The 43,661-nt window shown below is 63.7% G+C and carries 41 protein-coding genes; 13 read left to right on the plus strand and 28 right to left on the minus strand.

Translation table 11 applies throughout. The annotated features are described in order from the left end of the window. Window positions 1-336: 336 nt before the first annotated feature. Both C515_RS0112950 and C515_RS0112955 read right to left on the minus strand, forming a co-directional pair. Window positions 337-1,077, minus strand: a complete 741-nt coding sequence (locus tag C515_RS0112950) for a substrate-binding periplasmic protein (protein WP_028455890.1) — start codon at window positions 1,075-1,077, stop codon at window positions 337-339. Next, complete coding sequence (locus C515_RS0112955; RefSeq protein ID WP_028455891.1) at window positions 1,077-1,451, minus strand: PsiF family protein; 375 nt, start codon at window positions 1,449-1,451, stop codon at window positions 1,077-1,079. Before C515_RS0112955 ends, C515_RS0112950 begins: the two co-directional genes overlap by 1 nt. Window positions 1,452-1,705: 254 nt before the next feature. Between C515_RS0112955 and C515_RS0112960 the strand changes: the two genes are divergently transcribed. Continuing rightward, window positions 1,706-2,542: a dienelactone hydrolase family protein gene (locus tag C515_RS0112960; protein ID WP_051304914.1), complete on the plus strand. Its 837-nt coding sequence runs from the start codon at window positions 1,706-1,708 to the stop codon at window positions 2,540-2,542. 82 nt (window positions 2,543-2,624) lie between these two features. Here the strand turns inward: C515_RS0112960 and C515_RS20940 are convergent, their stop codons facing one another. The 5 genes from C515_RS20940 to cysK form a co-directional block, all read right to left on the minus strand. Continuing rightward, window positions 2,625-4,121 carry a mechanosensitive ion channel family protein gene (locus C515_RS20940; protein ID WP_081686939.1) on the minus strand — a complete coding sequence of 499 codons (1,497 nt, stop codon included), beginning with the start codon at window positions 4,119-4,121 and terminating at the stop codon, window positions 2,625-2,627. Between the two features lie 339 nt (window positions 4,122-4,460). Then, window positions 4,461-5,366 carry a carbohydrate ABC transporter permease gene (locus tag C515_RS0112970; RefSeq protein WP_043649465.1) on the minus strand — a complete coding sequence of 302 codons (906 nt, stop codon included), beginning with the start codon at window positions 5,364-5,366 and terminating at the stop codon, window positions 4,461-4,463. A 10-nt stretch (window positions 5,367-5,376) separates the two neighbouring features. Further along, window positions 5,377-6,339 (minus strand): carbohydrate ABC transporter permease, encoded by a 963-nt coding sequence (locus C515_RS0112975; protein WP_245575035.1) that lies wholly within the window; start codon window positions 6,337-6,339, stop codon window positions 5,377-5,379. 297 nt (window positions 6,340-6,636) lie between these two features. After that, window positions 6,637-7,668: a LysR family transcriptional regulator gene (locus C515_RS22625; protein WP_051304916.1), complete on the minus strand. Its 1,032-nt coding sequence runs from the start codon at window positions 7,666-7,668 to the stop codon at window positions 6,637-6,639. Between the two features lie 244 nt (window positions 7,669-7,912). Further along, a complete protein-coding gene (cysK, locus tag C515_RS0112985; protein WP_028455895.1) occupies window positions 7,913-8,848 on the minus strand; it encodes a cysteine synthase A in 936 nt (311 codons plus the stop codon). A gap of 94 nt (window positions 8,849-8,942) precedes the next feature. On the opposite strand from cysK, the gene C515_RS0112990 reads away from it, so the two are divergent. From C515_RS0112990 to C515_RS20950, 3 genes are all read left to right on the plus strand, one after another. After that, window positions 8,943-10,157 carry a multifunctional CCA addition/repair protein gene (locus C515_RS0112990; RefSeq protein WP_028455896.1) on the plus strand — a complete coding sequence of 405 codons (1,215 nt, stop codon included), beginning with the start codon at window positions 8,943-8,945 and terminating at the stop codon, window positions 10,155-10,157. Window positions 10,158-10,525: 368 nt separating this feature from the next. Then, window positions 10,526-11,158, plus strand: coding sequence for an aminoacyl-tRNA hydrolase (gene pth, locus C515_RS0112995; protein WP_043649468.1), 633 nt, complete (start codon window positions 10,526-10,528; stop codon window positions 11,156-11,158). Then, on the plus strand, window positions 11,155-12,240 hold the full coding sequence (locus C515_RS20950; protein WP_081686940.1) for a CobW family GTP-binding protein: 1,086 nt from the start codon (window positions 11,155-11,157) through the stop codon (window positions 12,238-12,240). Before pth ends, C515_RS20950 begins: the two co-directional genes overlap by 4 nt. 38 nt (window positions 12,241-12,278) lie before the next feature. Here C515_RS20950 and C515_RS22630 read toward each other — a convergent pair whose 3' ends face one another. From C515_RS22630 to C515_RS0113025, 5 genes are all read right to left on the minus strand, one after another. Further along, window positions 12,279-12,785 (minus strand): hypothetical protein, encoded by a 507-nt coding sequence (locus C515_RS22630; RefSeq protein ID WP_028455898.1) that lies wholly within the window; start codon window positions 12,783-12,785, stop codon window positions 12,279-12,281. 104 nt (window positions 12,786-12,889) lie between these two features. After that, window positions 12,890-13,429, minus strand: coding sequence for a hypothetical protein (locus C515_RS22635; protein ID WP_051304918.1), 540 nt, complete (start codon window positions 13,427-13,429; stop codon window positions 12,890-12,892). A 105-nt stretch (window positions 13,430-13,534) separates the two neighbouring features. Further along, window positions 13,535-14,839 (minus strand): c-type cytochrome biogenesis protein CcsB, encoded by a 1,305-nt coding sequence (gene ccsB, locus C515_RS0113015; protein WP_043649470.1) that lies wholly within the window; start codon window positions 14,837-14,839, stop codon window positions 13,535-13,537. Further along, the gene (locus tag C515_RS20965) at window positions 14,836-16,845 is read right to left on the minus strand and encodes a cytochrome c biogenesis protein ResB (protein ID WP_051304919.1); all 2,010 of its coding nucleotides are present in this window, start codon (window positions 16,843-16,845) and stop codon (window positions 14,836-14,838) included. The genes ccsB and C515_RS20965 overlap by 4 nt, the downstream gene beginning before the upstream one ends. 149 nt (window positions 16,846-16,994) lie before the next feature. Beyond that, on the minus strand, window positions 16,995-17,615 hold the full coding sequence (locus tag C515_RS0113025; protein ID WP_028455900.1) for a c-type cytochrome: 621 nt from the start codon (window positions 17,613-17,615) through the stop codon (window positions 16,995-16,997). Between the two features lie 111 nt (window positions 17,616-17,726). Here C515_RS0113025 and yihA point away from each other — a divergent pair, with 111 nt between their 5' ends. Beyond that, on the plus strand, window positions 17,727-18,377 hold the full coding sequence (gene yihA / locus C515_RS0113030; protein ID WP_028455901.1) for a ribosome biogenesis GTP-binding protein YihA/YsxC: 651 nt from the start codon (window positions 17,727-17,729) through the stop codon (window positions 18,375-18,377). Between the two features lie 264 nt (window positions 18,378-18,641). On the opposite strand, the gene C515_RS0113035 is transcribed toward yihA, so the two are convergent. The 6 genes from C515_RS0113035 to C515_RS0113055 form a co-directional block, all read right to left on the minus strand. Then, entirely contained in the window at window positions 18,642-19,067 is a 426-nt protein-coding gene (locus C515_RS0113035; protein ID WP_028455902.1) for a hypothetical protein, read from the minus strand. A gap of 191 nt (window positions 19,068-19,258) precedes the next feature. After that, the gene (locus C515_RS0113040; RefSeq protein ID WP_028455903.1) at window positions 19,259-19,573 is read right to left on the minus strand and encodes a hypothetical protein; all 315 of its coding nucleotides are present in this window, start codon (window positions 19,571-19,573) and stop codon (window positions 19,259-19,261) included. Then, a complete protein-coding gene (locus C515_RS20970) occupies window positions 19,560-21,392 on the minus strand; it encodes a DUF3987 domain-containing protein (protein WP_051304920.1) in 1,833 nt (610 codons plus the stop codon). Before C515_RS20970 ends, C515_RS0113040 begins: the two co-directional genes overlap by 14 nt. Before the next feature lie 3 nt (window positions 21,393-21,395). Continuing rightward, a complete protein-coding gene (locus C515_RS20975) occupies window positions 21,396-21,647 on the minus strand; it encodes a helix-turn-helix transcriptional regulator (RefSeq protein ID WP_043649473.1) in 252 nt (83 codons plus the stop codon). Next, window positions 21,644-22,024 carry a hypothetical protein gene (locus C515_RS23600; RefSeq protein ID WP_144290457.1) on the minus strand — a complete coding sequence of 127 codons (381 nt, stop codon included), beginning with the start codon at window positions 22,022-22,024 and terminating at the stop codon, window positions 21,644-21,646. Before C515_RS23600 ends, C515_RS20975 begins: the two co-directional genes overlap by 4 nt. 134 nt (window positions 22,025-22,158) lie before the next feature. Further along, window positions 22,159-23,460 carry a tyrosine-type recombinase/integrase gene (locus tag C515_RS0113055; RefSeq protein ID WP_028455904.1) on the minus strand — a complete coding sequence of 434 codons (1,302 nt, stop codon included), beginning with the start codon at window positions 23,458-23,460 and terminating at the stop codon, window positions 22,159-22,161. A 303-nt stretch (window positions 23,461-23,763) separates the two neighbouring features. Between C515_RS0113055 and metF the strand changes: the two genes are divergently transcribed. Both metF and C515_RS20980 read left to right on the plus strand, forming a co-directional pair. Beyond that, complete coding sequence (gene metF / locus C515_RS0113060; protein WP_028455905.1) at window positions 23,764-24,600, plus strand: methylenetetrahydrofolate reductase [NAD(P)H]; 837 nt, start codon at window positions 23,764-23,766, stop codon at window positions 24,598-24,600. Between the two features lie 251 nt (window positions 24,601-24,851). Further along, complete coding sequence (locus C515_RS20980; RefSeq protein ID WP_051304921.1) at window positions 24,852-25,997, plus strand: dienelactone hydrolase family protein; 1,146 nt, start codon at window positions 24,852-24,854, stop codon at window positions 25,995-25,997. A 90-nt stretch (window positions 25,998-26,087) separates the two neighbouring features. On the opposite strand, the gene C515_RS0113070 is transcribed toward C515_RS20980, so the two are convergent. Together C515_RS0113070 and C515_RS0113075 are read right to left on the minus strand one after the other, a co-directional pair. Beyond that, window positions 26,088-26,588 (minus strand): GNAT family N-acetyltransferase, encoded by a 501-nt coding sequence (locus C515_RS0113070; RefSeq protein ID WP_028455906.1) that lies wholly within the window; start codon window positions 26,586-26,588, stop codon window positions 26,088-26,090. A 1-nt stretch (window position 26,589) separates the two neighbouring features. Beyond that, window positions 26,590-27,195 (minus strand): TetR/AcrR family transcriptional regulator, encoded by a 606-nt coding sequence (locus C515_RS0113075; RefSeq protein WP_028455907.1) that lies wholly within the window; start codon window positions 27,193-27,195, stop codon window positions 26,590-26,592. Between the two features lie 168 nt (window positions 27,196-27,363). On the opposite strand from C515_RS0113075, the gene C515_RS0113080 reads away from it, so the two are divergent. The 3 genes from C515_RS0113080 to C515_RS20985 are packed head-to-tail and all read left to right on the plus strand — an operon-like array spanning window position 27,364 to window position 33,164. Beyond that, window positions 27,364-28,590 carry an efflux RND transporter periplasmic adaptor subunit gene (locus C515_RS0113080; RefSeq protein WP_028455908.1) on the plus strand — a complete coding sequence of 409 codons (1,227 nt, stop codon included), beginning with the start codon at window positions 27,364-27,366 and terminating at the stop codon, window positions 28,588-28,590. Between the two features lie 12 nt (window positions 28,591-28,602). Continuing rightward, window positions 28,603-31,731: an efflux RND transporter permease subunit gene (locus C515_RS0113085; protein ID WP_028455909.1), complete on the plus strand. Its 3,129-nt coding sequence runs from the start codon at window positions 28,603-28,605 to the stop codon at window positions 31,729-31,731. Between the two features lie 2 nt (window positions 31,732-31,733). Continuing rightward, the gene (locus C515_RS20985; RefSeq protein WP_081686941.1) at window positions 31,734-33,164 is read left to right on the plus strand and encodes an efflux transporter outer membrane subunit; all 1,431 of its coding nucleotides are present in this window, start codon (window positions 31,734-31,736) and stop codon (window positions 33,162-33,164) included. A 98-nt stretch (window positions 33,165-33,262) separates the two neighbouring features. On the opposite strand, the gene yidD is transcribed toward C515_RS20985, so the two are convergent. The 5 genes from yidD to C515_RS0113115 form a co-directional block, all read right to left on the minus strand. Continuing rightward, window positions 33,263-33,712, minus strand: a complete 450-nt coding sequence (gene yidD, locus C515_RS22640; RefSeq protein ID WP_051304923.1) for a membrane protein insertion efficiency factor YidD — start codon at window positions 33,710-33,712, stop codon at window positions 33,263-33,265. A gap of 3 nt (window positions 33,713-33,715) precedes the next feature. Further along, window positions 33,716-34,312 carry a 2OG-Fe(II) oxygenase gene (locus C515_RS0113100; RefSeq protein ID WP_028455910.1) on the minus strand — a complete coding sequence of 199 codons (597 nt, stop codon included), beginning with the start codon at window positions 34,310-34,312 and terminating at the stop codon, window positions 33,716-33,718. Then, a complete protein-coding gene (locus C515_RS0113105) occupies window positions 34,309-36,324 on the minus strand; it encodes a site-specific recombinase (RefSeq protein ID WP_028455911.1) in 2,016 nt (671 codons plus the stop codon). The genes C515_RS0113100 and C515_RS0113105 overlap by 4 nt, the downstream gene beginning before the upstream one ends. A gap of 26 nt (window positions 36,325-36,350) precedes the next feature. Then, window positions 36,351-37,223 (minus strand): fructosamine kinase family protein, encoded by an 873-nt coding sequence (locus C515_RS0113110; RefSeq protein ID WP_028455912.1) that lies wholly within the window; start codon window positions 37,221-37,223, stop codon window positions 36,351-36,353. A gap of 65 nt (window positions 37,224-37,288) precedes the next feature. Next, window positions 37,289-38,176, minus strand: a complete 888-nt coding sequence (locus C515_RS0113115; RefSeq protein ID WP_028455913.1) for a LysR family transcriptional regulator — start codon at window positions 38,174-38,176, stop codon at window positions 37,289-37,291. A 102-nt stretch (window positions 38,177-38,278) separates the two neighbouring features. On the opposite strand from C515_RS0113115, the gene C515_RS0113120 reads away from it, so the two are divergent. Continuing rightward, on the plus strand, window positions 38,279-39,064 hold the full coding sequence (locus tag C515_RS0113120) for an SDR family oxidoreductase (RefSeq protein ID WP_051304924.1): 786 nt from the start codon (window positions 38,279-38,281) through the stop codon (window positions 39,062-39,064). 109 nt (window positions 39,065-39,173) lie between these two features. Here the strand turns inward: C515_RS0113120 and ubiT are convergent, their stop codons facing one another. The 3 genes from ubiT to ubiU all read right to left on the minus strand — a co-directional run bounded on the left by ubiT (window position 39,174) and on the right by ubiU (window position 41,641). Next, window positions 39,174-39,605 carry a ubiquinone anaerobic biosynthesis accessory factor UbiT gene (ubiT, locus tag C515_RS20995; RefSeq protein ID WP_043649478.1) on the minus strand — a complete coding sequence of 144 codons (432 nt, stop codon included), beginning with the start codon at window positions 39,603-39,605 and terminating at the stop codon, window positions 39,174-39,176. Between the two features lie 21 nt (window positions 39,606-39,626). Further along, the gene (locus C515_RS0113130; RefSeq protein WP_211234055.1) at window positions 39,627-40,511 is read right to left on the minus strand and encodes a U32 family peptidase; all 885 of its coding nucleotides are present in this window, start codon (window positions 40,509-40,511) and stop codon (window positions 39,627-39,629) included. Between the two features lie 128 nt (window positions 40,512-40,639). Next, window positions 40,640-41,641 (minus strand): ubiquinone anaerobic biosynthesis protein UbiU, encoded by a 1,002-nt coding sequence (gene ubiU, locus C515_RS0113135; RefSeq protein WP_028455916.1) that lies wholly within the window; start codon window positions 41,639-41,641, stop codon window positions 40,640-40,642. A gap of 463 nt (window positions 41,642-42,104) precedes the next feature. Between ubiU and gnd the strand changes: the two genes are divergently transcribed. Both gnd and C515_RS0113150 read left to right on the plus strand, forming a co-directional pair. Next, window positions 42,105-43,016, plus strand: a complete 912-nt coding sequence (gene gnd, locus C515_RS0113140) for a phosphogluconate dehydrogenase (NAD(+)-dependent, decarboxylating) (protein WP_028455917.1) — start codon at window positions 42,105-42,107, stop codon at window positions 43,014-43,016. A 385-nt stretch (window positions 43,017-43,401) separates the two neighbouring features. After that, window positions 43,402-43,661, plus strand: a 260-nt coding sequence (locus C515_RS0113150) for a transposase (protein ID WP_028455918.1), incomplete at its 3' end; no start/stop codon positions are given.

The following is a 43,661-nucleotide window of genomic DNA, read 5'->3' on the forward strand; positions in this document are numbered from 1 at the left end:
TGATCCTCCCCCTTCGGGGAAACCTGCGCTTCTCAGCGGCTTTCAGGGCAGAGCGTACTAACCAACGGCTTTGTTGTTCAAGCGTCCTGAATAGATAGACATGGTCAGGAAGTAATTACAGGTATATGCCCGAAACCCATTACCAGAAAGGGCTGCAACCACATACCCAAACCCAACAGGCTGTTTTTTTCCTGAAGGAAAGGCCCAGATGGCAAGCCATGCTCAGAAGGGTTTCGGTGGACTGACTGCACAGATTTGCAGACCAGCAGCCCGCTTATCTGTTGCTGGCGCCAGCCAGGCGCCGACTGCCGGCAATGCCTGGGTGGCGGCGGCTTATCACCTGGCCAGATAGCGCTGGCGCAGCGCCTCGAAATAGCCGGAACCCTGCAGCCGCAGGATGCGCCGGTGCAGCTCGGCGGCGCGGGGATGGGCCGACGGCGTGGCGCACGACACCGAGGCATTGGCCAGCACCAGCCCTTCGCCCAGATGCAGCTCCGGCGGCTGCCGCCGGTTGTACCAGCGCAGGGAAAGCTGGTTGATCACGCCATAGGCCGTACGGCCCTTGCTGAGCTTGCGCAGCATCAGCTCCTCGCTGGGCGCGTCTTCGCGCTGGATCAGCCCGGCGGCAAACAGCTGTTCCAGCGTCGGATACTGGTAGCCGCGCACGGTCGAGAAAATCTGCCCGTACAACTCGCTCAGGTATTGGGGATTGGGTTTGCCGGGCGCGATGGCCAGTACATTCTGCATGGCAATCAGCGGCGGGCTCCAGCGCAGCGGCATGCCCGGCTTGAACCAGGCGGGATTGAGCATGCAGGCCAGCTCGAAATCGCCGCTCTCCAGCGTCCGTTCCAGACGCTTGCGCGGCAGCAGGACAAACTCGACCCTGTCGCCGCCCTCGGCGGCAATCTGCTGGCTCATGTCCCAGACCAGCCCTCCCGCTACCCGGCCGTTGCTGACCAGCAACTGCGGTGCGGGCAAGGCATCCGATACCAGCACACGCAGCGTCGCCGCCAGCACCGGCCCGCAGGCCAGGCCGGCCAGCGCCAGCAGCAGGCCGCGCGGCCAGAATTGCAGCATTACGGTTTGGCCGGGCCGCCGTCCTTGACGCACTTGTTGACGAAACTGGTCTTGGCGGCGCCGGCCAGCTTCTTGTCCTTGGCGGCAGCATCACACTTCCCGGCCACGCTGGCCGCTGCGGCATCGGCTTCGCACTTCTTCATGAAGCTGGTTTTGGCGGCGCCAGCGAGCTTTTTCTCCTTGGCAGTGGCTTCGCACTGGCTGGGCATGCTGGCCGCAGCGTCTTTCTCGCATTTGGTGACGAAGCTGTTTTTCGCCGCGCCGGACAATTTCTTCTCGGCGGCCTGCGCCGCGCACAGTTCGGCGGGTGACTGGGCAGCAAGGGCCGCACCGGAGATCAGCAGCGAGGCGGTCAGCAGGGCAAGGGCTTTCATGGTCAACTCCGTAATTGGCAGGAAAACCTTACTATAGCAGCGGCAAGATGACAGCCAAACCGCTGTGCACCAAAGCGCCATGAAAACCACGCCAGAGCGGCGCCCGCCGGTCTGGCGTGGAAATGGATAAAACCACGGCCAAGCACCGCCAGGAACCGTGCGGGTCAGCACCTTGGCGTCGGCGCAATTCGGAGCTAGGCTCTGTTGAGGTTTGATTGGTTTTGCCCCTTTTTGCCCCTGGAGAGACCCGCATCATGACCGAGTTCAATCGCCGCCAGATTCTCGCCACCCTGCTGGCCAGCGGCTTCGCCCTTGCCGTGCGCCCCGTCGCGGCCTCCACCGTTTACACCTCGGCCATCGGCCTGAAGGCTTGCCCGGACGAGGTGCCCACCGCCAGCGGCAAGCTACCCGTCTATCTGGCGGGCCCCGAAAAAGCCGACAAGCCGCTGCCGGTGGTGATCGTCGTGCAGGAAATCTTTGGCGTGCATGAACACATCCAGGATCTGTGTCGGCGCCTGGCGCACGCGGGCTATCTGGCCATTGCGCCGGAGCTGTTCTTTCGCCAGGGCGATCCGCGCCAGTATGAAGACATCCAGCAACTGATCCGCGAGCTGGTCGGCAAGGTGCCCGATGCGCAGGTCATGAGCGATCTGGACGCCGTGCTGGCCTGGTCGGCCAGCCAGGGCGGCGATCCGCAGCGCGCGGCCATTACCGGCTTTTGCTGGGGCGGGCGCATCACCTGGCTGTACGCCGCGCACAATCCGCAGCTCCGCGCGGGTGTCGCCTGGTATGGCCGGCTGGGCGGCGAGCCGACGGCGCTGACCCCCACCTTCCCGCTGGATGTGGCAGCGCGCCTGAAAGCACCCGTGCTGGGCCTCTATGCCGGCCGGGACAAGGGCATCAGCCTGGAGAGCGTCGAAAAGATGCGCAGCGCGCTCGGGCCGGACAGCCGCAGCAAAATCATCGTCTACCCCGATGCCGAGCACGGCTTCAATGCCGACTATCGGCCCAGCTTCAATGCCACGGCCTCGGCCGCTGCCTGGCAGGAAATGCTGAAGTGGTTCGCCGCCAAGGGCGTAGCGCCGCGCTGATTGCGCAGGCAGACATGGCAATGGGTATATGAGCCAAACCCATTGCCAGAAAGGGCTGGACTGATATATCACCCACCGTATATCAATCCAGCCTGAAGAAATGCCGGATGCGGCCCAGCAGTTCACCATGGCCGTTGCCCGGCGTGGCGCTGGCGTTGAGGCGCTGGCTATTGGCCTGCTGGCGCGCGTGCAGCACGCGCGAGATCGATTCCGCCAGTTCCGGGCGGGCGGCGAGGATGTGCTGGAAACTGTCGCGATCAAGGCGGTAGCACTCGCAATAGCTGCTGGCCACAATGGTCGCCATGCGCGGTGCGCCGGTCATCAGGCCCATTTCGCCGAAGATTTCGCCAGCGGGCAGCGTGCCCAGCAGCACGCCGCCATCCTGACCGTAGTCGCGCCAGACGGCGACCTCGCCGGTGATGAGGATATAGAGCCAGTGCGCCACGGCGCCCTGGCGCGTGATGACGTCACCGCTTTCAAAGGCGGCAAAGGCGAGCTCGCGCGCCAGTTGCTCGCGCTCGGCGGCGCTGAGGCTGCTGAACAATGCGACATTGGCCAGCGCGCGCAGGCGTTTTTGCAGCTCTTCGGGCGCCAGCTGCCCGCTCTGGCGCACATGCAGCGTTTGCATGCCGAATTGCCGGGGGGCCACGGTGGCAATGTCATTGCGCCCCAGCGCGGCGATCAGATGGGCGCGCACCTGCGAATCGGTCAGATCATCGGCCTGGAAATTGCTCAGCCAGTAGCGCGTCACATAATGCGCAACCCCGTCCTGCAGGCCCATCAGCACGGTGGATGGTGGCGGCTGGCGCGCCACGCCGGGGATGCTGGCATCTTGCAGCGCCTGTTCGGTAATGGCCACAATGCGCGCGGGCACCAGCCGCGCATCGAGATCCAGCGCGATATTGCGCCGCCACACCGCCAGCTCGCCCACCTGCCTGCCCAGCACGATAAAGCTGTTTTTCATCAGCCAGCCATTCGGAATCACCACCGTTTCGCCGCTGCGCGTTTCCAGCTGTGTCGAGCGCCAGCCGATCTGGCTGACCCGGCCGCTGTATTCGCCCGCTTTCACCCACTGCCCCAGCCGCAGCGACTGGTCGGCCTGGAGCGCGATGCCGGACAGGATGTTGCCCAGCGTATCCTGCATCGAAAAGGCAATGACGGCGGTAATGACGGCCGAAGTGGTGACCAGTTGCGACAGGTCGAGCCCACCTTCGCGCAAGCGCACCATCCCCCAGCCGACATAAGCCAGCAGCAGGGCCATGTCCTCGGCGATGCGCAGCGGCCGGTAGCGCAAGAGCGGCAAGAGCAGCCGAAACAGCGTCAACCCGCACAGGCGCAGATACAGCATGCCCAGCAGCACGCGCACGATCTCCGCAAACAGCGTGGCGCCGTGGCCGTAGCCCAGCGTGATCAGCATTTCTTTCAGGCTCAGCGCCACGAGGCCGGCGACAGCCAGCAGCGCAGTCAGGCGCAGTGATCCGCGTTCGGCCGTTTCCCGCCAGTACAGCAGCACCAGCATCAGCAGCCCGCTGCCCAGCAATACCGGCCAGGGTCGTTCCAGAAACGGAGTCAGTCCCATGCTGCAGCCTCGCTCACGACACCCTTGATTGTGGCAGCGGGCCGGCACAAAACAAGTTCGCGGCCTTAGGTTCTGTTGACGTTTTGTTTGCGCTGCCCGTTTGTGCTGTTTTTGGCCTGAAACAAGGCGCGAAGCCCTTGCAGGGTCATTCCATGCAAGGGCTTTGCAACGCCGTGTCAGGCCAAAAACAGCCAAACCCGGCGGGCTGGGCGCTTTTTGCGCCGACTCTGCGTTGTCGCTTCGCTGACATAACCGGTTATGCGGCGCTCGCAACGCCTTGATTCGGCGCAAAAAGCGCGCCAGCGGGAACGCAAACAAAACGTCAACAGAACCTAGGGCTTATTTCACCGCGCCATCGAGGCCGGAGATGAAGTAGCGCTGCGTGCAGGCAAAGAACACCAGCACGGGAACGATGGTCAGCACGATGGCCGCCATCAGGATGTTGTCCGAGGTGGCGAAGGGGCCGGTCAGATCGTTGAACACGCCGACCGCCAGCGGCAGCTTGTCCTTCGAAGTCAGCACGATGGAGGGCCACAGGTAGTCGTTCCATGCGCCAACCAGCGTGAAGATCGCCAGCGCGGCCAGTGACGGCGTGGTGACCGGCACCATGACCTTCCAGAGGATCTGCATTTCCGAGGCGCCATCCACGCGGGCCGCGTCGATCAGGTCCTGCGGGATGGCTTCAAAGGCCTGCTTCATCAGGAAGATGCCAAAGGCGCCGGCGAAATTGGGCGCCATGGCGCCAAAATAGCTGTCCAGGCCCACCCAGCCGCGCAAGGACCAGTCCGGCCCCAGGCCCAGCGCACCCTGCAGCGCGTCGGCTGCATCGCCAAAATGCTTGAGCGTGATGAAGTTGGGCACGATGCCGACTTCCGAGGGCAGCATCATCGTTGCGATGATGGCGACAAAGATCAGCCCGCGCCCCGGAAATTTCATGCGCGCCAGCGGGTAGCCGGCCAGCACCGAGACCGCGACGACGCCAAGAATGGTGAACAGCGACAGCAGTGCGGAATTCTTCAGGTAGGTGGTAAACGGCATTTCCTGAAAAACGCGCTCGAACCAGACGAGGCTCATGTCCTGCGGCCAGAACCCGGCCGGGAACTGGTACATGCGCGAGGCATCGGCCGACAGCCCGGAGCTCAGCGCCCACAGAAAGGGAAAGGTGGTAAACAGGGCAAAGACGATCAGGCCGGTGTAATGGCCGCCCAGGCCAAGGGCGCGGTGCAGGGTTTTACGGGTAATCATGTGCGGCCCCTTATTTGCGATCGCCGAAGAAGCGGAATTGCACAATGGCCAGCATCATGCAGAAGAAGGTCACCACCAGGCCGGCGGCGGCGGCGCGGCCGAAGTTGTAGTTGCGGAACGCCTGGTCGAACACGTAGTACAGCGCCGTGTAGGTGTCGGCCTGTCCCTTGCTCAGTACGATCACCTCCTGGAAGGCCTTCATCGCGCCGATGGTCGACAGCAGCGTGCACAGCAGGATGGTCGGCTTCACCATCGGCACGGTGATCTTCCAGAAGCGGTCCCAGGCATTGGCGCCATCGAGAATCGCCGCCTCTTCCACCTCGGCCGGAATGGCCTGCAGGCCGGCGAGATAGAGCACCATGTAGTAGCCCAGCCCCTTCCAGAAGGTGAAGGCCATGACGGAGAAGATCGCGATGTCCGGATTGCCCAGCCAGTCGATCTGCACTTCCGGGCTGGCAAGCAGGCCCAGCGCGTGCCCCACCCAGCCCAGAAAGCCGTTGAGCATGCCGTCATATTTGTAGACAAAGGCCCAGGCTACCCCGGCAACCGAAATCGCCGTAATCACCGGGATGTAATAGGTGGCGCGAAAGAAGGTCATGCCCGGCAGCTTGTTGTTGACCAGCTTGGCCATCAGCAGCGCGGCGAGCTGGATGCAGGGCACTACCAGCAGGTAGAGCAGCGAGTTTTTCAGCGCGCTGTGAAACAGCGATTCGTCGTAGATGTACTTGAAGTGGGCAAAGTCATTCCATGTCGTGACGCCATCGGCGATCGCGTAATCGTGAAAGGCGAGGTAGGTGTTGAAGCCCACCGGCCAGAACGTAAAGATGCCCAGCAGGATCAGCGCGGGTGCGAGAAACAGGTAGGCGGTAGCGGTGTAGTTGTGGCTCTTCATGGTCGCCTCCGCGGACAGGCGGCCACTGGCGGGCAGCAGCAGTGCTGCTGCGCCGAACGGGCAGGGTTGCTCATGATTCATCCTCGATGCTGTTATGGGTTTTCTTGGTCCGGGCTTTGTGACCGCCGCGTGACAGCAGCAATCTATGCCCCTGCGCGGCATGGCGAAATGGCGCGGGCGGCATAGTGGCTATGCGCGCCATGCATGACGCTGCAGAGGGTGGGGATGTGGTGAGGAAGGGCGGGAATTGCGTGGCGATCCGGCTGGTGCTTGGCCGGCAAAAAGGCGGCGGGAGCAAGCGGGCGGCAGCCTGGCTGGGCTTGAGCGGCCCAGCGGGCCGTCAGCGAGGGAGCGGGAAAACGCTGGCGGCGCTCGCCTTCAGCAGGCGCGCCCGGGGAAGTAGCGACCGACCAGCGGGTAGATGCGGTCGTCGTCCGCGCGGGACTGGCGTTCGCCGGTGACGGGGGGCGCCAGGCGCAGCGAACGCTGGGCCGGGCTGCCCGGCGCCATGTCGCGCAGCCGCTCGGCCAGTGTCTGGCGCAACCAGCTGTGGGCCGCATCATTCTGCCAGCGGGCCGACCAGTACAGCGTGTAGTCGGCATCCGGCAGCCGCAGGGCGGATGGCAGGGGGAGTATCTCTAGCTGGCCTTTGTCACTCATGGCTTCCACAGCTATACGGTCGGTTATCAGCAGGGCGTCGCTGTTGCGCAGCCAGTCGGCCAGGCTGGCCGTGTCGTCCAGCTGCAATTGCAGCTGCCGCTGCAGGCCGGCCGCATCGAGACGCTGATCAATGGCCTCCTGCAGACAGCCATCGGCGCTCAGCGCCAGATGCGGCCAGGCCGCCAGCTCGGCCAGTTCCAGCGCGCCGTTCAGCGCCGGGTGCCCCGTACGCAGCACCAGCACCGGCTGGCGCGTGAAGAGCGTGCGCTGGTGCAGATCGGGGCTGAGATGGCTGGCCACGCCCAGGGCGAGGTCGATCTCCTGGCCCAGCCGTTCGCAGCTGTCGGCCTGCCAGGGCAAGACCCGCAGTTCCAGCATGGGTGCGGCAGCGAGAATGTCGCGCAGCACGCGGTCGCGCAAGCGGGCGGGCACGCTGCCGGCAAGGGCCAGCGTGAAGCGCGCCTGCAGCCATTCCGGGGCGAATTCTGGCGGGGCGACCAGCGTGGTGATGCGCCCGAGTATGTCTTCCAGCGGCTGGCGCAGGGCTTCGGCGCGCGGGGTCGGCGCCAGGCGGTTGGCGCTGCCGCGCACGAACAGCGGGTCGTTGAACAGCGTGCGCAGCCGCGCCAGCGAACGGCTCATCGCCGGCTGGGTGACGCCCAGTTGTTCGGCGGCGCGGCTGACGCTCCCGGAGGCGAGCAGCGCATGCAGACAGCACAGCAGGTTGAGATCGGTATTCAGCAGATTCATTGCCGCGACCACGGGTAAGGTGTTTACCTGATGGTAGCGTAGTCGGCTGCTGCCGACTACATTTAACCGTTCTTGCGCTTCGGCCTGGTGGGCAAGTCTTGATCTGCTGCAATACTTGTCAATGTATTCGCCTGCAGCCCTTTCTGAGGATTGCCTGTGGCGATATACCTTGAGGAGTGAGGGACGTCCCGCCAGGAAAAAGCGGCGACCGTCGGGCCGCCGCCTGGCCGGTGCGTTTCCGGCCTCAGTCGAGCAGACCCTCGAACAGCTTGGTCGACAGGTAGCGCTCGCCAAAGGATGGAATGATCACCGCAATCAGCTTGCCGGCGTTTTCCGGACGGCGCGCCACCTGCAGTGCGGCCCAGACGGCCGCGCCGGCGGAAATCCCGGACAGGATGCCTTCGCGGGTGGCCAGTGCGCGTGCGGTGGCGAAGGCGTCATCATTGCCCACGCGGATCACTTCGTCATAGATCGCGGTATTGAGCACGGCCGGCACAAAGCCCGCACCGATGCCCTGGATGGGGTGGGGGCCCTTCTGGCCGCCGGACAGCACCGGGCTGGCTTCGGGTTCGACGGCAATGGCCTGGAAGGACGGCTTGCGCGCCTTGAGCACTTCCGCCACGCCGGTGATGGTGCCGCCGGTGCCCACGCCGGCGACCAGGATGTCGATGGCGCCATCGGTATCATTCCACAGTTCTTCGGCCGTGGTCTGGCGGTGGATGGCCGGGTTGGCCGGGTTTTCGAACTGCTGTGGCAAGAAATGGTTGGCGTTTTCCTCGACCAGCGCTTTCGCGCGGGCGATCGCGCCGCCCATGCCTTCCGCTGCCGGGGTCAGGATCAGTTCGGCGCCATAGCCGCGCAACAGCGCGCGGCGTTCCTTTGACATGCTCTCGGGCATCGTCAGTACCAGCTTGTAGCCGCGCGCCGCGCAGACCATGGCCAGACCGATCCCCGTGTTGCCGGAAGTCGGCTCGACAATCACCGTGTCCGGGCCGATCAGGCCGGCCGCTTCAGCCGCGTCGATCATGCTGACCGCGATGCGGTCCTTGACGCTGTGGCTGGGGTTGAAGTATTCCAGTTTGGCGACGACGGTGGCGTTGACGCCCTCGGTGACGCGGTTGAGCCGTACCAGCGGGGTGTTGCCGATCAGTGCGGTGATGTCGTTTGCAATCTTGGCCATGGCGTAAGTCCTGGTGAAGGAAGAAATCGGATGCCGGGGATTGTAGACCCGTGCCTGCGGGACAAGAAATAGCATTTGCTTACAAGGAATAATCATGGAGTTCTATCGTGTCGGCGGCGCGGTGCGCGACCGCTTGCTGGGCCTGCCAGTGCAGGATGTCGACTGGGTCGTCGTCGGCGGCACGCCCGAGGCCATGGCTGCACAGGGCTTCATGCCGGTGGGCAAGGATTTTCCGGTCTTCCTGCACCCGAAAACCCATGAGGAATACGCGCTGGCGCGCACCGAACGCAAGTCCGGCCATGGTTACAAGGGCTTTACCGTGTTTGCCGATCCGTCGGTGTCGCTGGAGGAAGACCTGCTGCGCCGCGATCTGACCATCAACGCCATGGCCGAGGATGCCGCCGGCCAGCTCATCGACCCCTTCAACGGTCGTGCCGATCTGGCGGCCGGCATCCTGCGCCACGTGTCCGATGCCTTTGTCGAAGATCCGGTGCGCATCCTGCGCCTTGCCCGCTTTGCCGCGCGTTTCGGTTTTGTGGTGGCCGCAGAAACCATGGCGCTGATGCGCGCCATGGTCGACAGCGGCGAGGTCGATCACCTGGTGCCCGAGCGTGTCTGGCAGGAGCTGAGTCGCGGGCTGATGGAAAGGCAGCCATCGCGGATGTTCGCCGTGCTGCGGGAATGCGGCGCGCTGGCGCGCATCGCGCCGGAAGTCGACGCACTGTGGGGCGTGCCGCAGCGCGCCGATTACCACCCCGAGGTTGATACCGGTGTGCATGTGATGCTGGTGCTGGATTACTGCGCGGCGCAGGGGGCTCCGCTGCCCGTGCGCTTTGCCGCGCTGTGCCACGATCTGGGCAAGGCGACCACGCCGGCCGACATCTTGCCGCAGCATATCGGTCATGAAGCGCGCGGTGTCGAACTGGTCGAGGCGCTGTGCGAGCGCCTGCGCGCACCGGTCGAATGCCGCGAGCTGGCCGTGCTGTGCTGCCGCGAGCACACGCTGGTGCACACGGCCATGCAGCTGCGCCCCGCCACGCTGCTCGAGCTGCTCACCCGCTGCGATGCCTTGCGCCGTCCGGAGCGCTTCGGCCTGCTGCTGGATGCTTGCCTCGCCGATGCGCGCGGCAGGACGGGTTATGAGCAATGCGCTTACCCGCAGGCGGACTTTCTGCGTCAACAGCTGGCGCGCGTGCAGGCCGTGGATGCCGGCGCCGTGGCGCGCGCCGCTGCCGACAAGGGCAAAATCCCCGAGCTGGTGCGCCTTGCCCGCCTGGCTGCCTTGCAGGTGGCATTAAGTAGCAAATAAGTAAATGCCACTTTCCTGCTGGACTGGCTGTGAGGCTCGCCACCATCTGGCGGCAGCTGGTGCTGTTGGGTGTGAAATTCCATACCACTGTTATTGACACTCTCGAGCAATGCCGGCATTCTGGCGACTCGCAACTGGCATAAACCCCGGCATGCTGCTTTGCTCGAGAGAATGCTTCAAAAACAGGAAAGCAAAGTGGTATTAAGCTGATTGCCAGTGCGCCGGCTCCAGGAGAGCCCAGATTGCGCACAACGAGGACCTCTCAGTCCTTGCTTATAACCGGCCTTCGTGGCCGGTTTTTTTTGTCTGGCGTCCGGAAATGCGGCCGTCCCGCGTTATCATCGCGTTTTGTCCCGATTTTTGCCGCCATGTCCCAAGCCAAACCCATACGCCTGATCGTGGGCCTCGGAAATCCCGGCGCCGAGTATGCCGCCACCCGCCATAACGCCGGCTTCTGGCTGGTTGACGAACTGGCGCGCGATGCCGGCGCGAGTCTCAGGCTGGACAGCAAATTCCATGGCCTGGCCGGACGCGGACGGCTGCACGGGCAGGACATGTGGTTTCTCGAACCGCAAACCTATATGAACCGCAGTGGCCTGGCCGTGGTCGCGCTGGCGCAGTTCTACAAGATCCTGCCCGACGAGATTCTGGTCATTCACGACGAGCTCGACATTGCGCCGGGCCAGCTCAAGCTCAAGCAGGGCGGCGGCAATGGCGGGCACAACGGCCTGAAGGATATCCAGGCGCACCTGAACACGCCGAATTTCTGGCGCCTGCGCGTCGGCATCGGCCACCCCGGCAACAAGGCGGAAGTGGCGAGCTTCGTGCTCAAGCCACCGCGCCGCGAGGAGCAGGAGCTGATCGACGAGGCCCTGCTGCGCGCGTGTCAGGGCATGGCGCAGGTGATTGCCGGCGACATGGGCCGGGCGATGGCACAGCTGCACACCGATGCGGCCAAGCAGCGCCCGCACAAGAAGCAGGACGCGGAGCCGCAGCCATGATGGCCGCGAATGCCGCTGCCGTGCCGCGTGTGCCGGTCAATCTGGTCACCGGTTTTCTCGGCGTCGGCAAGACCACGGCGCTGACGCATCTGCTGGCGAGCAAGCCGGCGGGCGAATACTGGGCGGTGGTAGTCAACGAGTTTGGCGAGGTCGGCATCGATGGCGCCAGCCTGTCGGTGGCCGCCGACAGCCTGCAGGTCGCCGAGGTGCCCGGTGGTTGCATCTGCTGCACGACCAGCCCGCAATTGCGCGTGACGCTGACCCGGCTGTTGCGCGCACGGCGTCCGGACCGGCTGCTGATCGAGCCATCGGGGCTGGGCCATCCGGCCGGCATCGTCGACCTGTTGCGCGACCCCATGCTGGCCAAAGTGCTGGAATTGCGCGGCGTGATCGCCTTGCTCGATCCGGCCCACGTGGCCGACAGCCGCTATACCACGCATGAAACCTGGCGCGATCAGCTGCAGCTGGCCGATGTCATTGCGCTGAACAAGTGCGACCGGGCCGATGTGGCCCAGCTGGAGGCCGCCAGAACACTGGCAGCCGGCCTTTACCCGCCGAAGCTGGCGGTGCTGGAGACCAGCCAGGGACGGCTGCCGCAAGACGTGCTCGACGTCGATTTGCTGCCGGAGCGCTGGCCTGAAACCGTCAGCCATGGCGGCCATGTGCGCAATCCGCTGGCTCCCGCGCGCAAGCGTGGGGCTGATGACACGGCGGCGACTGAGCCGAGCTGGCCGCTGCGCAAGCAGCAATCCAGCCTCGATTCGCACAGCTGCGGCTGGATTTTTCCGGCCGAGTGCCAGTTCTTCAGCGCCAGGCTGGCCGAACTGTTCGAGCAGCTGGGCAAGGACGACGCCTTCGGCCTTGCCGGCCTGAGCCGTGCCAAGGGCGTTTTCCATACCGAGCGCGACTGGTACCGCTTTGACTGGGTGGACGGCTATCCGGGCGTGCAGGTGTCGGCCTATCGCCGCGACAGCCGCTGCGAGCTGATCGTCAGCGCAACAAAGGCCCCCGATTGGGAGGCCTTTGAACGAGCCTTGCTGGCGGCGGTCATGAATCCTGAAGTCTTGGGTATTGCTCGCTAGCCTTTTGCTGGAAAGGGCTGCAGGCCCATACCTGCCAATCAGCTTACCGGTGACAGCAGGGCGTTGACCTGACGCTGGCCGGTGTCGGCTGCGCCACGGTGGCCGGAGCGGCGCAGGGCATTGAGCCATTGCTCGATGATGGGCGCCAGATCGTCGGCATCGCGCACCCCCTGCAATTGTGCAGCCAGCTTGTCTTCCCAGTTTTGCCCCAGATACTGGCTGGTGACATCCAGAATCACCTTGCTGGCGGCAGCGAGCTGCTTGCTGTTGTCGCGCGGCAGCGGCGGGGCGATGGTGGTCGGGCCGGAGAAGCTCAGCACGTCCTGTTTTACCTGCGAGGCGCAGGCATTGATGAAACCGAGCTGGCGCAGCCTGGCCAGCATGGTGCCGACATCCTCGCCCGGCAGCAGTGCGCCCAGCATCGTGCTGTCGCGCTGGCCGTCGATCATGATCAGCAGGCGGCGTTCTTTCTGGCCAAGCTGGCCGCTGCGTTCAGCGATTTCACGCAAGCCCAGCTCGGTTTTCTGGTAGAGGATGGCGCTCATATTCATTCCCCAGCGGTAATGCTCGTGGCTTTAGATATAAGTTTTTTGTGATGTAGTTGCAAGCGGGCAACTACATCAGCCTGCGAGTATACCGTTTTCGCGACTTAACGCAGCATGGCGCGGATCTGCGGCAGGTGGCTGTCGGCAATATGGCCGAAACCGGCGGCCTGCATGCGCTTGTACCAGGTATCGATGCAGAATTTCAGATCGTCCGGGCCGCTCAGATTGTCGAACAGGTCGATCAGCATCGTGTCCAGCGCGTCGTCGAGATACTGCTGGCTGCACATGGCGAGAATCAGGCGGGTTTGCGCAAGGCTGCCTGCCGAGGGCAGGCCGGCGGGGCGAACGATGCCGGCGGTGTCGGTCGCCGTGGGCGCTGTGGCCTGTGCTGGCGGTGCGGCAGCCGCTGGCGTGCTGGCCGGGATGCCGGCATGGCCGTTGAGCTCGATCAGGCCCTGCTCGTGGAGCGCGGTCAGGCGTGTCTCCAGCTCGGAAACGGGCAGGAATTGCTCCAGATCGGCGATGGTCTTGCTGCCATCGACCATGATCAGCATCTGGCGCAATTTCAGCGGCAGGCCCCGCGTGCGTTCCTGGATTTCAGCGAGGCCGGCGGTGGTTTTGCTGAAGCAGAGCGTGCGATCCATTGCTAAATCCCGGCAGCCATGGCGCTGCAAAATTGAACGAGGCAATGATTATAGGTCTCGCTAACGCAGCAATGCGAGTCAGTAATGTCCTTTATTACCCGAATGCTACAGACCGCCGTAAGAATGCAGACCGGACAGGAACATATTCACCCCGATGAAGGCAAACGTGGTGACGAAGAGTCCGGCGACTGACCACCAGGCCAGCACAGCGCCACGCCAGCCCTTGACGAGCCGCATGTGCAGCCAGACGGCGTAATTCAGCCACACGATCAGGGCCCAGGTTTCCTTCGGGTCCCAGCTCCAGTAGCCGCCCCAGGCATCCGCTGCCCACATCGCCCCGAGGATGGTGGCGATGGTGAAGAACAGGAAGCCCACGGCAATGGCCTTGTAGGAAATTTCATCCAGCACGGCGCCGGATGGCAGATAAGCCGCCAGGCGACCGCGATTGGCAGCCACGATGCACAGCAGGGCGGCGCAGTAGCCGAATTTGGCGGTGAAGACGGCGCGCGGCGCCCAGGTGTCGCCCAGCTGTGCCGCACCCAGATGCAGGCCCAGGCTGAGCAAGAGCACGCAGCCGGCCGCCAGCCACAGCGGGCGTTTGGCTGTGGCCTGTTCCTCCGGTTCGACCAGCAGCCAGGCCACACCGAGCATGGCCGCCATGGCAAAGGCGCCGTAACCGACGAAGTTGGCCGGTACATGAATCTTCATCCACCACGATTGCAGTGCCGGAATCAGCGGCTGGATTTCATGCGCCTGGCGATCAAAGGTGTACCAGATGATGAAGGCCACGGCGGCCGAGATGATCAGCAGCACAAAGGCACCCACCGCGCGCGCGGCATAGCGGGCTTCGTAATACAGATACATCAGCGCGGTGATCAGGCAGAACAGGATGAAGACTTCGTAGAGGTTGGATACCGGGATGTGGCCGACATCGGCGCCGATCAGATAGCTTTCATACCAGCGTACCAGCTTGGAAGTCAGCGCCGCGACGGCGGCCGCCCAGGTCAGGCCGCTGGCCAGGCCCAGCAGGGTCGCCGACTTGCGCAGCAGCCCACCCCAGTACAGCAGCGTGGCGAGGAAGAACAGCACGCACATCCACATCACTGCCGACTGGCTGGACAACGCGTACTTCAGCCAGAACCGGCTGCTGCCATTGGCCAGCGTGCCGTCATACAGGCCGATGCCTGCCAGCGCCAGCAGGCCGCACAAGGGCATGAACCAGCGCATCGGTTTCCAGAACCAGCCCAGCCAGACGAGGCCGGCCGCGCTGCCCAGCAGGATGCCCTGCTCGTAGTAGTCGAGGAAGCTGCCGTAGCGCTGGAAGGTAAACAGCGCCGCCGCGATGATCAGGGCCGCAAAGCCGTAGTCGGCGCGGCTGAGGCGGGAGGAGGGGCCGGAGGTGAAGCTCATGCTGATTCCTTGTCGGTCTGCGTGCCGCTGGCGGGCAGCAGGGTCGTGCTGTGCAGGGTGAATTCGCGGTCCAGTTCGGCGGTGCGGCGGTTGCTGGTCATGGCCAGCACGCTGCCAGTGGCGGCCAGCCTGATCCACAGGCGGTTTTCCCGGATGTAGAACATGCAGAAAATGCCGATGACCAGCAGCAGCGAACCCAGATACACCACATTCTTCCCCGGTGAGCGCGTCAGCTGGAAGCCGCTGGATTTGACTTCCTCGAAGCCGGCCAGTTGCAGATACACCGGGCTGCCGTATTCAAAGAAATTGCTGGCAGCCACGATGGCGTCGGTGGTGAAGCGCACATCGCTGGCGGCCTCTGCGGCCCGGGCCGGGTCCAGCATGCCGCGCGCCACGCCCACGGCGCCCTGCAGCACCTTCAGATAGGTTTGCGCCACCAGCGGGCGCTGGTCTTCGGGCACCTGTTCCTTCAGGAAGCGGTCGATTTCCGGCAGGCCACCGCGGGCAAACTGCCCCAGCACGCCCAGCGTGATCTGCTTGAACTGCTCGCGTCCGCCTGCCGAGACGCCGCCGGCGGCAAAGGCTTGCGCGGCGGTGAGCTCGGCAATCTCCGCGTGGCGGGCGCCATCCAGCAATACTGCGCGCAAGCGCATGAAGGTGTCGGGTTTCAGGTCCTTATCAAGGGGTATGCGCGTGAAAGTCATTGGCGCAGAGACCTCCCGGCGCATACCTGACAGGAGATACCAGGCGCCATCATCCTGCCAGGGCGCCATGTAATTCTGGTACTCGACGGCCTGGCCGGTGTCGTCACGCAGCTTGAAGGTGATCGACGGGCCAATGTTTTTCAGGTTGTGCTCGGCCTTGACGTTCTGCGCCACGGCCATGGCGCTTTGCAGCGTATCGGCTGGCGGCGGTTCGCCGCCCATGTTTTCGATATTGAAGGGGCGGAAGTCGCCCAGCTCGAGCTGGAAGCGCTGCTGGCCGATGACCAGCGGCTGCTGGCTTTGCGAGCGGGTCGCCAGCGGTGCGGCGGCGCCACGGGCCAGATCCCAGACCTGCAGCTCCAGGCCCGAGCCGCCGTCGCCGAAACTGGACTGGTAAATGGCCACGCCCTCGACGATCAGCGGCTTGTTCACTTCGATGGTGCCGCCGGCAAGCAGCTTGCCGCTGTGGTCGAATACCTCGATGTCGCTGGCGAAACGCTTGGGCTGGCCGGTGGAATAGTGCTCGATGTGAAATTGCTTGAGCTTGAGCAGGAAGGGCAGTTCCTGCACGAAATAGCCCTGGCCGGCGTTCAGGAAAACCACGTCGGCCGAGCTGCCCTCGGAGAGCGTGACATTGCCGCGAAAGCTCAGATTGTCGCTGGTCAGCCGGCTGGGCGGCGGCACTTGGCTTTGCGGGATGTCGCGGGTTTCCGGTTGCTTGATGTCGAATACTTCGGCGATTTTCAGCGGCAGATTGCCGTCCATCAGGCCGCCGATGCAGATCACCACGATGGCCGCATGTGCAAACAGATAACCGAGTTTCTGAAAACTGCCCTTCTTGGCGGCGATCAGCGTGAAATCGTCGCCCTGGCGGATGCGCCAGCGGTAACCATGTTGCGCCAGATGGGCCGTGACCGTGGCCTCGTCGAGACGCTGGCTGCTTTGCACATGATGGCTGATGCGCGTCAGCGAGCTCAGCGTGGCGCGCTCGCGATAGCTGCGGATTTCGCGCAGCATGCCCGGCACATGGCGCCAGATGCACAGGCTGGTCGAAAGCACCAGAAAGGCCAGAATCAGCAGGAACCAGCTCGAGTGGTAGACATCGTAGAGGCCCAGTGCCTCGAACTGGCCAAACCAGAATTCGCCAAACTCGATGCGGTAATTGTTGTAGGGCTCGTTCTGCTTGAGGACGGTGCCGATCACCGAGGCAATCGCCAGCACGGTCAGCAGGCTGATCGCAAAACGCATCGACGACAGCAGTTCAAAGAGCGCACGGGGCAGGGAAGACTGGATGCGGTTCATTGGGCCGGAAAATGGAAAAGAGGGGCGTGCAGCCCCTCTTGGATAAGGACCGTCGGGATTGGTTCCGCGCCGGCCTTGCCTGACATTGCGATCGGGAGTCGCCCGCGAATCCGCTGCAGAAGCAGCAGGCCTGGTGGCGACCGCACGGCTTAATGCAGGGACTGGATGTACTCGGCCACCGCCTTGATTTCGGTGTCGGACATGCGTGCCGCGATATCCATCATCGGCTGGTTGTTGCTGCGTTCACCGGTGCGGAAGGCCTTCAGCTGCTCGGCCACATAACCGGCGTGCTGGCTGCTCATGCGCGGATACTGCGACGGAATGCCGGCGCCATTCGGGCCGTGACAGGCCATACAGGCCGGTACGTTCTTGCTGGCGATGCCGCCACGGTAGATTTTCTTGCCGGCGGCGATCAGATCCTTGTTGGCAGCACCGCGTTCCTTGGGTTGCTGCTGGGCGAAATAGGCCGCCACATTGCGCATGTCGGCGTCAGACAGCGTGCTGGCGAAGCCCAGCATCACCGCGGCCTGGCCATTCTTGCGCTTGCCGGCCTTGAATTCCTGCAGTTGCTTGACGAGGTAGTCCGGATGCTGGCCGGCCAGGCTAGGATTGGCCGGAATGACGCTGTTGCCGTCGATACCGTGACAGGCGGCGCAGACCTGCTCGGCAATTACCTTGCCTTTGGTGACGTCGGCCTTGGTGGCGGCGCCGGCAAACGGCGTGGACAGAATCAGTGCTGCGAAAATGGCGGCAACCGGTGTGCGGCGCATGGTTTTGCTCCCTCGGTGAGGCATTCCGCCGGTCTTGCGCGGCGGTTGGAATCAATCAAATCCTGTTATTCTATAACAAGACTTTTTTCCAAACCACACTGGTCGTGCCTGATGTCGCTGTTTCGCGGATTGCAATTTCTCACCACCGTCAATGATTTGCGGGCGCTTCCCGACGAGGGAATCGAAGTCGCCTTCGCCGGGCGCTCCAACGCCGGCAAATCCAGCGCCATCAATACGCTGGCCAACCACACGCGACTGGCTTACGTTTCCAAGACCCCGGGTCGCACCCAGCATATCAACTATTTCGATTTCGGCCGTGAACGCCGTCTTGTCGACCTGCCCGGTTATGGTTATGCCGAAGTGCCGGAAAAAATCCGCGCGCACTGGGAAAGGCTGCTGGGTCTTTACCTGGTCAGCCGCCGCAACCTGATTGGTCTCGTGCTGATCATGGACTCCCGTCGCCCGCTGACTGCGCTCGACCGGCAGATGCTCGACTGGTTCCTGCCCACCGGCAAGCCGGTGCACTGCCTGCTGACCAAGTCCGACAAGCTCAGCAAGCAGGACAGCATCAAGATGCTGCGCGAGGTGGAAAAGGAATTCGCCGGCAATAGCCAGGTCACCGTCCAGCTCTTCTCCAGCCTGAAAAAGCAGGGTGTCGAGCGGGTGGAGGAGGTCGTCGGCGCGTGGTTTGCCAGCTATGCCGACGAGCAGGCCGCTGCCGCCGATGTAGTCGCTGCGCCGGATGTTACCGACGAGCGGTGAAAGATTGCGTTTGCATCTTTGCGAAAGATTCCTATTTTTCAATCAGGTGCGCCCCTGCACCTCCCGCTTTTCCTCCCTGAGCGGGTGTTCCGAGCATTCGGAACTCATTGCACCCCGGCTGTCCCCTTGAGCCGGGGTTTCTTTTTTTTGTGCAATTTCCTTTTTTATCAATGGTTTGCGATGTGGTTGCGTTGAGTAAATCGGCCAAGTCGGCCCCACGCCCCGACACACGCCCCGACAAAGTTTTTTGCTGGCGCTGCCCGGTCAGTCTGTCCGCGTGCGTGCTAAAGCCGCTTCCAGCGCAGCAAGGCGTGCGGCTAGCTCTGTAGTTTCGTGCACATCCACGCGGGTTTTCATGATGCCGACCAGCAGCGCGGCCAGATCAGCAGGCAGCTCGCCTTGCGCCGTCGCAGCAATCACGGCGTCGATCTTTTCAACCATGCTACCGTCCTGAGGAAAGGCGAACTCGACAAGTGGCGCGGTTGCCTTCGGAATCGGTGCCAGTCGTGCGAGAACTTCGATCATCGCCCTGCCGCTGCACGGATCGGCTGAATCCAACGCACGAGCCACAAGCGCATCAGCAAAGTCCTGTTCCGTCATGCCACGGGCTTGCAGCGATTCCAAAACGAGCTGGCGCCAGCCCTTTCCCCTGCGCCGCTGCGGCTGATTGTCTGCGCTGAATTTAGCCATCGCCGTAAATCTCCCGTATTTTCGATGCGCCAATGATAGCCGCAAACTATCGAATATTTAATTTGATAGATGCACGACATGATCGGGTGTTCTGATTTTTCAGGAGGCCATGCGGGTATGCTGAATTTTGAGCATACCCCCAAGAAAAAACCCGGCGCATGGCCGGGCTGTGAACGTTGGTAGAGCTGCCGCTATCCTCCCTCAAGCAAACGCAGGATGCCGGCCTCATGGTCGGATATCGCCTTTATCTGCTCGGCATTTGGGAACCGACTGCCGGGCAAAAGCGCGATGCTGGCGCGATGAATGCCCCAAAGCTCCAGTCGCACACCGTCCCCGGCAAGATGCATCAGCACGGCCTCAGCCGCCAGTGCTGCGATGATTTCCGCCTTGCTTGTGCGGATCAGTTCGGCCTGTTCAGCATTCGGGCGCGGGCTAACTTTCAGCCGGTCGCTATCCAGCAGCTCAAAGCTCAGGTCGGCCAGCATGGGCAGATCAGTAAATTTCATAGTCTGCCCCCTCCTGATCGTCCGCCGGGGGCGGTGCTGGATCGGCATCCGCAAAATTCAGGGCTTCCAGCGTGCTACTGCTATTCCCGCTACTTTTGCTACTTTCCGGCCCGTTGGATGCGGGTTTAGTAGCAGAAGTAGCAGAAGTAGCAGTAGCAGCCTCCGAAAATAGAAATAACGCCCCGTCACGCTCGGCCAGCCAGCGCCTGCGTAGCAGTTCGTCAATTGCCGCCGTGCGGCGCTGCTTGTTGCGTGATCCGCGCAGCTCCGACGTGCAGCCCTGAGCAATCACTGAACGTGTGAACGATGACAGGCACTTGTGCTGCATCCAGCGCAGCAGGCTTTGCGCGTCACGCTCGGTCTGACTCAGGCGAGCGCTTCCATTCGTGCGTGCCCATTCTGCTAGTGAGTAGTTGCACAAGGCGATAGCACGGCGCATATCGTCGGCGTCCACAACGGGCAGCGCCAGCCCTCCCTCGAACTGCCGCCAGCAGGCAAACACGGCGGCAATACGACGTGCCAGCTCTCCGGCACGACCGCCAAACGGGGCGATGTGCGCGTAATCGCCAAACTGCTCGATACTAGCTTCGATACGGTTAAACCACAGCCGCCAGACTTCCACGGCCTCGGATGTCATGGCGACGGCTGGCAGGGTTAGCCCGCCGTGTTCGTCGGTGTGGATCGCGTGGGCATCCATGGCGGCCAGCGTTTGCCAATAGGCGGCAAGGCGCTCGTCATCGGTGGCTTTGCGCTCAAGATCGCCCGGCTCGATAAAACGTGTCCCCGTCAGTGACTCAGGGGCGGCCAGCAAAAAGCGCGGAAAAAAGCCCTGCCCGGATAGCAGCGGATCGGCCATGGCTTCTCGGGCGACAATCGGCTGGCAGCTCAAAAACAAGCCGAAACGGATACCGAAACGAAACCCACTTTGCCCGTCGCCGATGCGGTCGCGCTCGCAGCCTGAGCCGTCAAACAAGCGCGTCAGGTTGCCAAGCGATGCGCGGCAGGTCTCCGACCTCAGGGAGTGCCCTCCCAGCGCGACACCGCCCTCATCCGTCGCCCAGCTCATCGCCGGCTGACTGCCACGCACAAAGTCACGAATGATCTTTTCCACCGTGCTTTCCCGGTACAGCGTGCGCGGATCGGGCGGGCATTGCGCCATGATTGCGGCGCGGTCTTTCGGTTTGGCGGCTGCGGCAGACTGCTCTAGCCGCTGGCATTCGGCGCGGTGTGCGTTGCGCTTCTCAATCTCGGACTTGGTGATGGGAGCTGTTGCCAGATTGAAGCATTCCGACTTGCGCCCACCGCTTTCGAGCAGCGTCAGCACAAACAGGCTGCATGGCATTTGCCCACCGCTTGGCCTGGGAGCGTCGACAAGGCGCTGCGCGATGTGCGCCACGGCTGCCAATACGGCCATGCCCGCCAGTGCGTGCGGCGCTTTGACGTGCTCGGCAATCGCGTCTGCTGCGTCCTGCATGATGCCCGGCAGGCAATCATCCGGCCATGGCGTTGCCGGAGCTTCCTCCTCGAACGGCTCCGGCGGCTGCGCGGCAGCATCGGTGATGAGGTGCGGCTCCTTCCCATGTATCGGCAGCGGCGCAGGCGGCCCGAAAACTTGGCGGCTGATTTGCGAAACTATTGTGTTATCGGCGTTGCGACCAGCTTTACGCAAGAAGTCTGCGCGTGCGTCTTCGTGGTCGTCAAACATCAACAGGCTGGACTCGGCAAGGGCCAGCAGCCTGCTATAATCGTCACCGTGAAACGTCTGCCCGATGTGTTCCACAGCCCCGCCGGCCAGCGGGGTTTTTTGTTGGTCGATCATGCCTTAGCCCCCCTCGAAAACGCGGTCGAGATAGGCTTGCAGATCGGCGGTTTTGCTCAGGGTGACTGCGGGGCTTGGCTTTGCAGGCGCGGGTATTTTTCCGGCGGCAATCAGGCGCCAATAGTGGGCAAGGCTGATTCCCAGAAATACGGCGGCGTCACGCGGGCGCAAGGCTGGCGGGAATTGGCCGAACTTGGCGGCAAATGCTTGTGCAGCGCTTTGGGTGCTGGCTTTGGATGCGGTGCGGGTCGTCATTGCGCGGCCTCCAAAGTGCGGATGCTGGCAATGCTTGCGAGCAATAGAACGTTGCTCAGGCGGGGCAGATCAGGCGTGCGATATGGCTCTGGGTCGGGATCGCCGCCACCTCCTGAAGCGGCTTTCTTGGCTGCATTGCGGCCTGTAGCACGTGTTTTTGGCGCAACGGAACGGCTATTGCCGGAACGGCTAAAAACGCGGCTAATGGCCGTTGCAGCGGCGGCAACACGCTGGCGTACCATGCTCATGATGCGCTCGCCAGCCTCAAACGCCATTACAGTTGCCCGGCTTAGGCCAGCATAACGGCTTGCAGGGTGCTCCTGTTCATATGCCGCCAGCTCAGCGTCGCTCATTTCAAAGTCATTGATTGATACCATGAGAAGTTCTCCTGATTTGTCTGCCGTAGTACACCTGCATGTCTTGTTCGATGAAATGCTAATTGCGGATCGGACATGGCAGAGTGCATACGCATTTTACTTCAAGGAGGCACTGTAAGACGGCAAGCGGCGCATCAGGCACGGCGCAGACTCACGACATTGCCGGCCTCTGGGTTGGCGAGTAATTCCAGCCTTGCGCCCAGCAAATCAAACGCGGCCTTGCGCTCGGGCAGGTATTGCTGGCGCTGATAGGTTGCCGTCACCCGGTTGCGCTCTTGATGGTTGAGGCACTTGTCGATCACCGACGGCAGCACGCCCAAATCGCCCATCATCGTTCCAGCAGTGCGGCGCAAATCGTGCGCAGTCCAATCGCCGGACAGCGCCAGCGTGCCGTTTTGTCTGGCAAGGTGAATACGCCTGCTCAGATAGCCGTGCCGGATTGGCTGTTGCTCGCTCTTGTCGGGAAACAGCCAATCACCGGGCGAGACTTCCCGCAAGAGTTTGAGGGTGTCGAGTGCAAACGCGCTCAAGTGAATCAGGTGCGCCTTGCTGTTCTTGGATCGCGCCTCGGGCAAAGTCCAAACACCGGCAGCCAAATCAAACTCAGCCCAGCGTGCCTCGCAAGCCTCACTAATGCGGCAAGCCGTCGCCAGTATCAGCCGCAGCGCCAGCCGCCAGCGTAGCGGCATGGTCTGATCCGCCAGTAGCATCCTTAGCTCGGCTTCACTCAGTACCCGTTCCCGCATCCTGTCCCGCGTGCCAATTTTTGCTTTTTCAACTTCGGCGGCAGGATTGCAGCCGGTAGGCACAAGGCGCAAGGCACGCGCCCAGTTGTATATCCGGCCTGCATCAGCGGCGAGGATATAGGACTGAAACCCCGCGCCACGTTCATTTACCTTCTGCATCGCGCCGATAATCATTTCCGGGGTGACTTCATCGGCCAGAACATCGCCAAAGGCGGGCAGTGCGTCCTTGCGATGCCGGCGCATCATCTCGCCCAGCCGCTTCAGCTTGCCAGTGTGCGCGGCTTCATAGCGGCTCACCAGATCGGCATAGGTCAAGCGAGCCGCCTTTCTGGCGGCCTCTGCGGCCCTTTCGCGGGCTTCTGCTTCTGCTGCTAGCCTTGCGGCCTCGGCTGCTTCCCGCTCGCGCTGGCGCTGCGCCAATGGGTCTATTCCGTCGCGTACTTGATGCCGGTACTCGTCGCGCAGCTTTCGGATGGCGCTCAGGTCATCAGCCGGCCATGCGCCACAAGAAATTTCGCGCAGCTTGCCAGTCTCCGGGCTGCGGAATTGATAGGTGAAACCGACTGACAGCGGATCGCCGGCAAACACACGCCCGGTCAGCCCGCCACCATCGGCCAGCTTGTCGCCCTTGTTCCCAGGTTTCAGCTTTTTGAGCTGCATCACGCTGATCTGATTTTCCGCCTTTGCCATATCCACGCCCCGACAAAATGAGCCACGCCCCGACACACGCCCCGACAAAATTTGGGGGTTTGATGATGCTGAATGATACGGCAAGATTCAAAGGAAAAGAAGTAACCAAGCAAAATCAAAGATTTGCGATGGTTTTTGAGGTTGAGTGATACGGCAAAATATCCAGAGGGAACCCCTTGAGCCGGGGTTTCTTTTTTTCTCGGGGCATGAGTGCGGCTAAGGCTGGGGTGAGAAGGCTTCATGATGAATGAGTCGGCTGAATGGTACGATTTAGTCTGAATTTCATTCATGAACCCCGCCAGCATGAGCACCAGCCGCCCACCAATCAGTTTCGAGTTCTTTCCTGCCAAAACGCCCGAAGGGGCTGCGCGTCTGCGCACCACCTGCCAGCAGCTGGCGCAGTTCCGGCCCGAGTTTTTCTCGGTGACCTTCGGCGCTGGCGGCTCGACGCAGGATGGCACGCTGGCTGCCGTGCTCGATATCCGCAATGCCGGCCATGCCGCCGCGCCGCATCTGTCCTGCATCGGGGCGACACGGGAGGGCATCCGCGCGCTGGTGCAGAACTACAAGGAGCACGGCATCCGCCACATCGTGGCGCTGCGCGGCGACATCCCGTCCGGCATGGTCGAGATGGGCGACTTCCGCTACGCCAATGAGCTGGTGAGTTTCCTGCGCGCGGAATTCGGCGACTGGTTCCACATCGAAGTCGCTGCCTATCCGGAATTTCACCCGCAGGCACCGAGTGCCGAGGCCGACATCCGCAATTTCGTGAACAAGGTGAACGCGGGCGCGAATGCGGCAATCACGCAGTATTTCTTCAATGCGGATGCCTACTTCCGCTTTGTCGACGCAGTGACGGCGCGCGGTGTGAGCATTCCCGTCGTTCCCGGCATCATGCCCATCCAGAATTTCAGCCAGCTCGCGCGTTTTTCGGAAATGTGCGGCGCCGAGATTCCGCGCTGGCTGCGCCTGCGCCTGCAGGCCATGGGCGATGACGTGGCGTCGATCCGTGCTTTCGGGCTGGACGTCGTCACCGAGCTCTGTGACCGGCTGCTGAGCAATGGCGCGCCGGGGCTGCATTTCTACACGCTGAATTCCGCCGGCGCGGTGTCGACCATTTGCCAGCGACTTGGTTACTGAAGGCTGTCTGCCGTTGGAAAATGATGAGTCCTGGCCGCGCTCCAGCAATGGGCAATGCCTTGCATGAAACATGCATTGCAGAATCAATGGCTTGCTTTGCTTCGTTGCGCTTTTTTCCCGGATTCGCCGCGAAAACGTCCTGCTCAGCCGCATGCTGCGATTGATCGCCGACAAGGTCAGTGAAGGTCGCAATTGGTTGGCCTGCCTGCATTATGCTAATGTCCCGCGTTATTTCCTTGTAAGGAATTGCGGTGAAAAATACGGGCTGGATTATTGGCATGGTGCTGGCGTTATCGTCGGCCTGCATGGCGGGGGAAGAGCTGCCGCTGCGCAAGGATCTGAACGAGTCCGTCGAGATGATCAGGGTCAAGCCGGGCATTTTCGGCTTTGCCCTGGAAACAACCCTGTTCAAGCCGGATGGGCCAGGGCCTTTTCCGCTGGTGGTGATCAATCATGGCAAGGAGTTTGGCTTGCCAGCGCATCAGCCGCGCAGTCGCTACTCGCTGATTGCCCAGGAATTCCTGCAGCGCGGGTATGCCGTGGCCTTGCCGATGCGTCGTGGTTTTGCCAATTCCGGCGGCATGTTTCCGGATGGCAGCTGCCAGAATCTCGCGCCGATTGCCGAGCAGCAGGCCGATGACATCGAGCGCGTGATTGCCTATTTCCGCCAGCAGCCGGATATCGATGCCGAACGCATTCTGGTCATCGGCCAGTCTGCCGGTGGCTTTACCAGCATGGCCTTGGCCAGTCGCGAGATCGCGGGAGTGAAGGCCGTGCTGAATTTTGCCGGCGGCCTGCGCTTTACCAGCCTGGAATGCAACTGGGAAAGTGCGCTGAAGAATGTCTTTGCAGGCCTGGGCAAGCGCGCCAGGGTGGATTCCATGTGGTTCTATGCCGAAAACGACAGTCTTTTCCCGCCCGAGCTGGCTCGCAGCCTGCACGCAACGTATCGCGAAGGTGGTGGCAAGGCGGAGTTGGTGCTGTATCCGCCTTTCCGCCAGGACGGGCATGGCATGTTTGGCACGCGCGAGGGCCTTGAGCAGATCTGGTGGCCGAAGGTCGAAGCATTCTTGCAGGCGCGCGGCTTGCCGACCAAGGTGCTTGGCGCCCGCTATCGCGATCTTCCCGTGCCCCCGCCCAGCGGCCACGCCGAGAGCGCCAAGGATTTCAATGCCTTCCCCTTGAGCAGCGAGCAGTGCAAGAATCTGTATCGCCAGTTTGTGGCGACCGCACCGCTGCCCAGGGCCTTTGCCGTCAGCGATGATGGGGCTTGTGGCGCCTGGGCCGATTACGAGGAACCGGCTCCGCGTGCGCTGCAGTACTGCCGGCAATATGCCAAGCGGGATTGTCATCTGTACCTGGTCAACGACACCGTGGTTTGGCCGGTACAGAATTGATTCCGGGGTATTTGCTTCAAGGTATTTGCAGTGATGGGGTTGCGGGCCATACCCCCTCCGATTTCCCTTGCCGCTTACCCGCGCTTGCCGTCACGGATGGCGGTAAATGTGCCAGGGGCTGCCGCGGAATTCGACCTCCTTCTCGAAGCGCGCGCCAACGGCGCGGGCTAGCGTGATCGATGGCAGGTTTTCGGCATTGATGAAGCTGATGGGCGGCTGCGGCAAGTGTTCGCGCGCCATGGCCTGAATGGCGCGCACCGCTTCGCTGGCATAGCCCTGGCCCCAGTGTTCGCGCGCCAGCAGCCATTTGATCTCGGTTTCCGGCCAGTCGTTCGGGTGCCAGAGACCGGCGGCGCCCAGCACCCTGCCGCTGGCGCGCTCCTCGATCGCGTAGGGGCCGTAGCCGCGCAGGGCCCAGTGGCCGGCCATGCTGGCCATCGCGCGCCAGCTTTCGCCCTCGCTGAGCGCGCGGCGGAAGGTGAAGCGCGTGCAGGCCTCATCCGCGTAATGCGCATGCAGCTCCGGCCAGTCGTCGTGGCGGAATTCGCGCAAGATAAGCCGTTCGCTGGCCAGCTGGCGGGGGATGGTCATGTCAGCTCTCGACGATTTGCTGGAGGGTGCGGCGCAGGACTGTCAGTACCTCGTCGCGGTGCAGGCGCGAGCTGACGAGGCCGCGCAGGCTCAGGCCGTAAAACAGCGCAATGATGGTTTCGCGCCGGGCGAGCATCTCGTTCTCCGGCAGGGCGGGCAACTGGCTGCGCGCCTTGTTCATCAGCTGGCTGCCCAGCACGGCCAGCGCGTCGTCGGATTCGCGCATGATGCGCGCGACATTCGGGTTGCGGGCCGCTTCCGCAAGGATTTCCAGCTGCAGGGCGGTGTTGTTGGCATCCAGGCTGTCGTCCAGGCCGGTTGCGGCGTAGTCGATGATGGCCTGGATGGCGTTGTCGGCGTCGAGCATGGCCTGCAGCAGCGCGCGTGTCTTGTCCTGCTCGGCGGCGACAAAGGCCGCGATGATCGCTTCCTTGTTGGCGAAGTAGTGATAGATGTGGCCCACGCTCATGCCGGCGGCACGCGCAATGTTGGCCATGCTGGCGCCATGAAAGCCGGATTGCCGAAAGCACTGTGCGGCGGCGCACAGCACCTGGTTGCGGCGGGTTTCGGCCCGACAGGGCTCGCTGCAGGATTTTTCGCTGGTCATTTGGCTTTGCACACGGATTTGATTGTCATGCAATCGTGATATTTCCTGCATTGTACCCGCTTGTTTCGCAAGGGTAAAAAAATATAGAATGAACGTTCATTCTAATTTTTGCGGCGGGCCGTGTACTCCTTCCTGTCTGCCGCGCAAGCTTCCATAGCGAGAGAAACCATGAGAATCAAGCATCGGGTATTACCGCTGGCCGTGCTGCTGGCGCTGCTGGGCGCAGTGCTGACGGGCTGCAGCGGCCAGGGCGGGCCGGCGCAGGGTGGGGCGCCCGGGCCGGCCGAGGTTGGCGTCGTCACGCTCGCGCCGCGCAGTGTCCGGATCGAGCGCGAGCTGCCAGGGCGCGCCAGTCCCTTCCGGGTGGCGGAAATCCGCCCGCAAGTCGGCGGCATCGTGCAAAAGCGCCTGTTTGCCGAAGGCGGCGAGGTCAAGGCGGGCGAGCTGCTCTACCAGATCAACCCCGAGGTGTATCAGGCGGCATTCGACAGCGCCAAGGCCACGCTGGCCAAAGCGGAAGCCAATCTGATGACGCTGAAGCTGAAGGCCGAGCGCTACAAGGAGCTGGTCGCGATCAACGGCGTGAGCAAGCAGGAACACGACGATGCGCAGGCCGCCTGGCTGCAGGCGCAGGCCGATGTGGCGGCCGCTAAGGCTGCGCTGGAAAGTGCGCGCATCAATCTGGCATATAGCCGCATCACATCACCGATTGCCGGTGTGATTGGAAAGTCGTCAGTTACCGAGGGTGCGCTGCTGGCGGTGGGCCAAGCCGCGCCGCTGGCTACCGTGCAGCAGCTTGATCCAATCTATGTCGACATCAGCCAGTCCAGCGCCGAGCTGCTGCGCCTGAAGCGCGAATTCGGCCAGCAGGCCGGCAAGGCCGGCATTCCGGTCCAGATCGTACTGGAAGACGGCAGCACCCACGCCCAGCCGGGCAAGCTGGAATTCACCGACGTGACGGTCGATGCCGGCACGGGCGCGGTCAGCCTGCGCGTGCTGGTGCCCAATCCCAAACATGACCTGCTGCCGGGCATGTTCGTGCGCGCACGGTTGCAGCAGGCTGAGGTGAAGGACGCGCTGCTGGTGCCGCAACAGGCAGTAAGCCGCACGCCCAAGGGCGAGGCTACCGTGATGGTGGTTGGCAGCGGCGACAAGGCCGAAGCCCGCGTGGTGGAGGCCAGCCGCACGGTGGGCAACCAGTGGCTGGTCAGCAAGGGGCTGGCTGCCGGCGACCGCGTGATTGTCGAGGGTTTGCAAAAAGTGCAGCCGGGTATGCCTGTGAAGCCCTCTGCTGCAAATACCTTGCCGGCAGTACCTGCTGATGTATCTGGGGCGTCTTCCCCGGCTTCGGCCCCGTCCGCGGCGTCTGCTGCGTCGGCATCGGCCGTCAAATAAGGAGCAGGATCAATGGCACGTTTTTTCATTGACCGGCCCATTTTCGCCTGGGTGATCGCGCTGATCATCATGCTGGGCGGTCTGCTGGCCATCCGTGGCCTGCCGGTCGAGCAGTATCCGGCCGTCGCGCCGCCGGCGGTCACCATCCAGGCCTTCTATCCGGGTGCTTCCGCGCAGACGGTGGAAGATTCGGTGACGCAGATCATCGAACAGAAAATGAAGGGCATCGACGGGCTGCGCTACATCAGCTCGAGCAGCGACCAGAACGGCAGCGTCAGCATCACGCTGAGCTTTGAGGCGGGCACCGATCCGGACATCGCGCAGGTGCAGGTGCAGAACAAGCTGCAGCTCGCCATGCCGCAGTTGCCGCAGGAAGTGCAGGCACAGGGCATCAGCGTGTCGAAATCGTCGGCCAGCTTCCTGATGGTGCTGGGTTTCGTGTCGGAAGACGGCAGCATGGACAAGACCGATCTGGCCGATTATGTCGCTGCCAATGTGCAGGACCAGATCAGCCGCGTGCAGGGCGTCGGCGACGTGCAGCTCTTTGGGGCGCAGTACGCCATGCGCATCTGGCTGGACCCGGAAAAGCTCAGCCACTACCAGCTCACCACGCTGGACGTGATCCACGCTGTGCAGGCGCAGAACGCGCAGGTGTCCGGCGGTCAGGTCGGCGGTGCCCCCTCCGTACCCGGCCAGCGCATGAATGCGGCAATCATCGCGCAGACGCGTCTGCAGTCGGTCGAGCAGTTTGAGCGCATCCTGCTGAAAACCAACGCCGCCGGTGGCCAGGTGCGCCTGTCCGACGTGGCACGGGTCGAGCTGGGCGCGGAAAGTTATGATATCGACAGCCGCTTTAACGGCAAGCCGGCCACCGGCCTGGCCGTGAAGCTCGCCACCGGTGCCAATGCGCTGGCAACGGCCGAGGCCGTGCGCGCCAAGATGGCCGAAATGCAGCCTTACTTCCCCAAGGCCATGCAGGTGGTCTACCCGTATGACACCACGCCTTTCGTGAAGATCTCGATCGAGGAAGTGGTGAAAACGCTGGTGGAAGCCATGGTGCTGGTGTTCCTGGTGATGTACCTCTTCCTGCAGAATTTCCGTGCCACGCTGATCCCGACGATTGCCGTTCCGGTCGTGCTGCTGGGAACGTTTGGCGTGATGGCGGCGCTGGGTTTCTCGATCAACACGCTGACGATGTTCGGCATGGTGCTCGCCATCGGTCTGCTGGTGGATGACGCGATTGTCGTCGTCGAAAACGTCGAACGCGTGATGAGCGAGGAAGGGCTCTCGCCCAGGGAGGCCACGCGCAAGTCGATGGACCAGATTACCGGCGCGCTGATCGGGATTGCGCTGGTGCTGGCCGCCGTTTTCGTGCCAATGGCCTTCTTTGGCGGCTCGACCGGCGTGATTTATCGCCAGTTCTCGGTGACGGTGGTGTCGGCAATGCTGCTGTCGGTGGTGGTGGCGCTGACATTGTCGCCCGCGTTGTGCGCGACGCTGCTCAAGCCCATCGAGAAGGGCCACAGTTATGGCGAGAAGGGCTTCTTCGGCTGGTTCAACAAGATGTTCGACCGTGGCAACCAGCGCTACCAGAACGTGGTCAGCCGCTGGCTGGCGAAAAGCGGCCGCTACATGGTCGTGTATCTGGTGATCGTGATCGCGATGGGCGCGCTGTTTGTGCGCATGCCGACGTCCTTCCTGCCGGAAGAAGACCAGGGCATCCTGTTCTCGATGGTGACGCTGCCGCCGGGCAGCACGCAGGAACAGACCGTGGCCGTGCTGAAGAAGGTGGAAGACCACTTCCTGAAGGATGAAGCCAAGTCCGTGAACTCGATTTTTACCGTGGCCGGCTTCAGTTTCGGTGGCAGCGGGCAGAATGCAGGTATCGGTTTTGTGCAGCTCAAGCACTGGGACGAGCGCAAGTCGCCCGACCAGCATGTCGGCGCGATTACCGGCCGTGCCTGGGGCGCCTTCAGCCAGATCAAGGAGGCGATGGTGTTTGCCTTTGCCCCGCCGGCGATTGTCGAGCTGGGCAATGCCTCCGGCTTCGAACTGCAGCTGCAGGATCGCGGTGGTGTCGGGCATGCGAAGCTGATGGAAGCGCGCAATATGTTGCTGGGGATGGCCGCGCAGGATCCGAACCTGATGGGTGTGCGCCCGAACGGCCAGGATGATTCGCCGCAGTTGCGCCTGCACATCGACCAGGAAAAGGCCACGGCGCTGGGCGTGTCGCTCGCGGACATCAACCAGACGCTGTCCACGGCCTGGGGCTCGGCCTATGTGAACGATTTTGTCGATCGCGGCCGCGTGAAGAAGGTGTATCTGCAGGGCGAGGCCGCCAGCCGCATGGCGCCGGAAGACCTGAACGACTGGCAGGTGCGCAATGCCAGCGGCCAGATGGTGCCCTTCTCGGCCTTTGCCAGCACCAGCTGGGAATACGGCTCGCCCTTGCTGAACCGCTACAACAGCGTGCCTTCGGTGAATATCCAGGGCGCGGCCGCGCCGGGCAAGAGCTCGGGTGACGCGATGGCGGCGATGGAGGCGCTGATCGCCAAGTTGCCGCCCGGCATCGGCTACGAGTGGACGGGGCTGTCGCTGGAAGAGCGCGAATCGGGTGCGCAGGCGCCGGCGCTGTATGCGCTGTCGCTGCTGATCGTTTTCCTGTGTCTGGCCGCGCTGTATGAAAGCTGGTCGATTCCGTTTGCGGTGATGCTGGTGGTGCCACTGGGCGTGATCGGCGCCCTGCTGGCGGCAACCGGGCGTGGCCTGTCGAACGATGTGTACTTCCAGGTCGGCTTGCTGACGACGATTGGTCTGGCGACGAAAAACGCCATTCTGATCGTCGAATTCGCCAAGGATCTGCACGAGCAGGGCCAGGAGCTGATCAGCGCGACACTGGACGCGATCCGCATGCGCCTGCGCCCCATCCTGATGACTTCGCTGGCCTTCGCCTTTGGCGTGCTGCCGCTGGCCTTGAGCCAGGGCGCGGGGTCGGGCAGCCAGAACGCCATCGGTACCGGCGTGCTCGGCGGCATGATCAGCGCCACGGTACTGGGGATTTTCTTTGTTCCGGTGTTCTTTGTGCGCGTGCGCCGCCGCTTTGCCGGCAAGCGCGCCGCCCCGGCCGGACAGGAGCAATAACAATGCAAACAATGATGACACGCGGCGCGGCCGCCGGTCTGCTGCTGGCGCTGCTCGGCGGCTGCGCCAGCCTGGCGCCGGATTACCGGCAGCCCGAGCTGCCGGTTCCGGCAGGCTTCACCAATCAGGTATCTGATGGGTATGCGTCTGCGGCCAAATCAGTAAATGAGCTGCAGGCCAATACCCTTGATGAAAATGCCTGGCGGCAATGGTTTGCCGACCCGGCGCTGCAGGCAACGATCGCGAAGGCGCTGGCCAACAACCGCGACTGGCGCATCGCCATGCTCAACGTCGAGAAGGCGCGCGCGCAGTACGGCATCGCGGCGGCGGACCGCTGGCCGACCTTGAGCGCCGACGGCAGCGGCACGCACCAGCGCCGCCCTGCTGATAACGGCGGCCAGCCGCAGGTCAGCCATGACTACGCCGCGGTGGTCGGCATCAGCGGTTTCGAGCTGGATCTGTTTGGCCGCGTGCGCAACCTCAGCGACGCCGCCTGGCGCAGTTATCAGGCCAGCGGCGAAGTCGAGCGCAGCGCGCGGCTCAGCCTGATCGCCAATGTTGCCAACGGCTGGTACGCGCTGGCCGCCGAGCAGGAAAGGCTCAAGGTCGCCGAGGCCACGCTGGCCAGCCGGCGCGACACGCAAAAGCTGATCGAACGGCGCTTTGCCGCCGGCATCAGCGGCGAGCTGGAGCTGCGCGAAGCGCAGACGCAGGCCGAAACGGCAGCGGTCGACGTCGAACGCTATCGCACGCAGGTCGCGCAGGCGCGCAATGCGCTGCAGCTGCTGGTCGGCGCGCCCGTCGAGGCCACCAGCCTGCCGGCGGGCTGGCAGGACAGGGCGGTGCCCGGCGTACCGCCGGTGCCGGGCAATCTGGCCTCCGACGTGCTGCTCGCCCGCCCCGATGTGCGCGAGGCCGAACAGCGCCTGCGCGCGGCGGACGCCAATATCGGCGCGGCGCGCGCGGCCTTCTTCCCGCGCATCACGCTCACCGCCAATGCCGGCGCCGCCAGCAGCGAGCTGAGCCAGCTCTTCCAGGCGGGATCGGGAAGCTGGCTGTTCATGCCGCAGATCAGCCTGCCGATCTTCGACGGTGGTCGCAACCAGTCCAATCTGGACGCGGCCAAGGCTGATCGCGAGCTGGCGGTGGCGAGCTACGAAAAGGCCGTCCAGACGGGTTTTCGGGAAGTCGCCGACGGCCTCGCGCAGATCGATGGCGACGCCGGGCAGCTGGCCGCGCAGGCGCGCGTGCTCGCCGCAAGCGGCCAGGCGCTGAAGCTGGCGCAGGCGCGCTTTGAAAAAGGCGTGGCCGGCTACCTCGACGTGCTGATCGCCCAGCGCAGCCACTACAGCGCGCAACTGGTACAGATCGCCCTGCAGCAGCAGCAGGCGGCCAACCAGATCGGCTTGTACAAGGCGCTGGCGCTGTACTGAGCGCCATGGCGCTGCAAACAAAACGGGTGAACTGTGGTTCACCCGTTTTGTTTGCAGCGGGTGACCAAACGTCACTGCCGCTGTAAGGCCGAGCCAACCTAACTGGCGCTGGTGCCACTCGCGCGTTCAGGCGCTTGCATGTGTCGGGGTGTCTGGCGCTGGTTTTTGCCGGGCAGGTGCACGGCGTGCTGTTTCTTGCGTCGCTTGCGCGAGAACCAGTCGCAATTGCAGCAATCCAGCGAATCAGCCGGCGAACAGTTCCCGAAATCGGGCAGGTCGCAGCCGCAATCGCAGTCACCGCGCTGGGCCGGCAGCATGCTGGCCAGTTGCAACTGCTCCAGGTGACGGCGATAGGCAATGCTGCAACGCTGCAGGCGCAGCCGCAAGATCAGATAGCCTTGCCAGCAGCCGAAGCGGCGTATCGCGCGATAACCCAGGTGCGAGCAGCTGCAGCGGCCCGTATGAACCCGATATGCACAACGAAAGCCCTTTCGTGGCGAGATCAGGCGCTGGTAGCCGCGTATGAGCAGGAGGGCGAGATCTCGCATGGCTCAACGGCGCCGGTACCACCCGGTCAGCGACAGCCGCTCGCGCCGTGCTGGAATGACCTCATGCTCGAAGCGGTTCGACAGGAAGGTGACCAGCGTGCCGCCGGCCGGCTGCACCTCGTGGTGGCTGCCGTCGTCCAGATAGATGCGCAGCTGGCCGCCGTCGCTGTCCTGCCAGTCGGGCGGATTCAGGTAGAGCACGACGGTGATGACGCGGGTGTCCTGATTGCGGTGCTGGTCGAGATGGCGCTGGTAGAAGCCGCCGGGCGGGTAGGCGGCGAAGTGCAGTTCCAGCTCGTTGAGGCCCAGATACAGCTCGCGGTTGAGCTGCTGCTGGTAGTCGGCGAAACGCTGCATGACAAAACCCAGCTCCGGGTCGTCGTTGCTGACCCACAGCACGGTGTCGCGGCGGATGTCGTCGCGCACCGTCTGGCCTGCCGCCCGACCGATGCCGGCGCGGTGGAAATCGCCGCGCCGCGCCTGGCAGAGTGCGGCCAGCCGTGTGACTTCCTCCGTGCTCAGAAAGCCGCGCGCTTCGGCCCAGCCCGTGCTGGCCAGTGCGTCGATGAGCGCAGGCAGGTCTGCTCCGGTGACGATCATGCCTTGCCCTCGTCGGCGGGTGCGTGCTCCACAGCGGCCTTGGGCTGGCGCGGCGCGATGAAGAAATCCTGCGGCCGGGTGAAGAAGCGCTTGATCACCAGGCCCAGCAGCGGGCGCAGCTCGGAGAGCAGACGCTGGCGCGAACGCATCGCCGTCCACAGCGCCAGCGTGAAGCTGACGATCAGGTTGGTGGCGCCGATGACGGCCACGCCGCCCAGGCCCAGCAGCAGGATGAACCCGTCGATGTTGAAATCGACCGCGACGGCGACAAAGGCGATATTGGCCGACGAGAAGGTGATGTGGCGGATGTCCAGCGGCAGGCCGAGCAGGAAGCCGACAAAGCCGGTGAGGCCCAGCATCATGCCGAAGTAGAAATTGCCCGCCAGTGCGCCAAGGTTGTGCTCGACATAGCGGCCCAGCCGCCAGGCACGGTGTTCGCCCAGCACGCGCACGAGCAGTGGGTGGGCGGCGATGCGTTCCGGCAGGCGGTGATAGAGTGCCTTGTTGTCGTAGTAGCCGGAAATCAGCCCGGCCAGGAACAGCCACACGCCGGCGATGGCCGCGTGCGCCAGGCCAAAGCCCTCGATGGGGCGCAGGTCGTGCAGCAGATGACCGGCCTTTTCCAGGCTGACCACCGGCTCGCCGAACTGTTGTGCCCACAGCCAGCCCAGTGCCAGCGCCACCGGCATGGCCAGCAGCACATTGCCCATGATGGCGATGAACTGCGTGCGCGCCACTTTCACGATCAGGTCGACCAGCGCCCGGTAACCCTCGGCGCTCTTGCTGCCGGGCGGCGGCAGCGTGGCGGCAATCGTCGCTGCCGTCATGGCCGGCTGCTTGGTGGCGATCGTGCAGTGCAGGAGGTGGACGATGATGAAGCCGATGCCGTAGTTCAGGCCGAAGGCCACGGCCTCGATCAGCGGTGGCAGATGGGCCTTGGTAATGAGGATCTTCAGCAGCGCCATGAAGCCGACGATGATGCCGGCGCCGGCGGCGGCGCGGAACATGGCCAGCCATTCGCGCCGCGATTCGGTGATGTAGTGCTCGCCGGTGTGGCTGGCGTGCTCGGTGACCTGCAGCGCCAGCAGCTCGGTGTTCTGGCGCAGCACGTCGCGCAGGCTGTGCTTGCGGTTTTCCGCCTTCACCAGCTGCAGGAAGAGGCGCAGCTGCGATGGGCCCCAGTTGGGTGAGGGGATGGGGTCGACCAGCTCGAGCAGCGTCTGCATGCGCTCGATGTGCTGCTCCAGCCGCAGCAGGTGGTAGGTGAGGCTGACCGACACGCCATGCTTGAGCGCGTGCTTGCGGATGCGCGCGATCTGCGCCGTGCACTGGTCGAGCAGCACCATGATGTGCTTCTGGTCGTCGTCGAGTTCCTTTTCCTCGACCAGCGCCTTGCGGTAGTTCTCGACGAAGCTCAGTGTCTCGACATTCTGGCGCACGAAGGGCGATTCGAAGCGCTCCATATCCGGTGCATTCTGCACCAGCTCGGGCTCCAGCCCGATGGTGGCAATGCGGCAGGACAAGACCTGGATGGCCTCCAGTCTTTGCAGTTGGCTGTAGCGATCTGGCAGGTATGTGGCGCCAAGCAAAAGACTGCGGCACAAATCGGCCCACACCCCATAGGGTATTTCAGCAAGCCAGACATGGTCGTCCTTGCGGTGAAAGACCAGGCCGAACACGTCCTTCAGCAGCTCGGGGCGCGGCTTGATGGGCAGCAGGCGCTCGCCGATGCGGCGGCGCAAGCCGGTGAGCAGCGGTTCGTTGGAAAGAATGCCGGTATCGGTGTACAGCTGCACCTGCCGCGTCTTGCCCAGCAATTCCTCCAGCTGCTGGCGAAAGGCCAGCCGGTAGGATTCGTTCTGTTCAAGCAGAAAGGACAGCGCGCGCAGGTTGTTGACGGCCGTGGCGCTATCGTCGGCCTGCCTGGGGCGGATGGCGTCGACCAGCGCGCCCAGATTGGGCAGCGCATTGTCGGCAGGGTTGCCGACCATGGTTTGCAGGATGGACTCCATGGCTTCCTTGTGGTGAATGGCGCAGCTCAGCCGCGCAATTCGGCGAGCAGCTGGCTGATCATCTGCCTGGCCTGGCTTTCATAAGCGCCGCCAAACAGATTGCAGTGATTCAGGATGTGGTAAAGATTGTAAAGGCTGCGGCGTACCTTGTAACCGGAATCAATACCCCACGCCGCGTCGTAGGCGGCGAGAAAGCGACCGCCAAAACCGCCGAACAGTTCCGTCATCGCCAGATCGCATTCGCGGTCGCCGAAATAGCAGGCCGGGTCGAAGACCACCGGTGTGCCATCGGCGAGCCCCGCCGCATTGCCGCCCCACAGGTCGCCGTGCAAGAGGCTGGGCTGCGGCGTGTAGCCGCTGAAAAAGGCCGGCAGCGCGTCGAGCAGGCGCGCTTCCTGCTCGCCAAAGCGCACGCCATTGCGCCGCGCCAGCGCGAATTGCGGCATCAGCCGTTCCTCGCGCCAGAAGGCGATCCAGTCCGTGTGCTGGCGGTTGCTCTGCGGCGTGCTGCCGATGGTGTTGTCGATATGCCAGCCGAATTGCCGCGCCGTGATGCGATGCACGGCGGCCAGCGCCGCGCCCATTGCCGCCGGCTCCGGGCTGCCGCGCATCTCCAGCCACTCCAGCACCAGCCAGGCCGTGTCGCCGCTGACGCCTTCCGCGATCACCTCCGGCACTCGCATGCCGGCGGCCAGCGCGCGCAGGCCTTCGGCTTCGGCGACAAACATCGCGTGCAGGCGGGCGCGGTTGGTTTTGACAAAAAATCGCCGCGAGCCATCACCCAGCACAAAGGCATCATTGATGCAGCCGCCGCCCACGCTGCGCTGCTGGCGGGCATGGAAGGGCTGGCCGGTGGCTTGTGCGATTGCGTGTTCCAGATCGCGTAATGGCTCGAACATTGCGAAGCTCCCGTTTACCGCTTGGCCCAGCTTAACTTGCTTGGCCTGACTCGCCTTGCCCTGCGTCAGGCTGGCTGGCGGAAGAAATCAATGAAGGCCCGCAGCGGGCCTGACACATGTCGTGCGCGCGGGTAGTAGAGCTGGAAATGCTCGCGCGGCGGGGTGCAATCCGGCAGCACCCAGGCCAGCTCGCCGCTGGCGACCTTCGGAGCAAGCCAGTCGCGGTAATGGAAGCAGATGCCGGCGCTGGCGCAAGCCGCGTCGAGCAGCAGGTCGAAGTCATCGAAAACCAGTTTGCCGCGTGTCTGCAGCAGCAGCTTCTGCCCGTTTTCCCGCAGCTCCCACGGGCAATGGCTGCCGCTGGGAAAGCGGAATTGCAGGCATTCATGCGCCAGCAGCTCGTCCGGGCGCTGCGGCTCGCCGTGCGCGGCGAGGTAGGCGGGGGCGGCGGCCAGCGCGAATTTGACCGGCGCGCCGACCGCCACGGCGACCATGTCGAGCGCCAGGCTTTCGCCAAAGCGCACGCCGGCATCAAAGCCCTCGGCCACGATGTCGACCAGTGCATCGCTGCAGACGATTTCCAGCGCAATGTCCGGATAGGCGGCCAGCCATGCCGGCAGACGCGGGGCAATCAGCAGCCGGCTGGCCGCGCGCGGGATGTTCAGGCGCAGCCGGCCGACCGGCTTGTCGCGCTGCGCGTTCAGGAGGTCGAAGGTCGCGGCGATTTGCGCCAGCGCCGGCTCCAGCCCGGCCAGCAGCTGTTCGCCGGCCTCTGTCGCGCTGACACTGCGGGTGCTGCGCTGCAGCAGGCGGATGCCGAGCTGTTCTTCCAGCCGTGACAGCGTATGGCTGAGCGCCGACGGCGTGATGTGCAGCTGCTGCGCGGCCTTGCGAAAGCTGCGCAGCCGCGCCACACAGGCAAACGCGTAGAGGTCGTTGAGATTTTGCTGCATTGGTGAATTTTATTCAGCTGGCCTTGCGTGATTATGCGGATTGTTTCAGCAAAATCCCAGCGGGATACTGGGCATCCCTTGAATCGCAGCAGGAAATCCCTCATGAACACCACGACCCAACACAGCACGACCCAGCCGACCCTGGCCGGCAAAACCGCCCTTGTCACCGGCGCTTCGTCCGGCATCGGCCTGGCCTCCGCCCGCGCACTGCTCGCTGCCGGCGCTGTACGTGTTTACATCACCGGCCGCGATGCGGCGCGACTGGCCACCGCCGCCGCCGAGCTGGGCGAACGCGCCGTGGCGCTGCGCGCGGATTCCAGCCTGCCGGGCGATCTCGATGCGCTGCGCGCGGCGATTGCCGCTGCCGGCGACAGCCTCGATGTGCTGTTCGTGAATGCTGGCGTCGCGCATTACAACCAGCTGGGCGCGACCAGCGAAGCCGAGTATGCGCGCATTTTCGACACCAATGTGAAGGGCGTGTTCTTTACCGTGCAGGCGCTGCTGGGCGTGCTCGGCGACGGTGCGAGCATCGTGCTCAATGCCTCGGTGGCGTCGAGCAAGGGCATGGCCGGGCTGGCGCTGTACAACGCCTCGAAGGCCGCCGTGCGCTCGTTCGCGCGTACCTGGGCCAATGAGCTTAAAGATCGCCAGATCCGCGTCAACGCAATCAGCCCGGGCGTGACGCTCACCGGCATCCAGGCGGGCGGGCTGGGGCTGGATGCGGCGCAGATGGCCGGGCTGGAGGGGTTCGTGCGCGATACCGTTCCCGCCGGCCGCATTGCCGCCGCTGACGAAATCGCGCAGGCCGTGCTGTTTCTGGCTTCGCCGGCCGCAAGCTACGTCAACGGCAGCGAGCTGGCCGTGGACGGCGGGCTGGCGCAGATCTGATCGCGCGCCTTTGGGCTGTAACGGGCATGCCCGCGGGGCCTTGCGGAGCGCGGGCGGGCCAACAGAACCTGCCCCGCTGCTGCGGCCGGGGCAGCAATGGGCGGATTGATCAGATCGCCAGCCGGCTGCGCAGCGGGTCGGGCAGGAAGGCCAGCAGCGGCTCGAAATCGGTGGCGTCCATCAGGTTTTTCAGCTGCAGCCCCAGCTCGGTGTCACCAGAAATGGTCAGCCGGCGCTGGAAGAACAGCGTGTCCGGGTCTTCCTGGCGGCGGGCGATGATCCAGTAGTCGGCGAGGCTGGCGCTGAACACCACGTCCGCCGGCTGGCTGGCGAGCACGAAATGCTGGCCGTCGAAGGAAAAGGTGACTCCGCAAGCCAGGTCGCTGATTGCCATGCGCACGCGGCGGCCGGTCAGCCAGGCAAAATCCTCTTCCGGCCACAGGCGGCGGCGCACGAGATTGAGTGCGGTGACTAGCGCCAGCGTCGGCGGCGCTTCGGGCAGTCGCGACAGCACGGCGACGACGGGCTGGGGGATATTCATGGGTATGTCCTTGTAACCTTTTTAAAGATTGGGTTGCGTGGCAATACCGGCCTGCCCATGCCAGTAGCCATTGACCAGCCCCTGCGGGTGCAGCGCGGCCAGATCGCTGCGGGCGTCGGCATTGGCCAGCCGCGCGGCGAAGGCGGCGACGACCTCGCGGCAGTGCGTGGCCTGCGGGCTGATGCGCAGGTAGTCGATGCCGGCCAGCTGCGCGAGGTCGTCGTACAGGCTGTGGCAGGCCGCGCTTTGCGTCTGGATGCCGTTGATGCGCAGGAAGGGCTGACCCTCGCGGGTATCGACCGGCATGCCGTCCGGATGCTCGAGGCACTTGAACTGGCAGTCGTCCTTTTTCAGGTTGTAATGGCGGGCGGCAAAGCAGCGTGCCGAGAAGGCCAGCGGCAGGTGGCCGTGGCCGAACACTTCCGTTTCGATGGCGCAGCTTGTCTCGGCCAGGATCGCTGCAACGGTAGCGCGGCCGGCTTCCAGCGGCGGCATCCAGCGCGTCGCGCCCTGAGCGGCGAACCAGTCCAGCGCCGGGCCGTTGTAGATGTTCAGCGTGGCGCCGGCGACAAAGGACACGCCGGCCTTGCGGGCGATCTCGACGGCGCCGAGGTCGTTGGCCTCGATCATCCCGCCGGCGTCGGCCAGCCGCCGGAGCCCCTGCAGGTCGCTGGCCGACTCCAGCAGCGCCTGCGTGCTGTAAACGACCTGCTTGCCGGCCTGCGCCAGCTCCGTTCCCAGCGCCAGCCAGTCGGCGCTCTTCACTTCATGGCGGCGCGAACAGACGACTTCGCCGAGGTAAACGACGGCCACCGGCCAGGCGGCGACCTCAGCGTAAAAATCGAACACCTGCGCGCGCGGCCAGTAATACAGGTTTGGTCCAAGGGTGAGTTGCATTGAGTTCATCCCGAAATCAAAGGACTTGAACCACAGAGACACAGAGGGGCACAGAGAAAGACTGACGACAAGGCAATCGTGATCTTGTTTGTGCTTGTCCTCTGTGTTCTCTGTGCCTCTGTGGTGATTTGTTTAGCTCAGCGCCACGGCCGCGAATAGGCGCCCAGTGTCTGCTGGTGGCCCTCGGAAACCTTGGTCAGCGCATCCTGCCAGGCCGGCTTCACCGAATAGTGGGCATCGCCGGCGGCATCGAGCGCGGCGCGCAGGGTGCCGGTGACTTCGGCGGTGTAGGCCGGGCTGCGCTGGCGGCCCTCGACCTTGATGGCGGCGACGCCGATCTTCAGCAGCTCGGGCAGGATGGACAGGGTGTTGAGACTGGTCGGCTCTTCCAGTGCATAGTAGGTATCGCCTTCCACCGCAAAGCGCCCCTTGCACAGCGTCGGATACCCTGCGGGCTCGCCGTCTTCGAACTGGTCGATCAGGATGTCGTTCAGCCGTGTTTTCATCTGTGCGCCATCCGTTTCCCAGCGCACGGAACCGGCTGGCGAACAGACGCCGTGGGTGTTGGGCGACTGGCCGGTGGCGTAGCTCGACAGGATGCAGCGGCCCTCGGCCATCACGCACAGGCTGCCAAAGCCGAAAACCTCGATCTCGACCGGGGTATTCTTGATCACGTACTCGACCTGCGGCAGCGTCAGCACGCGCGGCAGCACGGCGCGGGAAACCCCGAAACACTCGTGCGCCATGTTGATCGCCGCGAAATTGGTCGCCGAGCCCTGCACCGACAGATGGCGGCGCAGCGACGGATGGGTGTGAAAAGCGTAGTCCAGCAAGCCAAAATCGGCGAGAATAACGGCATCTGCGCCGATTTCCGCCGCGCGGTCGACCGATTGGCGCCACTCGGCCACCCGGCCGGCCTGCGCATAGGTATTGATGGCGATCAGCACCTCGCGACCATGGCGGTGCGCATAGGCGATGCCATCCGTGAGCTGCTGGTCGGTGAAGTTGAGCCCGGCGAAGTTGCGGGCATTGGTGGCGTTCTTGAAGCCGACATACACCGCGTCGGCGCCGCGATCAACGGCGGCTTTCAGCGCGGGCAGGCTGCCGGCGGGGCAGATCAGCTGGGGTTTGCGGGGCATGGCGGGGTTTCCCGGACAGGATGGCCAGAGCTTAGAGCGGGCGTGGTGCCGCAGCTTTAACGCAGGTCAAACCTGCCGGTGCCAGCCGCGCGGCAAAGTGCCTAGGCCGCTGCGCCCCTTTGGCGTATTGACAGGGCGCGGGCAAGGAAATGGCGTGTACCGATCCGGTACACGCCGCAAAGGCGGCAAAGCCCCTCGCACCTGCCGCAGACCGGCGGGCTGCACTTCCGCACCGGTTTGTTGTTACCCACTCAAGGGAGACAGCTGCAGGATACGGGCTTGCCGCTGCCGGCGCCTTAATGCAGGTCAAGCTCGCGGCATGTCGCGCGGGCAGGGTTTTTCCCCGATTGGCGCGTGCGCCCTGCGCTGGCAGGCTGGCGCGGATTGCCAATCGGCTTTATTGTTGATGTTTGATTGATTTGAGATGGCGGGGCTGACCCGCCCGTACGGAGAGAAAGACACGATGAATATTGCAATGATCGGCCTGGGCAAGATGGGCGGCAACATGGCGCGCCGTTTGGCACGCGGTGGCGCAACCGTGTTCGGCTTTGACGTAAGCAGCGCCACCCGCGAGCAGCTCAGCGGCGAGTTTGCCAATATCCGTACGTTTGCCTCGGTGGCCGAAACCGTCGCCGCCATGCCGGCGCCGCGCGTGGTGTGGATGATGCTGCCGCACGGCGAAATCAGCGAAAACACGCTGAGCGAGCTGAAGACGCTGCTGGCGGAAGGCGACGTGATCGTTGATGGCGCCAACGCCATGTACAAGGACAGCCAGCGCCACGCCGCCGAACTGGCGGCCGTGGGCCTGAAGTTTGTCGATGCCGGCGTGTCGGGTGGCATCTGGGGCCAGTCCAACGGCTACACCATCATGCTGGGCGGCAGCGATGACGCCGTCGCGCTGGTCAAGCCCTACGTCGCGCTGCTGGCGCCGGATGCCGAGCGCGGCTGGCTGCACTGCGGCCCGGCCGGCGCCGGCCACTACACCAAGATGGTGCACAACGGCATCGAGTACGGCATGATGCAGGCCTTCGCCGAAGGCTTCGCACTGTTGAAGGCCAAGGAAGAGCTGCAGCTGGATGTGGCCGAAATCGCCGAAGTCTGGCGCCATGGCTCGGTGGTGCGTTCCTGGCTGTTGGACCTGACCGCCGATTCGCTGGCCCGTGACAAGGAACTGGCCGATCTGCAGCCGTATGTGCCGGATTCCGGCGAAGGCCGCTGGACGGTGCTGGAGTCGGTGGAACTGGGTGTGCCGACCCCGGTGATCGCCGGCGCGCTGTATGCACGCTTCGCCAGCCGCGGCAACGACGATTACGGCATGAAGTTGCTGCAGATGATGCGCAACGCCTTTGGCGGTCACGCCATTGCCAAAAAATGACCTGATTAGGTAGCCAGCTCAGCAACTCGTCATGCCGGCGTCCCACGGGGATAACGGATTGTTCTTTGCTGAGGTAGCTACCACATCAAGAAAGGGATTGCGACCACGCCAGCGCCACGACGTGATCGCGTCCGGCCTGGCGCCGGGCTGCCGGGTGGCTGATCGCCGCCCAATAAAAAAACCCCGCGAAATTGCGGGGTTTTTTTATTGCTATGTCCCAGAACCATGTTGTGTCACAGAACCATGAGCAACCACTTCATCATACCGGCGTCCCACGGGGATTTCCTGCGGCCAAAGCCGGTATCCAGACTGTAGGGCACCTCGAAAAACTCCTGCAGCCCAAGCGTGTAAACTGGCATCCGTACAGAATTCGTAAGATACAACCATGAAGCGCCGCTCTGCCATCAAAACCGACCTGTTTGCCGCTGATCTCCATCGCGACAAGATCGACGATCTGGGCGATCCGCTGCAGCGCATTGAGTGTCACATCGATTTTATGGCGTTGGCACAGCGGGTTGATGAAACGGCACCGAGGCCGATTAGCCTGCTGGGCGGACGGCCGCCGTTTCCGACGGAAACCATGGTGCGCATTTTGCTGCTCAAGCGCCTGTACAACCTGTCGGACGAGCAGATGGAATTCCAGTT

This window comes from Chitinilyticum litopenaei DSM 21440 (genome assembly GCF_000428145.1).
Taxonomy (GTDB): domain Bacteria; phylum Pseudomonadota; class Gammaproteobacteria; order Burkholderiales; family Chitinibacteraceae; genus Chitinilyticum; species Chitinilyticum litopenaei.

Coding starts and splice junctions, on each gene's coding strand:
- pth (WP_043649468.1), top strand. CDS start 10,526: ATGTCCCAAGCCAAACCCATACGCCTGATCGTGGGCCTCGGAAATCCC.
- C515_RS22625 (WP_051304916.1), bottom strand. CDS start 7,668: ATGAATCTGCTGAATACCGATCTCAACCTGCTGTGCTGTCTGCATGCG.
- C515_RS0113025 (WP_028455900.1), bottom strand. CDS start 17,615: ATGCGCCGCACACCGGTTGCCGCCATTTTCGCAGCACTGATTCTGTCC.
- C515_RS0112960 (WP_051304914.1), top strand. CDS start 1,706: ATGACCGAGTTCAATCGCCGCCAGATTCTCGCCACCCTGCTGGCCAGC.
- ubiT (WP_043649478.1), bottom strand. CDS start 39,605: ATGAATATCCCCCAGCCCGTCGTCGCCGTGCTGTCGCGACTGCCCGAA.
- C515_RS23600 (WP_144290457.1), bottom strand. CDS start 22,024: ATGGTATCAATCAATGACTTTGAAATGAGCGACGCTGAGCTGGCGGCA.
- C515_RS20950 (WP_081686940.1), top strand. CDS start 11,155: ATGATGGCCGCGAATGCCGCTGCCGTGCCGCGTGTGCCGGTCAATCTG.
- C515_RS20940 (WP_081686939.1), bottom strand. CDS start 4,121: ATGGGACTGACTCCGTTTCTGGAACGACCCTGGCCGGTATTGCTGGGC.
- C515_RS0113120 (WP_051304924.1), top strand. CDS start 38,279: ATGAACACCACGACCCAACACAGCACGACCCAGCCGACCCTGGCCGGC.
- C515_RS0112975 (WP_245575035.1), bottom strand. CDS start 6,339: ATGAATCATGAGCAACCCTGCCCGTTCGGCGCAGCAGCACTGCTGCTG.
- gnd (WP_028455917.1), top strand. CDS start 42,105: ATGAATATTGCAATGATCGGCCTGGGCAAGATGGGCGGCAACATGGCG.
- C515_RS0112990 (WP_028455896.1), top strand. CDS start 8,943: ATGGAGTTCTATCGTGTCGGCGGCGCGGTGCGCGACCGCTTGCTGGGC.
- C515_RS0113035 (WP_028455902.1), bottom strand. CDS start 19,067: ATGGCTAAATTCAGCGCAGACAATCAGCCGCAGCGGCGCAGGGGAAAG.
- C515_RS0113080 (WP_028455908.1), top strand. CDS start 27,364: ATGAGAATCAAGCATCGGGTATTACCGCTGGCCGTGCTGCTGGCGCTG.
- C515_RS22635 (WP_051304918.1), bottom strand. CDS start 13,429: ATGGATCGCACGCTCTGCTTCAGCAAAACCACCGCCGGCCTCGCTGAA.
- C515_RS0112970 (WP_043649465.1), bottom strand. CDS start 5,366: ATGATTACCCGTAAAACCCTGCACCGCGCCCTTGGCCTGGGCGGCCAT.
- C515_RS0113130 (WP_211234055.1), bottom strand. CDS start 40,511: ATGAACTCAATGCAACTCACCCTTGGACCAAACCTGTATTACTGGCCG.
- C515_RS0113105 (WP_028455911.1), bottom strand. CDS start 36,324: ATGGAGTCCATCCTGCAAACCATGGTCGGCAACCCTGCCGACAATGCG.
- C515_RS20975 (WP_043649473.1), bottom strand. CDS start 21,647: ATGACGACCCGCACCGCATCCAAAGCCAGCACCCAAAGCGCTGCACAA.
- metF (WP_028455905.1), top strand. CDS start 23,764: ATGAGCACCAGCCGCCCACCAATCAGTTTCGAGTTCTTTCCTGCCAAA.
- C515_RS0113115 (WP_028455913.1), bottom strand. CDS start 38,176: ATGCAGCAAAATCTCAACGACCTCTACGCGTTTGCCTGTGTGGCGCGG.
- C515_RS0113040 (WP_028455903.1), bottom strand. CDS start 19,573: ATGAAATTTACTGATCTGCCCATGCTGGCCGACCTGAGCTTTGAGCTG.
- C515_RS0113100 (WP_028455910.1), bottom strand. CDS start 34,312: ATGATCGTCACCGGAGCAGACCTGCCTGCGCTCATCGACGCACTGGCC.
- C515_RS20965 (WP_051304919.1), bottom strand. CDS start 16,845: ATGAACCGCATCCAGTCTTCCCTGCCCCGTGCGCTCTTTGAACTGCTG.
- cysK (WP_028455895.1), bottom strand. CDS start 8,848: ATGGCCAAGATTGCAAACGACATCACCGCACTGATCGGCAACACCCCG.
- C515_RS0113085 (WP_028455909.1), top strand. CDS start 28,603: ATGGCACGTTTTTTCATTGACCGGCCCATTTTCGCCTGGGTGATCGCG.
- ubiU (WP_028455916.1), bottom strand. CDS start 41,641: ATGCCCCGCAAACCCCAGCTGATCTGCCCCGCCGGCAGCCTGCCCGCG.
- C515_RS0113055 (WP_028455904.1), bottom strand. CDS start 23,460: ATGGCAAAGGCGGAAAATCAGATCAGCGTGATGCAGCTCAAAAAGCTG.
- C515_RS0113110 (WP_028455912.1), bottom strand. CDS start 37,223: ATGTTCGAGCCATTACGCGATCTGGAACACGCAATCGCACAAGCCACC.
- yidD (WP_051304923.1), bottom strand. CDS start 33,712: ATGCGAGATCTCGCCCTCCTGCTCATACGCGGCTACCAGCGCCTGATC.
- C515_RS20985 (WP_081686941.1), top strand. CDS start 31,734: ATGCAAACAATGATGACACGCGGCGCGGCCGCCGGTCTGCTGCTGGCG.
- C515_RS0112955 (WP_028455891.1), bottom strand. CDS start 1,451: ATGAAAGCCCTTGCCCTGCTGACCGCCTCGCTGCTGATCTCCGGTGCG.
- C515_RS0113070 (WP_028455906.1), bottom strand. CDS start 26,588: ATGACCATCCCCCGCCAGCTGGCCAGCGAACGGCTTATCTTGCGCGAA.
- C515_RS20970 (WP_051304920.1), bottom strand. CDS start 21,392: ATGATCGACCAACAAAAAACCCCGCTGGCCGGCGGGGCTGTGGAACAC.
- C515_RS22630 (WP_028455898.1), bottom strand. CDS start 12,785: ATGAGCGCCATCCTCTACCAGAAAACCGAGCTGGGCTTGCGTGAAATC.
- yihA (WP_028455901.1), top strand. CDS start 17,727: ATGTCGCTGTTTCGCGGATTGCAATTTCTCACCACCGTCAATGATTTG.
- C515_RS0113075 (WP_028455907.1), bottom strand. CDS start 27,195: ATGACCAGCGAAAAATCCTGCAGCGAGCCCTGTCGGGCCGAAACCCGC.
- ccsB (WP_043649470.1), bottom strand. CDS start 14,839: ATGAGCTTCACCTCCGGCCCCTCCTCCCGCCTCAGCCGCGCCGACTAC.
- C515_RS0112950 (WP_028455890.1), bottom strand. CDS start 1,077: ATGCTGCAATTCTGGCCGCGCGGCCTGCTGCTGGCGCTGGCCGGCCTG.